This is a genomic window from Streptomyces sp. NPDC028298 (assembly GCF_055565895.1).
The window spans coordinates 186,687-233,017 of sequence record NZ_JBVHTL010000012.1 but is presented as its reverse complement, the minus strand read 5'-3'; the positions used below and the strand labels follow the sequence as shown (position 1 = coordinate 233,017).

The following is a 46,331-nucleotide window of genomic DNA, read 5'->3' as shown; positions in this document are numbered from 1 at the left end:
AACACCACAACCACCATCGAAATCACCGGCACCCAAAACAACCAAACCACCTTCACCACCACCACAACCGGACCCACCACACCACCCACCCCACCAACCACAACCAACCCGACCGACCCGACCACCGCCTGACCACCGAGCACCAACCCACCAGCCCTGAAGCGAGGTTGTTCGTCGAAGTCGAATACGTCGACGCGGTCCCCGACCGCCAGAACGTGAGGTCGAGGTCCACGAGCTACGTCCGACCAAGACGGCTGTGCGGCGCCCCTCGAACAAGCAGGCACACACGCACACACCCGCAGGTGCCCGTTCGGCCCAGCCCGGCGCCACACGAGCGCCAACGGCCGCAGCCCAGAGGCTGCCTTCAGGCTTGCAACAGGGACACCGTTCCCACGGCCGCGATCCGTTCGCCGGACTTCACGACGAAGCGCGAGGCGCCACCCTCGGCCACAACCTCTACGACCGCCCCTCGGCTTGGCACCGGCGCGTCAAGTCGCACGGCCATGCCGACCACAGCGGACGGCAGGGCTCCCCGGTAAAGCAGCGTCGCCTGTCTTCCTGCTTCCAGGACTGCGAGTGCCGGCAGCAGGGCGGGCCGGCCCGGAAGAAGCACCGGGTGCCCAGGGTCGCAGGGGACGATCACAAGCCGGCCTTGTGTTCCACGCGCGAGCAGCACGTCCGGTTCGGCCGACGTTCCGACGGCCGCCGGGGCAGGACGCAGCAGGCCCGGATCCGAAGTGGAGGCCGAGGCCGCCTCCGGTCCAAGATGTGAAGGGCGGGCCAGCGTCATGGCGCAGGTACCGAAGTGGGTGCCGGCGTGAAAGAACTCGGCCGTCAGCCGGTACGCGGCGACAGAACCGACGCGTACGACGAGATCGCTGATCGTGACGTGCATCAGCACGCTCGAGGCGGCGCCGCGCTCTACCGGTCGCACTCTCGAGTCCACTCCCAGGCTCACCGAGACGGGCTGGAGTCGGCCGGCATCTGGTCCCTTGAGATACCGCGGCTCCAGGGCAGCGGCGAGTTGGCGGGCCGACTCGGCCATGAGCAGGGGGTGATGCGTCACCGCGAGCGCGCGCTCGTTCAGAGCATGCCATCGAGGCCATTGGCACAGCGCTTCGAAGTAGCGGCTTCCGCGTTGACTCACCGATACGACCAGCATCGCCGACATCGACTCCAGCCCCAGCTCGCGCCATGTGGGCAGCATGTCCGGTCCGCTGTGGCGCTCGGCGGAGACCTCCTCGATCCCGCTGCAGAGCAGCTCCGTCACCGAACTCGTCTCCATCGTCACCATGTCTCGCATCAGCGTCTTCTCGCGTCCGGAAGGCGGACGGCCGCGGGTTGCGAACGCAGGCCGAACGCTATGGGTCACATTTCGCACCGAAGTGCCCGGATGGATGCGCGGTGCGTGAGGGCGGCGTCCGAGACCGGACCATGCCGGTCATGGAGGCCGCCCGCACAAGCAGCAGCCCGCGGCTCGCCCGCGACGAAGCGGGACGGCTGCGGAACACGCGGCCGGCTCGCCGGCTTCGGCCGAGGTGAGTCCAGGTTCACAGGCGGTCGCGGTGCGGCTCCGTGCCGAACGGAGCTTCTTCCCGGGCCCGTTCGACGGCCTGCCGCCGCGGCTGCCCATAGAGGGCCGTCGTCCTCACGTCCCCGCTGGAGCAGCTCGGTGCGAGGAGCGGGGAAGTCGGACTTCCTCCGCTCCAACGTCATGACCGACGCGGCCCCGTCGATCAGCGGTCGACCTCCACGGATTCGCTCATCTCGTAGTTGGCCAGCGCCAGCCCCAGGGCGAAGAAGGTGGGCGCCCACTCCCCCACGAAGATGCCCCAGCGGTCTGCCCGTTCCAGGTTCTCCTGCTTGTTGGAGGCCAGCCAGGAGACGAGTGAAAGGCCGATGGAGCCGAAGGCCGCGGCGTAGGCGTGTTCGCTCTGGACGCCGGCATCGTGCAGCTTCTTCACGATCATTAGCTTTCCTCTCGCCATGAACGAGCGACCTATTTTGGTCTGCTTTGTCACCTCATTCCTGTTTCATGCTGTCCGCAGATGCGAGGGTGATCCGCACGCGAGCCTCTCCGCGACGGAGCTCGGGCCCATCCCGCAAGGAGCGAGCGGGCACACAGTTCACGAGGCCGCGCGCTGGTGGGCCGGGAACGGGGGTGGGCGTGAGTGGCCTGCGGCCGGTCCGCTGCCGCATCCACGGATCGATCGCCCGCCGAAAGGGGAGGTGAGTCGTCCAACTGCCCCGCGTCCAACCGGGGCGAGGGAGGTGTGGCATGGTCATCAGCCATGCCGGGATCCTGGTTCCCGGCGCCACGGGAGTCCTCGGCACCGCTCTGGCTCTGCGGCTGCACGAGCAGGGAGCCGCCGTGGCCGTCGCAGGCCGCGACCAGAAACGTCTCGCCCGCGTCTCCCAGGCCTGCGGCAACGCCCCTGCCCGCGCTTTCGACGCCTACGACCTCGAACAGTGCGCACGCACGGTGGCCTGGGCCGCCGACCGACTCGGTGGGCTGGACGGTGTCGTCGTCTGCGTCGGCTGCGCCGCCTTCGGAGCGGCCGAGTCGGTGAGCGACGCCGTCGCCGAGCACCTGTTCACCGTCAACGCGCTGGCCCCCATGGCGTTTCTGCGAGCCGCCCTGCCCCTCCTCGAACCGGGCGGCGTGATCGCGGCGATCACGGGTGTCGTGGCCGACTCACCCCTGGCCGGCATGGCCGACTACTCCGCTTCGAAGGCGGGACTGGCCGCGTGGCTCCGGGCGGTCCGGCGCGAGCAGCGCGCGTCCGGGGTCACGGCGCTGGAGATCCGTCTGCCCCACGTGGAGACAGGATTCGGCGACCGAGCCGTTCTCGGAACACCCCCCGTGCTGCCGGCGGGAGTACCCGTCGCCGACGCGGTGGACGCGATCGTCGCCGCACTCTCGGCGGGCGCCCGTGTGGTCAAGCCGGGCCATGACGCCCCGCTCGACGTCGAGCGATAGGGCGGGCGGCCCAGGAGCAACCGTGCCCGACAGTGGATCGACCCGGCGGTATCACCGGACCATGCACCCCGTGGAGCCGGTGACCCCCCGCGCGCCACGGGAGTTGCGGCATACGTTGTTCCGGCAGGAGTGGCGCGACCTGGTGTTCTTGCACTGGCCCGCCGACCCGTTCCAGGTGGCCGGTCTTCTGCCGCCCGGCACCGTCCCCGACCTTCACAACGGCCGGGCGTACGTGGGCCTGGTCTTCTTCCGTATGCGCGATCTCTCCTTCGGTGGCGCCCCGGCGATCCCGTATTTCGGGTCCTTCGACGAGGTCAACGTCCGTCTCTACAGCCGTGACGCGATGGGGCGCCGCGGAGTGGTGTTCCGCTCGCTGGAATGCGACCGCCTGGTGCCCGTCCTGGCCGCCGACGCGTCCTTCCGGCTCCCGTACCGGTGGTCCCGTATCCACAGCCGGTGGTTCGACAACCGCCTGCTGTACCGGACCAGCCGCCGAGGGGCATCGAACGCCGAGGCTCGCGTGTGGCTCGAGGTGGACAGCGTCCCCATGGCCGCAGACCCCGTCGAGGAGTTCCTCACGAACCGCTGGGGACTCCACGGACACGCGTTCGGGCGCTCCTACTACCTCCCCAACACCCACCCCGAGTGGTCCTTCCGCCGCTGCTCCCTGCTCGGCTGGGACGACTCTCTCATCGCGGCCGCAGGTCTGTCCCGGCCGGAGGCGGCGCCGGTCAGCGTGTTGTACGCGCCTGGCGTGCCGGTGCGGTTCGGAACACCGGTATCACTGCCCAGCACCTGACGCGTCTGCGACCGGGCCGTCACGCGTGCCGTACTGGCGCCCGCTCCCGCACCACCGCTAGCAGGCGCGCGGTTCCCCATCGGGGCCCGCGCTCACGCCCGAGACACGCGCGGGTGGCGCACCCCCTGTCCGTGCCGCCCCCTGCGGGCGGACAAGCGGGTCTAGCCGCGCATGCCCGTGTCCGTGCCCGCCGCCGTGACCGGCTGCGAGCCGCCCACGGCATGGGTCCAATCCGATGCACAGTCGATGCATGTTGCCCGCTGCATCGATATTTCGGATGGTGGCAGAGCGGGAATCGCCCCGCGCGAATCGATGCGCCAGACACCACAACAGACGGTGAGACCTTGCAGCGGTCGCCTCTGTCGGAGAGATGGCGTGATCCGCCCTGTTCGAGGAGCAGTCGCCATGACCTCACAGCAGATGACAGAGCAGCCCCTTGAGAGTGCTCCGCTCGCGGCTCCCCTTCAGGGGGCTGTCCCTGATGCGGAACTCGCCTCAGCGTTCGCCCGCGGCGACGAGCAGGCCCTGTCCGGGGCGTACCACCGATGGGGTCGCCTGGTGTACACCCTGGCCTGGCGCTCTCTCGGGGACGCGGCCGAGGCGGAGGACGTCACGCAGGTGGTGTTCCTCGCCGCGTGGCGGGGGCGAGCCGGCTTCACACCCGAACGTGGCGCCCTGGCAGCGTGGATCGTCGGAATCACCCGGCGCAAGATCGCCGACGCGTTGCACGCCAGGACACGCAGGGCCGACCTGGTGGCGGCAGCGGGGGCCATCGTGAGCACGCGGGTACGCCCCAGTGAGCCCGACGCGGTGCTGGACCGCGTCCTCATCCGTCACGAGCTGTCGAAGCTCCCGGCGGCGCAGCGGCGCGTGCTCAGCCTCGCCTACTACGACGATCTCACGCAGACCCAGATCGCCCAGGTCACCGGCTTGCCGCTGGGAACGGTCAAGAGCCACACCCGTCGCGGGCTGTACGGCCTGAACCGTTGCCTCCGAGAGGTCGAGGACAGCGTTCGTGCGTGACCCCTTCGAGCTTCGAAGAGCGTGAACGTGACTGCTGGATGGCTCCGGCGGTCGGCGACTCCCCACTTGTCGCTACCGTTCACGCCTTGCGGCGTCGACCAGTCGCGGGACTGACCATCGAGGACACGAGCCAGGACATCGGCCCGCCGTGCCCCGGCGTCAACCACGACGACATGGTCATCCTCGTCCTGCGCAAGCCCGGGTACCCCTGACACGCCGGGCGCCTGACACGCGGGGCGCCTGACAGGGCGACGCGCGCCTGCGTCCGGCTTCGGCTCCAGAGGCCCGTCAACATGAACAGAAGCATCGAGACGGGCACGGGTACCACAGGCGATCAGCCGTCTCGTCGGCCCAGCACACGACGGGCCGCCTCCGCCTCTGCCGCGGGCGGCGACAACTCGTCGAGCGTGTCGAGTTCGTCGTCGGACTCCAACTCGCTTTCCCAGGCCGCAGCGAGGCGCTCCTGCTCTTCGCTCGGTTCCGCGTCGACAGCCTGCCGGTCCTCCGGGTTCAGAGCCGCCAGAAATCTAGCCACCGAGTCCATCGGCATGCCGTACTCCTCGTCGCTGGAAAGCGTGTTGATTCCCGCCCAGCATGGCCAATCGGCTTTCGGCCGGTGGCCTGACACGGCTTCAGCACACTCGGATGGCCCCAGCCCGAACGTGCGGGCGCTGAGACCTGACGTGCGACGGGCCCGAGGTTCAAGACGACGGACCGGGTACGTGGCGGCCGGCTCCCCGCGCTATGCCGCGAGCGCGGCAGGCTCACCGAGGCGGGCGGCCGCCGTCCTCCACGCCGTGGTCACCGCCGTACGAGCCCGTGCCGTGCGAGCGGCGTTGTCACCGGTCAGCACGATCGGGGCACCGACGTGGACGTGCAGATCGGGCCGGCGCAACGGCGCTGTGACGAGGCCCGCGACCTGCTTGATCTTGCTGCCCGAGGTGACACGGCGGGCGCCGGCCTGGCCGACCGGCACGACAGAGGCGCCGGTGCGCTCGACGAGGCGCGCCAGACCGGTGCGGAAGTCACCAGGGGCCGCCTCGGCGGCATCCCTGCGGCGGGGCAGGCCGCCCTCGGCGTAGATGAGAACCAGTCGGCCTTCCTCGAGGGCCCGTGCCGCCAGGTCGAGCGCTCCGGCGGCTCGCCGGTCACGCCGGTGGACAGGGATATGACCTTCGCGGGTGAGAGATCGGCCCAGCAGCGGGATGTGCCACAGCCCGGCGGTGGCCATGATGACCGGCGTGACGTCCAGGCGGTACAGAGCGGCGATCACGACGGCGGGGTCGGCCAGGGACGTGTGGTTCGCGACGACGATGCTCCCCGGCGCGAAGCTCGCACCGGGGTCACACGTCACGGACAGCCGTCCGACGGCGGATACCAGAGTGCTGGCGGTACGGCTGAGCATGAACGGGCTCCCGGCCACTCGGCGATTGATGAACTCCATCGTCGAGGCCCGTCCCGGCCATGGCATGAGCTGTCGTACTCATCTTCCCGACCGCTCTACCCAACGCGATTGCCTACCTGCAACGAGCTCTCCGGCGCCCGGACCAGCATCCGGGCCGGCACCCGCACCGGCATCCGAACCGGCATCCGACCGGTGCCCTGACCGCCGCGAGCCATCAGAGGCCGGGCCCGACCGGCCACACTCCGCGGCACGTTCCCGGGTCCGGGCGCTCCACGGCAGCAGAGGACCATTCCCTTGGCGGAGGACCATTCCCCTGGACGATTCCTCTTGCGCGATATTGCCTGGTCAGCGTGGGGTGACAGGCCCCTTCAGGAGCTGATATGAAGATCGCACAGCTCGGCGGTTACTCGTGTAGGTCCCCGGAATTCACGCACCGGCGATCACACGTGTCTGACGGGTCACCGACGCCCAGCCCACACCGTCTGTCTCACCGCCCCGCTCCCGAACGTCTCCCCGCCAGGAAGTCGTTCACTCCTCAGCCGTTCGCCCCTCAGCCGTTCCCCCTCCGTCCTTCGCCCCTCGGGAATCCGCCATGCCCTCCTCCTTCCGTCCCCGCGTGGCCGTCGGCTTCCTGCTGGCAGCCGTCGCCGTTCCCGCCCTCGCCGCCTGCGCCACCGACTCCGCCCCGCGTCGTGCTGCTGCCGCTCCGGCCGTCGTACCGTCCGAGCCGGGTCCGTTCGGCCCCCGGACCCTCGCGTCCAAGCCCCGTGAACTCGACGACAAGCCGGTAGCGGTCGGAGCCGGTGTCGTGCTGACGCTGCCGGACGACAGAACGGCACTTGTCGCCTCCGATCCGGCCACCGGCGCTCAGCGGTGGAAGTCGTCCGCACAGTTCTCGTATGGCGAGCAGGTCTGGCCCGTCGACGGTGACTTCATCGTCAACTGGGCCAACGTGACACCCAAGGGAAGCGACCGGAGCGTCGTCGGCAGTTTCGTGGCCCGCCTCGACGGACGAACCGGAAAACCTGTCTGGGCCACCAGGATCACCGATGTGGTCAGCCGGGGTGAAGACATCCGGTTCCGCCCGAGGGCGGATGCGGTCCTGGTCTCCGGGGCTTCGTCGTACGGCTGGGTGTGCGCTCTGGACCTGGAGTCGGGCAAGATGCGGTGGTCGCGGAACAGCTATGACGGAATGGCCGACAACTTCGGCTCCGGCGACATCGGCGGCAACTACGCCCTTCTCTACCAGCAGTCTGACTCGTACACGGACGCGGGGCGCCTCATCCGCGTCGATCCCCGCAAAGGCACCGTCCGGTGGACGGCCGCGTTGGGCAAGGCGTACGGCACGACCGTCTACAACGTTCGCCATCACATAGTGGTCTCCCGGAAGGGGCGCGAGGGGGACGGAACCGTGCTGTTCCTCAACAGTGCCACCGGCAGACGAGTCGCCAAGGTGCGTGGCGAGGTCCGGGCGGAGGACGACAGCATCGTCGTGGTGGCCTCCGAACGGGGTGTGACCGCCTACGACCAGAGCGGCGACAAGCGCTGGGAAGTCACCGGGCTCACGGTCGAGGACGGGCAGCGTGGCTTCAGCGACGGCCGAACCGTCTACTTGCTCACCGGCAGCAAGGCGGATGGCACGCTCAGCCTGGTGGCCCTCGACGCCAGGAGCGGCAAGCAGGTGGCCCGCCTGACGCATCAGTCGGAAGCGGAACTCCTCGGCACGGTCCACGGCTTCCTCGTGGCCGAAAGCCCCTATGGCCGAAGCGGGCTGGTCTTCTCCGCGAAGCGGAGCCGGTGAAGCGGCGGTTGGAGACCTCCTCGAGGCACGGTGGCACGATGCGGCCATGGGAAACATCTACGACTACTACGCGGCCACCGACGACACGCAGGCCCTCGCACTGTTCCAAGGCCACGGCATGGCCGACCCGTTCGGCACGCTCGGCCTCAAAGGGGCCGATCCCTACATGCTCCTCGGAACGGTCGAGGCCCACCTGACCGGACTGTCCGAGGAGCGGGTGGAAGCCGACCCGCGCTTCTGTGAACTGCTCAACGACCCTGCGGACGAAGGGCCTTGGCTCGTCTCGCTCACGGACTCCCTCCGTGACGCCCTCGCCGAGGCCACCCCGGAGCACCTGCTCGCGGCCGCCGCCGCATGGACCCGCACCGAAGACGGTCGCGGGGTGGACCCTGAGCTGATGGCCGACTTCCTGGGGCGCCTCGGCGAACTCGCGCGCGACGCCGCGCCGGAACGACGCCTGTACTGCGGCATGTCCTAGTAGGGACGGTCACCGGAAATCGAATGGGCCTGAACGGCCGTGGTCTGGCACGATCCGTGAGTGTCCGTTTCCCTGTACGAATCTCATGTGACCGTCCGCTGTGCCGACTCCGACGAGTGGGTTCGCCTGCGGCGGTGGGCGGCCTTGGGCGGGCTCAAGGTGACGCACATCGTGCTGGCGCGCGGCAGGATGCCCGAACAGCCCATGCTCACCCTGTCCGGCTCCCCGTCGTACAGGCAGGAGGCCGAGCGGGTGCGGGACGTGGTGGCGCGGCTCCGCGCGGCCGGCTTCGATCCGGTGCGGGTGAAGACCGAGTGCACGCCGTGGGCGGCGGAGGTACCGGATCGTCTCGGAAGGGACGACGAGCGGTACTTCGAGCACCATGTGAAGCTGCTGCTCGACGCGGGCACGGATCTGACCGCGCTCGCGGCCCGCGTGATGCCGCACGGCGCCCATCTGTCGTGGAACGCCTCGCGTGTACGGGCCGGCGCGCGGCACGAGCGGTTCGTGACGCAGCGTTGCCGCGAAGTCGGTTCCGATGAGGCGGGGTTGGCCTTGGAGCGGTTGCTCAGGGAGCTCAGCGGATGCGAAGTGGTGAGCGTGGAGCGCGAGTTCGTACTCCATGACAGTGACCTGTCCGTGGACGACGGTTGGATCGAGGAGCCTGTGGGGGTACGGACGTGAGCGGGAAGGCGTGGAAGGGATTGGGCCGGCGGGACACGGACTTGCCCCGAGAGCCGTTGGACGAGGCGACGCGCGAGGCCGAGGACCTGCCGAAGACGCTGGCGTGGGTGCCGGGTGACGACGTGGTGCAGCGACCCGTCTTCGACCCGTCGCTGAAGCACCATCAGAACGCGTACCGCGCGACCGACCCGCGGTTCGGGGATCCGGCGCGGGGCACGGCATGGCGGACGGCCCGGCGCCGGGCCCTGCATCTGGTCCTGGACGCGATCGCCACGTCGCAGTGGGTGGACGCCCTGGTGCTGCGCGGCAGTGTGCTGATGTCCGTGTGGTTCCCTGACTTCGCCCGCGAGCCCGGGGACCTGGACTTCGTCGTCGTCCCCGACACCTGGGGAATCGACGACGGCCGTACGGACCCGATGCTGCACGGGATCGCTTCGGCGGCGCAGGCGCTGGCCGCGGCGCGCGGAGAGGGAGTGGACATCTCGGCGCGAGGTGCGGTGGTCGAGGACATCTGGACCTATGACCGGGTACCAGGCCGCCGCATGGTGCTGCCGTGGTCGTCGCCGGGGCTGCCGGGCGGCCACGTCCAGCTCGACTTCGTCTTCAACGAGCAACTGGCCGAGGCGCCCCGTCGAACCGAACTGCCGGGCGGCACCGTCGTACAGGCGGCCACACCTGAGCTGTCGCTCGCCTGGAAGCTGATGTGGCTGATCAATGACATACACGGACAGGGCAAGGACTTGTACGACGCCGTGTTGCTGGCCGAGCGGCATCCGCTCCGCTACGAGCTGCTGCACGAGGTGTTTCGGCTGTCGGGCGAATGGCCGTATCCGCAGCGCGAGAAGATCCTGTACGAGGACGTGGTCGAGGCCGTCGGGTATGTGGAATGGAACCACTTCGTCACCGAGTACCCGCAGTTCGGGGATGCCGAGCGGGAGTACGTGGAGCGGCTGCTGCGGGCTTTGACGACGACGTTTCAGGAGCGCGGCGCCGACTGACGCTCATCACCTCAGGCTTGACGCCGACAAGCGCAGGCTTGAAAGCCCACGGCTCGGCACGAGAACGACAGGCGCGCGACGGCCTGCGGCGGCAAAGAGCCGTCGCAGGCCGTCGCCCGACCGGAGTCGGCGCCGTCGTCTAGCAGGTCTTGCGTACGTAGCCGCTGCTGCCCGCCGGTTTGACGTCCACGTCGCGCTGGACGATGCTCAGCGTGCCGCCCCACCCGTTGCAGGCCTTGGACCTGCCGGAGTTGGTGTACTCGATAACTATGACGTTGTTTCCGAAGGCGCTGGTGTAGTCGCCGCACTCGTCGTACTGGCCGCACTCCTCGGCCACGGCGAAGTCCAGCCCGTTGGCGGTGTGGTTGCCCGCCAGCTCGGGCGTGTTCTTCTGGGCGATGGCCAAGCCGTCCGTGTGGGCGCGGGCGGAGAGCAGCTTGATGTACGCCTGCGCGTTGCCGGCCGTCAGGCGGTTCCCGGAGCGGGTGTAGCTGTCGTAGTTGTCGGGCTCGATCGCCTGGAAGCCCTTGGACTTGCAGCGGTCGATCAGACTTCCGATCTTGGCCGCGATCCGCTGGCGCTTGCCGTCGGTGCCGATGTCGAGGAAGGCCTCGCCCCAGTCCTCGTCGTAGACGACCTTGCCGGAGGCGTCGCGCAGCAGCAGGTCGGAGTCCCACTCGCCCTCGGCACCCGGCTGTGCCTGGAAGGCGTTGACGTAGCAGATGTTGTACAGGCCTGCCGCCGGGGAGGCGGCGTTGTCCCGGGTGACGACCTTGACTCCGGCCGGCGGGGTGTAGGCACCGCCGATCTGATAGTCGAAGCCGACGTGGGTGGGCGGCAGGGGCACGGAGGCCGCCTGCGCCGAGGTCGCCGGGGCGACCAGGGCGCCGACCAGCGCTGCCGCGCCGATGACGGCGCCCGTGAGGGTGCGGGAGGTTCGGCTGAATTGGCTCATGTGGATGAGCTCCCATGGGGGGAGAGGGCACGTCCCCGCCTCGGACGGGTCAGAACGTCCTGGCGACTTGGGCCGGGCTCGTGGCGCGAAGCCTGCATACCGGCTGGGCGTGTCTCTGCACACGGAGCACGGCTCCGGTGTTGTCGGGGAGTAAAGCGACTGCCCGGGGAGATGTCAACGCCGGAACGCCTCACCCACGCCGTGCCGCGCCTCCTCTCCCCTGCCGTGCCGAATCTCCTCGCTCACGCATTCCGGGGCTCGTCGCTCGCCGCGGCACGACCGAGACGCCGCACGTCGCCGCCCGCGAAGCCATCGCGACCGGCCCGTCGGCCACCATGTCCCAGCGTTCGGGTGCCAAACCGGTCGACGCTCGACCGGCACCGTGAAAATCGCTCGCTCTGTCATGTCCGCGCGGGGACCCTGGAGGCATGGAGTTCCTCTGCTACCACCGCGACCGGCCCGGCTCCGGGCCACTGCGCGACGAACTGCTGGAGAAGCATTGGTCCTACATGGACCAGTACGCGAAGGAGATGATCGCCCGGGGCCCGACCCTCACCGACGACGGTGACACGGCCACCGGCAGCGTGCACATCCTCGATCTGCCCGATCACGTCACCGCCCGCGCGTTCGTCTTCGACGAGCCCAACTACCAGGCAGGCGTCTACCGGGACGTGCTGCTACGACGCTGGCGCAACGTGCTGGGACGCACCATGTGGGACTTCCCCGGCGGCCGGACCGGCGGCAACCGGTATCTGGTGATCGGTCTCGGCCAAGGGCGGGCCGCCGACCTCGCTCTACCGCACGACACGGACGACCTGATCGCCTACGGGCCTCTGCTGTCCGACGACGGCACCACCTGGCTGGGCACGGCGGTGCTGCTCCGGGCCACGGACCCGGAAACGGCGCGCGCCGTGCTCACCGCGGACCGGTACGCCGACATCGAGGTGCACAACTGGCAGTTCGGCGGGCGGCCTTCCTGACCGAGGACGTCCGGAGCGACCTTCACGGTCTGCGTGACGCGCGACCGCAGACGTCACCGCCGAAGACCCGGCTCGCTCGGGAGGTCGCCGGCCGGCCGAACTCGTCGATGAAGCGGACGTGTTCGGCCGCGTCCGGCGCCTCCGAGCCGCCGATGGGGCCTGGCCGACCGCTCAGACCGCGTCGAGTCCGGCTGTCTGCCGTGCGGTGCCCCTGCCCTGGACCAGGCTGGACAGGGACAGGGCGCCGGGTCCGAAGAAGACCAGGAGCAGGAACGCCCAGCAGAACAGCGCGGGCGACAGGCCGCCGTTCTGCAAGGGGAAGAGGCCGTTCTTCTGGTGCTCGGTGAAGTAGGCGAAGGCCATGGCACCGGAGCTGAGGAACGCGGCGCCGCGCGTCGCGGCACCGAGGAGTACGAGGACACCGCAGACCAGCTCGATGACACCCGCGTACCAGAACGGCCAGTCCCCCACGGGGCTGCTCTGCCGCCCCAGTATCCCGAAGAGCGTGGCGGCGCCCTCGCTGGCGAAGAGCAGGCCGAGGACGATGCGGAACAGGCCGAGGACGAGGGGCTGGTGGCTCGACAGCCGGTCGCTCAGGGGTGCGGTGCTCATGGGTGCGTACTCCTTGGGTCGGTCGGGTGCGTACCCGGGTGCCGTGAGGGAACGGGCGTTTTGAGAGACCCCGTCCCCATTCCTCTTACGTGCGTGCGGGATCTTCGGTTCAGCGCATCATCCTGCCGGTTGCCGCCCCGCAACAGTCAACCCTCGAAGCCCGGCCTTTCCTGCGGCGCGGGAGCATCCCTCGGGGGATGCCTCGACCCGGCGGGCAGGTCTCCGTGTCACTTCGACCGGATCAGTCGCGCCTGTACGCCGTAGTGGTCGGAGAGGTAGGCACGGCGGCCGTCGTCCAGTGTCACCTCGTCCTGGAACACGAAGTCGGCGCCGCCGGTCAGGGTCTCCCCCGCCGCCGCTCGGACCAGGACATGGTCCAGCGCCGGCGGCGTGGGCCATTGCGGGGTGGGCCGGTAGGTCGGACGCGTGTCGCCGGCGAGGACGTCCCGTAGCCCTGCCGCTGCGGCGAAGTCGGCGAGCACGGCCGAGTCCCGCGGGACGTTCAGGTCGCCCACCACGACGACGGGCACGGACGGGCCGACGCCCTCGATCAACCCGGCCACCAGAGCGAGTTCAGCTTCGGCGATCCGCGTGTACCGGTTCGCCGGGGACCAGTCGTCGTCGCGGTTGGCCGACAGGTGGGTGTTCACGATCACCAGCTCGCCGTCCGGTGTGGCTATGGACGCCACCTGGGCGCCCTTGCGCATGAAGAACTCGCCGCGCACCGGGCTCGTCATCGGGTACCGCACGAACCGCCGCTCCTTGATGGGCCACCGGGAGAGCAGGACCAGGCCGCCCTTGAGCAGGACCGTGCCCGAGCAGGCGAAGTGCCCGTACGCGGGAGCGGCACAGCGGATCAGCCGGGCGTTGCGGCGGAACATGACCTCCTGCAGACACACGATGTCGTAGTCGGACTCCTGGAGCGCCGCCCCCAGGGCACGCAGCCGAGCCGGGACGTCTCCGGTGAAGAGGGTGTTCATGGTCAGCAGTCGCAGGGGCTTCACGAACCTGTCACCTTCCGTCCGGCGGCCTGTCCGGCCGTGCGGGGAGCCGCTCACGGCGTTGATCGTATGGTGTTCACGCCCTGAGCGGCGCTGAGCTGTCTTTATCCTCTGGCGCCACTGGGGCAGTGCGGGCAGGGTGCGTGGCATGACAGACACTTCCGACGCTGCTTCCACGGATATGGGCGACCGTCAGGCGATCGAGCGCCTCCTCGGCCGTCCGTTGAGTCGGACATGGCCGACGGGTGCGCTGGCACCCGGCAGCCGCGTCCGGGTCGTCCGCGCCTCGGACTGGGACGGTCCTTGGCAGGTCGAGTTTTCCGGAACGATCGATGCCATGGGTGCGCCCGAGCACGGCGACCATGTCCAGTCGTTCAGTGGCGAGTTGCTGTACTGGGTCGCCTTCGACACGCCGCAGTACGACAGCGACGGGGACGGTCCCTATCGCAAGGCCCAGATCTGGGGGCGGTACCTGAGGGCCGAGGCCGGTTTCCCGGCGTAGACATGTCGCAGGTCACGTCGCCGCGCTCGAATCGCCCGTGGAACCGACGGCATCCTGCTCGGTCGGCCGGGCCCGGGTCGTCGATGGCACAGCAGGTTCCAGGCCCGATGCCGGGGTCTGGCTCGCCGCGTCCGATCGGATGACCGGTCGGTGTGGCGTGCACGGTGCTGTCGGGTGCGGGCCTAGCCTCTCCGCGTCCGGGCTTTCCTCCGTTCTGTCCGGGTCCATGGCACTGGTCAGGAAGGAGTGTGGGGTGGCGCCTTCGTCCGGCAACCGTGGCCTCCTGCGGGTTCTGCTCGCACTGTGCCTGTCGTCAGCTCTGCTGGCCGGCTGCGGCAGCGAGAGTGGCGGGCCGGTGACGCTCAACTGGTACAACTTCCCCGATGATTCGGGTGCGCTGGCGAGTGCGGCCAAGGCCTGTTCCAAACGGTCCGGCGGGCGCTACAGCATCAGTTACAACAAATTGCCCCGCACCGCGGACGGGCAGCGTCAGCAGTTGGTGCGCCGACTGGCCGCGAAGGACAACACGGTCGACATCATCGGACTGGACGTCACGTGGCCCGCCGAGTTCGCGGAAGCCAAGTGGATCCTGCCGTGGACCGGGGCCAACCGCGCGGCGGCCATCCGGGACACCCTGGAGGTCCCGCTGCGGACGGCCACATGGAAGGGGCGGTTGTACGCCGTCCCGTACAACACGAACACCCAACTGCTCTGGTATCGCAAGGACCTGGTCCCCACGCCGCCCGAGACCTGGGCAGAGATGCTGCTGATGGCCGGCCGCCTGGCGAAGCAGGGCAAGCCCCACTACGTGGAGATCCAGGGCGCGCAGTACGAGGGACTCACCGTGTGGTTCAACTCGCTGGTGGAGAGTGCCGGCGGCTCCATCCTCAACGCGACCGCCACGGCTCCCAGGTTGGGCCCGCCCGCCGTGCGCGCGGCCTCCATCATGAAGACCCTGGCCACCTCGGCCGCGGCCGACCCGTCCCTGTCCAATCAGATGGAGGACCAGAACCGGCTGGCCATGGAGTCCGGCAGCGCGGCGTTCGAGATCAACTACCCCTTCGTGTATCCATCGATGAAGGCCAACAACCCCAAGCTCTTCAAGCAGTTCCGCTGGGCGCCCTATCCCGCGGTCGAGAAGGGCAGGCCCGCCAAGCCCACCATCGGTGGCATCGACCTGGCCATCGGCGCCTACACCCGTCACTCCGAGTTCGCCTTCGACGCGGCGCTGTGCCTGCGGAACCGGCAGAACCAGTTGACCGCGGCACTCGAGGGCGGCCTGCCGCCCACGCTCCGCCCGCTCTACTCGGATCCCGCTCTCGTCAAGAACTACCCCTTCGCATCCACGGTCCTGGCGGCCCTGGAGAACGCCAGCATCCGGCCCAAGACCCCCGCCTACCAGAACGTGTCCATCGCGATCTCGCACACCCTGTCGCCGCCGAACGGGATCCAGCCGAGACCGGACGTGCAGAAGATCAGTGGCCAGATCAAGGACGCCCTCGACTCGAAGGGGCTGATCCCGTGACCCAGTCGGCTCCGACCGCCCCTGAGCACGCACCGGTGCCCAAGGAAGGCCACGCTCTGTCCGAAGGGGCCCGGCAGGAACGCCGGTTGGGCTGGCTGCTGTGCGCGCCGGCCGTGATCGTCATGCTCGCCGTGACCGCCTACCCCATCGTCTACGCGATCTATCTCTCGCTCCAGCGGTACGATCTGCGCTTCCCGCAACAGGCGCACTTCGTCGGCTTCAGCAACTACGGTGCCGTGCTGTCCTCCGAGTTCTGGTGGCAGGCGCTGTGGGTGACGGTGTTCATCACCGTGGTGTCCGTGGCCGTGGAGCTCGTCCTCGGATTCGCCCTGGCGCTGGTCATGCACCGCACCATCTTCGGGCGCGGCACGGTTCGTACCGCGATCCTGATCCCGTACGGCATCGTCACCGTGGTCGCCGCCTACTCCTGGCAGTACGCCTGGACCCCGGAGACCGGCTATCTGGCCGACCTGCTGCCCTCGGGTGACGCGCCGCTGACCGAACAGTGGCCGGCCATCGGTCTGATCATCCTGGCGGAGGTGTGGAAGACCACCCCCTTCATGGCCCTGCTGCTGCTCGCCGGTCTCGCCCTCGTGCCGGAGGAGACGCTGCGCGCGGCCCAGGTGGACGGCGCCGGTGCCTGGCAGCGCTTCTTCCTGGTGACCGTGCCCCTGATGAAGCCGGCCATCCTGGTCGCGCTGCTCTTCCGGACCCTGGACGCCTTCCGGATCTTCGACAACATCTACATCCTCACGTCCGGCGCCCACAACACCGGCTCGGTGTCCATCCTGGGCTACGACAACCTCTTCACCGCGCTCAACCTCGGCATCGGGTCGGCCATCTCCGTACTGATCTTCCTGTGCGTGGGGCTGATCGCCTTCGCCTTCATCAAGCTGTTCGGGGCAGCCGCCCCCGGCGCCCAGGAAGGGGGACGCTGATGTCCGCCGCCGGACGACGACGGAAGTCGGGGTGGGCCGTCGTCAACATCCTCGTGATCGCCTACGCGCTCTTCCCGGTCTGGTGGATCATCGCGCTGTCCTTCAAGGACCCCAGCACCCTCACCGACGGGAGCTTCATCCCGACGAAGTGGACGTGGGAGAACTACCGCGGGATCTTCCAGACCTCCGAGTTCACCCGGGCTCTGATCAATTCCATCGGCATCGCCCTCATCTCCACGGTGATCGCGGTCGTGCTGGGCACCATGGCGGCATACGCCGTCGCCCGGCTCCGGTTTCCCGGCAAGAGCCTGCTGATCGGGATGTCGCTGCTCATCGCGATGTTCCCGCCCATCTCGCTGGTCTCGCCCTTGTTCAACATCGAGCGGATCATCGGCATCTTCGACACCTGGACCGGCTTGATCATCCCGTACATGACCTTCTCGCTGCCGCTGGCCATCTACACGCTGTCGGCGTTCTTCCGGGAGATCCCCTGGGACCTGGAGAAGGCGGCCAAGGTGGACGGGGCCACCCCGGCGCAGGCGTTCCGGCTGGTGATCGCTCCGCTCGCGGCGCCGGGCGTGTTCACGACGGCGATCCTGGTGTTCATCTTCTGCTGGAACGACTTCCTCTTCGCGATCTCGCTGACCTCGACCTCGGCGGCGCGGACCGTGCCGGCGGCCATCGCCTTCTTCACCGGGAGCAGTCAGTTCGCCCAGCCCACCGGTTCGATCGCCGCCGCCGCGGTGGTGATCACCATCCCCATCATCGTCTTCGTGCTGCTCTTCCAGCGGCGCATCGTGGCCGGGCTCACCTCCGGAGCCGTCAAGGGCTGACCGGCGGCAGCCGTTCGTCAGGACAAGAAGGACCGACCGTGGCAGAGATCGTTCTCGAAGGCATCACCAAGCGCTACCCCGATGGTGCGGTGGCGGTGAAGGACGTCAACCTCAGTGTCGGGGACGGCGAGTTCGTCATCCTCGTCGGTCCCTCCGGCTGCGGTAAGTCCACCACCCTCAACATGATCGCCGGGCTGGAGGACATCACGGAGGGACGGCTCCTGATCGACGGCGAGGTCGTCAACGACAGGACTCCCAAGGACCGTGACATCGCCATGGTCTTCCAGAGCTACGCCCTCTACCCGCACATGAGTGTGCGCGACAACATGGGCTTCGCGCTCCGGCTGGCCAAGGTGGACAAGGCGACCATCCGCGAGAAGGTCGAAGAGGCCGCGCGCATCCTGGATCTGACGGACCATCTGGACCGCAAGCCCGCCAACCTCTCCGGCGGTCAGCGCCAACGCGTCGCCATGGGACGGGCCATCGTGCGCGACCCGAAGGCGTTCTTGATGGACGAGCCGCTCTCCAACCTGGACGCCAAGCTCCGCGTCCAGATGCGCACCCAGATCTCCCGCCTCCAGCAGCGCCTGGGCAGCACCACGGTCTACGTCACCCACGACCAGACCGAAGCCATGACACTCGGCGACCGGGTGGTGGTGATGCGCGGTGGGGTCGTGCAGCAGATCGGAACCCCGCAACGGCTCTACGAGCAGCCGAAGAACCTCTTCGTCGCCGGTTTCATCGGGTCGCCCGCGATGAACTTCCTGCACGCCACCGCGGAGGGCGGCCGCCTGCACACGTCGGTGGGCGACCTCGACCTCAGCGACCGGCTGCGCCGCACGCTCGAACAGCACAACGCCCCCAGGGACTTGATCGTGGGGCTGCGACCGGAGGCCTTCGAGGACGCCGCCCTCGTGGACCAGAGCAGGTCGGAATCGGGTACGACGTTCAGCGTGGACATCGACGTGGTCGAATCCCTCGGATCGGACGTGTACGCGTACTTCACCGAGGACGAGTGGCAGCCGACCGCCACGTCCGAGCTCGCCGAGCTGGCGGCCGACTCGGGGACGACCGACACCGGGGCGGGTGGGCATCAGATCGTCACCCGTCTCGACGCCTCCACGCGGGTCCGCGAGGGCGGCCGGGCCGAACTCTGGGTGGACACGGCCAAGATGCACGTCTTCGACCCGTCCTCCGGGGCCAACCTGACCCTGACCGAGGACTCCGACACCTGACCGAGGAGCGCGGCACCCGACCGAGGAGCGCGGCACCTGACCGGATCAGGCGTCGCCGCCGAGAAGGCCCACCGCTTGCGGGACCGTCGTCCGCAGTTCCCTCACCAGTGCGCGGACGACGGCCGTTGCGGCCAGTTCGGAGGTGGTGACGTACCCGATCTGGCGTGTCGGGCGTTCGAGGCCGAGGTCGGTGATCCCCACCGTGTCCGCGGCTCCGGTCAGGGAGAGCGCCGGCATGATCGCCATGCCGTGACCGGTGCTCACCAGGGAGAGCACCGCTCCGTCGTCCTCGGCCTCGACGGTCGCCTTCGGGATCCAGTCCTGTCCCGCCCACCAGTCGCGGGTGTAGGAGCCGCAGTTCTCGGCCCAGTCGACCAGCGGCAGCGAGCGCGGAGCGGTGTGGCCCGTCGGGTGCACCAGGGCGTACGGCTCTTCGAGGAGCCGGCGCGCGACCAGGCCCGGTGGAAGCGGCACGGAGCCGCCCAGGGTGGCGATGGCCACGTCGGCTTTCCCGTCGGCCACTTCGCCCGCCGTGCCCCTCCCCACCTCGCGGACGATCCGCACCCGGGGTTCGATGCCGGGACAGCGGGCACGCAGCCGCTGGAGGACGGGCGGTAGCAGGTGGAGGGCCGCGCTGCGGAAGGCCGCGATGCGCAGCGGTCCCTCCACGGTCTCGGACCGGGCCGCACCTCGTGCCTCGGTGGCCAGGACGTCCAGCAGGCGCAGAATACGGCGGGCGTGCGCGACGGCCTTCTCCCCGGCAGGTGTGGGCCGGGCTCCGGTGCGGCCGCGGTCGAAGAGCACGGCTCCGATCGTGCGCTCGCTGCCGCGTACCGAGTGGGAGACCGCCGACTGGCTCACACCGAGTGCCTCGGCGGCGGCCGAGAAAGCTCCGGCGTCCGCGACCGCCACCAGCGTCCGCAGTTCCTGCGGGGTGAGATCGGAGTCGGTCGTGCGGGCCACGGGGCGCTCACCTCACGGTATGAGAACTGCTCATGGAAGGGTGTGTCGCATGAGGCCAACCGTCTGACCAGGTGCCGCATTCCCGTCCTACGGTCCGGGGCATGACCGAGACCGCGCTCACCGTGCAGCAGACCGCCCGCCCCTCCGGCTTTCCGGCCTCCGGGCACTTCGCCTTCGTCGAATCCCCGCTTCCCGAGCCGGCCGTCGGCAGCGCGCTCGTGGAGAACCTCTACTGGTCCGTCGATCCGTATCACCGCGAGATGATGGACGACATGCCCGGCGGTTTCGCGCTCGACACCCCGCTGGAGGGCCGCGCCATCGGACGGATCATCGCCTCGCGCACGCCTGGGCTCGACGAGGGCGAGATCGTGTTCCACCGGAAGGGCTGGCGCACTCACGCGGTCGTCACGCCCGAGGAGATCCGCAGGCTGCCCCGCTTCGACAAGGTGCCCCTGACGGCGTACTTGAGCACGCTCGGCGGCACCGGCCTGACCGCCTACGTCGGCCTCACCCGGATCGCCCGGCTCCAGGAGGGCGAGGATCTCTTCGTGTCGGCCGCGGCGGGCGGGGTCGGCACGGCGACCGCGCGCTTCGCCCGACTGCTTGGTGCGGGACGGCTCGTGGGCAGCGCCGGTTCGACGGCGAAGGCCGGTCACCTCACACGGGAGGTGGGCTACGACGCCGTCTTCGACTACCACGACGGACCCACCGCCGATCTGCTCGCGAAGGCGGCGCCGGGCGGGATCGACGTGTTCGTCGACAACGTCGGTGGTGAGCAACTGACCGCCGCCGTGGGAGCGTTGCGTGTGTTCGGACGCATCGTGCGCGTCGGCACGATCAGCCAGTACAACACCGCCGGCACGTCGTCGCCTCGCTTCGACCACGCGGACATCGTGGAGAAGAGCCTTCGCATGGAGGGCTTCCTGGTCAGCAACTACATCGACCTGCAAGAAGAGTTGTACGAGTTCGCGGTACCGCATCTCCAGAGCGGCCGGCTCGCCCTCGACGAGACGGTGGTCGACGGTTTCGAGCACATCGTGGACGCGTTCCTGGGAATGCTGCGGGGCGAGAACACCGGCAAGATCATCGTGCGGGATCGCACGCAGGCACCACCGGCGGTCTGAAGCCCGGCTCGTCGGCGCGGACCGTCGCCTTCAGTCTGGTGACGCATTGACCTTCCCATCGGTGTGATGGTTGTGCAATCGAGTCATGGACAGGGACTTGATGGACAGCGACTCGTTTCGGTTCGGCCTGGCGTTGGAGGGCACGGGCTGGCACCCCGCGTCGTGGCTGGTGTCGCCGGTGACGGATGCCGAAGAGATCTTCGGAAGCGGCTATTGGATGAGTTGGGGCCGCGCGGCAGCCGCCGGCGGCGTCGACTTCGTCACGCTCGAGGACGGCCTGAGCCTGCAGACCGACCGTTTCGCCACCGCCGACCACGCCCGTGACCGGGTGCGCGGCAGGCTTGATCCCGTGGTCACCGCGGCGGTCCTGCTGGCGACGACGGACATCGGCGAGGTGGTGGTCTCACGCAACGTCACGCACACCGATCCGTTCCATGTGGCCGCGCAGATGGCGTCCTTGGCGGCGATCGGGCCGGGCCGGGTGGTGTGGCGGCCACAGGTCTCCGCCGACGCGCGCGACGCCGTGGTGGTCGGTGGCCGGGCCACGCCAGGGTTGCAGCCCGAGGACGTGTACGTCCCGACCCGCATCGCGCGACGGCTGCGGGATCTCTTCCGTGACGCCGAGGACTACGTACGGACGGTGCGCGAGCTGTGGCACACGTTTCCCGGCGAGAGCCTGGGCTCCGGGGACACGTTCCTGCGCCGGGACATGGTCGCTCCGCGCGAAGTCACCGGGACGGAAAGGTATCCGGCGGCCGGCCCGCTGACCGTGCCGGTGCTGAGCGTCCCGAGGGTCGCGGTGCTCGCCCATCACGCCTTGGAGCCCTACCGATTGGCGGCCGCCGTCGCGGACCGGGTCTTCGTCACCCCGTCCGAGGAGCATCCGATTCCCTCGCTCCTGCAGGCGTTTCGTGAGGTCGAGCGACTGACACCGGACGCGGTCGAGACCGAGGTGTACGCGGACGTCGCGGTGGTGCTGGGCGACACCGAGGAGCACGCCGAGGCCAGGCTGGCCCGGCTGAACGAGGCCGCCGGCCTTGTCTGGGCACAGGACACGTACGTGTTCGTCGGCACCACGGAGCGCCTCGCCCGGGAACTGGCCGACTGGCGCGAGCGGTTCGGGCTGCGCGGGGTTCGGCTGCGCCCCGCGGTGCTCGCGGAGGACGGCGACAGAATCGTCCGTGAGCTTGTGAGGTGAGGAACTGGCCTCAGGTGCCGCGCCGTTGATCAGACGACCGGCCTACCGGGTGCGACCGGGGCCCGGTGCTGCTCCACCTCGGCCAGGTACTCGGTCATCGCGTCGCGATTCCGGGTGAGCGTCTCGATCCGGTCGGTGAGCTTGTCCCGCTCCGAGGTCAGCAATGCCAGCATCTCCGGGGTGGCGTCCGGGAAGTGAATGGACCTGGGCTTGTCCAGACACGGCAGGATCTGCTTGATGAGCCGGGTGGGCAGCCCAGCGGCCAGCAGGCCACGTATCTGCTTCACCCGGTCCGCGTTCCGCTCGTCGTAGTCGCGGTATCCGTTCGCCGACCGATCCGGCACGATCAGGCCCTGCTCCTCGTAGTAGCGCAGCAGGCGCCTGGACACTCCCGAAACGCGGGACAGTTCACCGATTCGCATCCGCTCGAGGTTAGCCGCCCGGCCCGGGCTTGACCATCACATGTATGTGAGGGTTTCACGATCAGTGCATGACGACGACAACAGCCTCTCCGACACGACGTGTTGTCCTGCCGTGGTCCGCGCTGCTGGCACTGGGCACCGCGGTCTTCATCACCAGCCTGACGGAAACCCTCCCGGCGGGCGTACTCCCCCAGATGTCCTCCTCTCTCGGCGTCAGCTCCGGCGCGGCGGGCCAGGCGGTCACCGTGTACGCCACCGGTACGGCGCTCACCGCCATTCCGCTGGCCGCCGCCACGGCGCGAATCCGGCGCAAGCCGTTGCTGCTGGGCGCCATGGCCGTCTTCCTGGTCGCGAACACCCTCACCGCCGCCGCGCCCACGTACGCGGTCCTGCTCGCCGCACGGTTCCTCGCCGGGGTCGCCGCCGGACTCGCGTGGGCGATCCTCGCCGGATACGCGCGGCGCATCGCGCCCGCCGGTCAGGAAGGCCGTGCCATCGCGATCGCGATGACCGGGATCCCCCTCGCGCTGTCGCTGGGCGTTCCCGCCGGGACGCTGATCGGGGAGCAGATCGGGTGGCGCGTGTCCTTCGCCACCGTCTCGGTGGTCACTCTCGGCGTCCTCGGGTGGATCACGTTCGGGGTTCCCGCCGTCAGCCGGCCGACGGCAACCTCCGAGAAGCGGAAGCCGACCACATTGGAGACGCTACGGGTCCCCGGCGTCACGCCCGTCATGGTCGTCGTCGTGACCTTCGTCCTCGGCCACACCGTCATCTACGCGTACATCGCGCCGTACCTGGGGCATGCCGGCCTCGGCTCCGCGGCGGACGCGATCCTGCTGGCCTTCGGCATCGCGTGCCTGGTCAGCATCTGGTACACCGGCCGTCGCATCGACGGCCGTCCGCGCGAGCTCGCGCTGACCGCGGCGACCCTGTTCACGCTCGCCACGGCCGCCTTCGCCGTCACCACGGCACAGGGCGTCGTCTGGGTGGCGGCCGTCGTGTGGGGTCTGGGGTGGGGTGCCGCGCCCACGCTCCTCCAGACCGCGGCCGGTCATGCCGGGACACGCCGGAGTCCAGCGGTCGCCGACACCGCGCAGGCCATCCTCGTGACCTTGTGGAACGCGGCCATGGCGCTCGGCGGCATCATCGGCGGCCTCCTCCTGCAGCGTGTCGACGTCACCGCGGACGCGACCGCCGCGGCGGTGCTCGGAGCCCTCAGCCTGGCCGTGATCTCCCTCGCGCGACGGCACGCCTTCGCGCCGAGCCACCAGGACACACCGTGACCTGCGCCAACGGATCGCTGTCCGTGGCTCTGAAGGACACCCCTACCTCGGCACGGTGGGAGCGCCCAGGTCACCGGCGTACTTGTCGATGTGCGCGTCCAGCGCCGCGAACGTCGCTTCGGGACGCTCGATGTGCGGCAGATGGCCGGCCTCGGCGATCGGCTCGAAGCGCCCTCGGGCGAACGCCCGCGCGTAGGCCTGCCCGTACGCGGGTGTGACGATGCGGTCGCTCTCACCCCAGACCAGGAGCGCCGGGATCCGCACCCGTGCGAGCCGGTTCAGGAGCTTCGGGTCGTGCATGTACGGGTCGCCGGCCAGGAGGTGGAGCGTGGCCATGTTGGCCTGCTGGACCGCGATCCGCTCCTCGGTGAGAGTGGCCGGGTCCACCGCGAAGCGGGCCGGATCATGGAACGAGTACGCGGCGATCTCGTCCGGCCGGAGCCCGAAGATCTCGCGGACGGGCTCTCCCGGGACGGCCACACCCGCGGCGTTGACCAGGACCAGCGAGCTGATCACCGCGCCGTCGTCGCGGAAGGCCATCTCCGCCGCGGTCCAGCCGCCGAGCGACGAGCCGACGACGAGGACGTCGCGGTGACACTCGTCCCTGAGCCAGTGCAGATAGGCGATCGCCAGGTCGTCGACGCCGGTGAACCAGCCAGGGCGCTCGGTGCCGTTCCAGCCCGGGTGGGTGGGCACGACGGATCGCATGCCGTGCCGTTCGGCCAGATGTGCGGCTATGCCCTGGACGGTGGCGGGTCCGCCGCCACCGTGCAGGACGAGCGCGAGGCGGCCGTCGGCGGGGCCGGTCTCGGTGAGGGTGAGCGGGAGGTCGGGGCGTGAGTGGACGGTACGGGTTCGCATCTCGGTGGAGGTCATGCACTCCACGGTATCTACGTATACGTATATACGCAAGCTTAGATTCTGGACTAGGATGCGGCCATGACCGCGAACCATGAGGAACCCAGGGCCCGAAGCGCAGCCGGCACGGCCGCCACCAGGACGCCCGACGCCACCGGCACCGGCTCCGCGTCCGATCTCGCCGCTCCGGCCTCCCTGGACCCGGGCTCGTCCGCCGCCCCCGTGGATATCGAAGAGCTGGGGCGCGCCGTGAAGGAGGCGCAGTACCGGCACCACCGCGCGCTCGACACCCGTCTCTCGGCGGTCGGCACGACCCTGGCGCAGTGGGACGCGCTGCGGGCCATCGCCCGTACGCCCGGAGCATCCGCACATGAACTGGCGGTCGCCACCTTCCAGGGCGACCAGTCCTTCGGCACCCTGGCTTCCCGCCTGGCGTCCCAGCACCTCATCGAGCGCCGTCCCGGTCGCGGTCGGCGGATCGAGCACCACCTGACGGAGACCGGCGAGCGCGTCCTGGCGGCGGGGCGCACGGTCACGCGCGAGGTCCTCGCCGCGTCCTTCGACCCGTTGGACGAGACCGAACGCGCCACGCTGCTCGGGCTGTTGCGCCGCATCGGCGCTCCGAATGAGAGCCTCTAGGATCGGCGACCATGGCGCTCCCGCGCCTCGCGAGAGCTGATGTGCTGACCCGCGCTTCCGCCCTCGTGGCGGGCCCGTAACCCGCCCCCAGGTGGCGGCCGGTCGCCCTGTAGCGTCCGCTCCGTGATCGAACTCGACGCGCTCGTCCGGCTCTGCCCGCCGCCCGCCGATCCGCCACCCGAGGTGAACTGGGCGCGAGCCGAGCATGCCCTGGGTGCGGCTCTGCCGGCGGACTACAAGGTGCTCGTCGAGACGTACGGCGCCGGGATCTTCGACGAGACCATCTGGCTGCTCGTCCCCGCCTCCGCCCACGACGAGTGCGACCTGCACGCGCAGACGGCGGAGCGCGACGAAATCCTGGCGGACCTTTGGGAGTTCGAGGAGAAGCCCGCCGGGCTGCGGGAGGCGGGGGCGCGGGTCCTGCCGTGGGCGTTCGAGGAGGGCAGCGGGGCGTTCCTGTACTGGCTGGCGCGGCCCGGTCAGCACCCCGACGAATGGACCCTGCTCTACAACGAGGGGCGCGGCCCGCTGTGGGAGCGGCACGACATGGGCTGCCTCGCCTTCTTGTCGGCGGTGCTCGGCGGGACCGCGGCAACGGAGTACTTCGGCAGCCTCCGTGAAATGGCGAAGCCTGGAGTCCACCGCTTCGCGACGGCGGGCGCGATCTTGGGAACGGCCGGAGAGTGAGGTGTCGGGTGCTCTCGACGGATCCGTAGGCGCTTCGCGGAACGCCGGCGCTTCCGGGTCCGGGCCCGCTCCTAGTTCGGCTTCTAGGCCGGGACCGGAGCCGGGCGACGTGTCGGACGTGTCCGCCGTGTCAGACACGGAAGTAGAGGGTTCGTTTCAGGAGACCGAGTGCCGACTGCGCCCAGGCCAGGATGTCCAAGGTGGCATCCAGGTTGGCCGGTGGCTGGTTGACGAGGGTGTCGCGACGGATGAGCCGTTCGAAGTCGACCATGACGGGGGCCGTCCGTGCGCTGCCGTCGGAGTGGCGGAACCGTACACCGGCCGTGAGCATGACGTTGATCAGTTCCTGGGCGACGATCCCGTAGGCGATGGTGGTGGGGTGCACGCCGTCCAGCGAGAACAGGCCACCGCCGGTACGTCGCGTGCCGTCGCTGGTGATGAAGCGGGAAGTCGGCTCCGGAGCAAGGGCCTGCAGTTGCGGGGGCAGTTGGTAGGGCCGCCACCAGGGCGGTCGGGCCGTCATGTCCTTCATGTACCGGCGTGACGCGAGCCGGTCGAGCAGGCCGGCCGTGTCCATGAGGAACCAGTCCGCCCCCGCCGTCCGTGCTGCTCTCACGTGGTCGGTGATGGCGTCGTTGTAGAGGTCGATGGCCCGGTCGACGTCTTCCGCCTGTTGTCCCGTGATGTGCGGGTGGATGACGTGGTCGAAGGTGTCGTCGTCGATCCAGGGGCGGGTGTAGTACGGGAAGTATCTGGACCCTGGAGCGGTCTTGCCACCGATCCCCCGGGCGATCGGGGGAATGGTGACGTGCGGGACGGTGCACCAGATGACATGGCGAGCCGCGATCTGCCGTACTTGCGCGGCGACTTGCCTCAGCTCGTCCTTGAAGTGGACGGGATTCCAGACCGTGTACGCCTTCTTGCGCTCCAGGTCGTCGTACCCTTCGTCGCTCCACTCCACCCTGAGCTGGGTCACTGTCTGCAAGGCGTTGTTGGCCCCGAGGAAGACGATCAGGGTCTCGATTCCGTGGCCCGACCCGTCGGAGCGGTCCTCGCCGAGGCGGCGCGCCGCCGACAGCAGCGTCATGGTTCCGCCCCGGTCGACGCTGCTGGAGGGCAGGACGCGCAGTGCCGCGCGGTCACCGTTGTTCTCCACGGTCTGCCGCAGCAGGTTGTCGGTGGGCGTCGCGATGGCGTCCTGGCAGATCTTGGCGCTCTTCTCGAGGACGTCGCGCAGGTCCCAGCCGTACACGGAGAGGTTGTGGTTGATGGCGTTGAGCTGCGGGACGACGGATCCCGGCCCGCGCTCCCAGTAGTCCTCGACCTCGTCCAGGAACTTGCGGGCGTGGAACAGGGCCAGCGGGACCTCCCACCAGTCCAGATCCGTGCCGAAGCGCTCCTGGAGCTCCCTCAGCAGGAGTTCGATGTTCAGGGGCAGCCCTCCGTACCCCGGGTACACCGGGAAGCGGAAGTCGGAGCCGGATCCCAGTTCGTGAGCGATGATCGCCGGGTACGACAGGTCGGTGTTGAAGACCGCCCCGCTCTGGAACCCGTGCGTGAGCGAGTCCCCGATCGTGACGAGCCGGTGGCGTGGCTCCTGTCCCGGCTCCGGGTGAGCGATCGCGATGCCGAGCGTGGGATCCGTGACCGGTTCGCGTGGTGGTTGGCCCCGGCCTGCCAGGACCTCGTCAGGGGTGTGGGCGTGCATGTGGTCGGCCATGGCGTCTCCTTGGCCTGACGGGGCAGCGTGCGCGTGAGAGTCACTGCTCCGCGATGTGTTGTTCGAGCCAGCCGAGCAGGGCCGCGAACGCCGGGGACATGGCGGCGTCGGACCGGGTCAGGACGGTCGAGCGGCCCTTGTCCTCCACCGTGATCGTGTGGCTCATCGCGTCCCTGGCTCGGCTCGGTAGTTCGTGGCCGGTTTCGAAGGCGGCTGCGGCCACCAGTCGCGCCAGCTCTCCGGCAGCGGCTTCGGGCAGGGCATCGGATTCCAGTTCCTTGGGTGGAAGGCCCAGGCGGATCGCGGCCGCCTGACCTCCATGTGCTTCCCAGGTCACCTTCATCGAGCACGCCCTTCCGGCCGGCGGGCACCCGTCGCCGTCAGGAGGCGCCCGCGTCGACCGTCGTCGGTCACTTGCCCTTCAGCGCGGTCACATCCCTGGCCAGACCCGTCACCTGGGCGGCCAGTGCGCCGATCTGCCGGCTCACGGTGGCCATTCCCTTGTCCCCGCCCGTGCCACCGTTGCGGTCGGCGGCGAGATTTCGTGCCCGGGCGATGCCTGGCAGGATCCCGCTGATCTGGATGCCGACATCCTGCCAGGCGGCCAGCACGGCCAGTTGTTCGGCGCTGTCTTCGCCGAACAACTCCGCGGCCTTCCGGTACGTGGTGTTCGCGAACTCCTGGAACTGCGTCTCGACGTCGGACGCCTTGAGCGATTCGTACCAGATGAGGCCGGGAGCCTCCCAGGCGAATCCGCCGACACGCGACGCCGTCAGGAAGAACGCCTTGTTCGGGATGCCGGAGTTGATGTGCACTCCGCCGAGGTCGCCCTTCTCGGTGTCCGGCAGTCTGACGAAGTCCTCCATGTGGTCGGGCTGGGGGTCCCTGCCGAACAGGGCGTTGTCGTACGCGTGCCCCGGGGCCTTCATCGACCGCAGTGCGTCGGCGTCGACGCCCGGGGTGAAGATGTCCGGCCCGATCAGCCAGTCCGCCTCGTCGGCCGACTGCTTCAGCGACCACTGCTTGACCAGCGATCCGAAGACGTCCGACATGGATTCGTTCAGGGCTCCGGACTGGTTGTGATACTTGAGTCCCGCGGTGAGTTCGGTGACTCCGTGGGTCAGCTCATGGCCGATCACGTCGACGGACCCGGTGAAGTCGGAGAACATCCTTCCGTCCCCGTCACCGAAGACCATCTGCTGACCGTCCCAGAATGCGTTGTTGAACCTTTCACCGAAGTGGGCGAAGGCGTCCAGACGCATCCCCTGGCCGTCGATGGAATTGCGGTTGAACACCGCCTTGTAGAAATCACGTGTCGTTCCGAGTCCGTCGAAGGCCCGGTTGACGGACACGTCCGGGGACTCCGGGCCGTCCTCCGACCGGGCGAGCACCGCCGAGGGGAGGAAGGTGCCGTTCTGGCAGTCGAAGGCGGTCCGCCGGCCGTTGCCGGGGGTGGCGGCGGCGCCTGCGAAGGATGCCCGGATCCCTCGCTCGCCCCGCAACCGAGCGGTGGTCAGCATGGTGTTCAGCGCCACCTGGCGCACTTCGCTGTCGTCGCTGCTCAGGAGCTTCTCGAGCAGGTGCGGGGGGATGATGCAGTGGAGGTGGGAGGTCCTGGTCATGGGGACACCTCGCGTACATGAGGAGAGGCGGGGAAACCTCACTCATCGGATGTGGTCGCGTGGTTGTTCTCCGCGTCCGGAACGATCACTGTTTCGGAACGTCCGGAACGATCACTCTTCGGACCGTTCGGAACGATCACTGATCGGAACAATCACGCCGATCCCGACTGGAGCTCGCCCTCGTCGATCGTCTGCGCCGGAGGCGGAGCATCGACGGTGTCGATCGCCAGGCGGACGGTTGTGCTGTGACCGGGCAATCGCGTCTGACGCGCCGGGCCCCACCTGCTCCGCACCTCGGTACGGCGAGGTGAACTCCGGGATGCCGGCTCAGCCGTGTAGCGAGCGGTCTCACTGTCTCCGCTTCGTGCGCAGGACCGAAGAGGTGAGAACCGTGTCTACTTCGAGTATCCGCTCGGCGCCATCGACGCGCACCCCGGGCGAGGCGCTTTTCCCTGCCTGTCACGGACCGGGCCGACAGCTTTCCTCAGGCAACAACTTCCGTGTGCGCCCGCTGATTTCGCGCGGAGAGCCGGTGGTCACGATCACGCCGTGGCTCTGCGTGGACCTGCTCAGGTCCAGAGGGCTGAAGTGGTGGGGCAGGCGCGTTCAACCCGCTGACGCCCAGGAGGGGCCGGAGGTGTCGAGTCCGCCGACAGCCGCTTCGTGTGCCCCGGCGGGGGCGACGGGGCGATCGTCGGGGACGGGAAGGGTGTCCGCTTCCTCCACGGAATGCCGCAAGTCGACCGTGAAACCGGCCTGTTCGAGTGCCGTGGCTCCGGCCGTGCTCGCCATCGCCGGCACGAGTCGGGCAGAGGCTATGTGCAGGGGCACGACCTCGGTCCGGTTCGCGGCGGCCTCCAGATCGGTCAGCCCTTGGCCCTCGGACAGCTCGATCCGCGCCCAGAACACGGGGCGGTTCTCCACGGCGGCTCGGGTGAACACGGGGTGAGGCGCGGTACGCAGCCCGGCTTCCCTCGCGAACGCTCGCTCCTGAGGATCCTCGCCGACGAAGACGCACTCGCCGGCCGCCGAGGGCGGTGACCCCGGTGACTCCTCCCCCGCCGTGCCGGCGACTGCCTCGTCGAAGATCTCCCGGCTGCCCTTGGAGCCCCAGTGCACGAGCGCGTCGTCCGTGAAGCGACCGGGGAACGTCATCTGCAGGGCGGAGAAGGCGCGCTCGGCGGCACCTTCACCGGGACCGGGGTTGGAGATGACGCCCTTGCGTGTGTCGCGGAACTCATCGAGTACGGCGAGGACGCGCGGCCGGGGCACCAACGTCAGCGAACCGTCCGCCTCCACGCGGACATCCGCCAAGGTCGCCCCTATGTCGAAGAAGAGGACGGTCATCTCAATGCCTCCGCGAGGTCGATCCGGATCCGGAGTCGGCACGCGCCCAGAGGAACTGTCATAGCGGGACGGCCTGTTCGGGAACGAACCCGGCTGCTGAGGGACGAGCGTCGCCCAGTGCGGGACCTTGCGGCCCGCGCCGTCCCCCGACGACCGCGCAGGCGCTCCAAGCAGGGACTCCCGGCTTCTCCATGGTCCCTCTTCGGTTGCGCTTCCGCATCCCGGGATGTGTGCGAATGCCTTTCAACTTCTGACAGTTGAAGGGGATACGGGGTGCGGGGATCGCCGTACGCCGGGGAGATCTCTCCGCGACGGCGGCCCGAGGGCCTACACCTGTTCCTGGTACACCCTGATCTCGACAGGTTCGAGTCTGCGGATCACGGTCCACGCCGGCCGCTGGGTCAACCCGTGGTCCCACTGTTCGAGGTCGTCGCCTCCGGCCCTGTGAAAGAACCACGAGTTGAAGCTTCCCAGGGCCTCCAGAGCGGGTGCGAGTCCGTAGCGAAGCTCGCAGTGGACCTGAACGTAGTGGTCGTGATCACCACTGTCGTCGGTGACCTCGAATTGGCGGACGAGGTCGAGCGTGAACGTCGGAGGGCCGTCGAACGCGTACGTCCCGTACTGAAACAAGAGGCCGTCGGCATCAGGTCCCTCCGAGAGGTGGAACGACCGCCGCCCGAAGCGAAGGAAGGCGAGCCAGACGTCTTCAGTGACGGGACCGACAAGCGCCGCGGTCCCCAGCTCGCCCTCAAGCGCCTCCAGGACCTCGTCCATCGACGGTCTCGGTGTCACGTCCACCCTCCTCAAATGCATCCAGTCTGAGCCCGCTCAACGCACTAAGTCGTAGTCTCTGTTCATGCCTTCGGCAGGCACAGGAGCGATCATCTCCCAGCCAACGCCCCTACACGTGAGGGCCATCTGGATGAACAAGCCACCTCATCTCAACGAGTGACGCTGGTAGCGCTCATCGGGCGGCTCGAATTCCAGCCCGTTTTCATCGAGGGCGTTGTAGACGGTGAGTTGGCCGCGGGGGAAGTGGAAGCCAACTGCGACTGTTCCTTGCGCCATGTCACTCCCGATCCACTCGAGGAGCTCAACGTCCTGAAGGGCTTGGCCCTCGAATTCCTGCAGTTCGGAGTACATCCCCTGGCGCCACTCGAGATCGAAATCGGCCCACACGACGGGCCGACGTGGGTCGATCGTGTTCCAGGTGATCGAGAGGTCGTCGAACTTCTGATGGTTGATCTCGACCTGCTCTCCGCTGAAGTCAAACAGGACCGGACCATCGGAGAACCACGCGTTGGCCTGCATGTCCCAGACCAACCAGACATGGGACAACGAGCGGCCGATGAGTGCCCGCAGTTGTCGCCCGTGGCTTGCCGCGACCGCCGATCGGCCGTTCAGCCAGTGCGGTCGGTAGCTTTCGATCCCGAAGTTGAACACGTCGGGATTTTCCCAGAAGGAGCCAGCTCATAGGCGTGATGACGCCTTGGCAACGCTGCGCGAGGGGAGGAGGATGCCGCCTTCGGTGACCGTCGGGGGGAGCGGCATGCGGGGTCGAGGGGTGGCTGCTGAGGTCGAGGACGAGCCTGACATACCGTTCCGGGAGCGCTTATCCACGGCTGCCGCCTATGGCGTCGCCTCTCTGCTGCACATCCTGACCGCGAGTTTGCTGTTAGGCGGTCTGTCGCTGATCGTTCTTCGGCTCACGACGGTGGTCCAGCCGCTGATCGGACTGGTGCTGGTGCTGTGCGCCGTCCTCCTGCGGCCCCGTGCCGACAGACTCGACCCGGATCTGCCCACGCTGTCGCGGCAAGAAGCGCCCACCCTGTACGACCTATTGGACGAGATAGGTGATGCGCTGGGCGTACGACGCCTCGACGTCGTACAACTCAGCACGGATTTCGCCGTACGAGCCACCTCCTACGGCACACGACGCCGACGGCTGCTGGTGCTCGGCTATCCCCTTTGGCTGGCCTTTCCGCCTCAGCAGAAAGTCGCCGCTCTCGCACATGAACTGGGGCACTTCGCATCTCGCGATGTCCGACGCGGGGCACTGGTCGGGAGCGCGCTCGCCGCACTGGCCGGCGGAGCGGAACAGATGGAGCATCGGGCCATCACGGCGGACGCTGCCTTCGACACGTCCCCGCTCTCCCGGTACGCCGACGAGATGGCCGTCGCGGCCGTCCGGTTCAAGGCCCATGGCCGCACTGCGGACTGGGCCCTGTGGATCCCAGGCCTGCTGATGAAGGGTGCCGCTCGGCTGCTGGCGAGACTGACAAGGCCAAGCGCCCGACGCGCAGAGTTCGAAGCGGACGCTGCGGCTGCTCGTGTCGCTTCCACCCAGGCGGCCGTCTCAGCTCTGCATGACCGACGACTGGCCGACGGCGTCACCTTAGAGATGCACCGACTGGCCGTCACAGCGCAGACGTTCGGCTGGACCGGCAGTGCCCAGAACGTGGACCAGGACTTCTGGACGAAGGTCGGCACACACGCCGCATCACTGCGCGCCAGCGCGCGGAGCACGACCGATGGCGTCATCCCGGGCAACGGGGCCCCTGCGGATTCCGCCCCGCCGAGCGGGCAGGACGAGGGTTCCGGTTCTCCGGCCAGTGGCGAGCGCGTGACGCGGTTGTCCATGGGGACGACCCACGCGGCCACCGTCACGCTCGACACGGCCCGGGCCGACGCCATAGAGGCCGAACTCCACGAACAGAAGCGCCTGCTGGCTCGAAGGGTCGTTCAAGACTGCGTCCAGGAGTGAACCTGTCGCCTGCAGCCAGCTCGAGTTCAGCCCATCATGAGAAATGAGGATGCATCTCATGGCGACGCCCACGTCCGCGACAGGTTCTGGTTTCCCCTCGGTGCTCGGAATCTTCGCCCACCCCGATGACGAGAGTCTGCTTGCCGGTGGCGTGCTCGCCCAACATGCAGCCGCCGGCGCCCGCACGTCCGTAGTCACCGCCACCTGGGGCCGGGACACCGGGCGGGCCGACGAACTCGCCGGAGCCCTGACCGCTCTGGGGGCAGGCACACCGCGCATGCTCGGGTACGGCGACGCCCGCAACCCGTCGTCGGCGCCCGGTCGAACCCGATGGTGCGACGTGAACCTGGACGACGCCGTCGCCCAAATCGTTTTGCACATCAGGGAGTTCCGCCCTGATGTCGTGGTGACCCATGATGCGCTCGGTCAGCTCACCGGCCACCCGGACCACCGTCGCACCCACCAAGTGGCTCTGCTCGCCGTGGAGGCCGCGGGATTCGGCCGGCTTCACCCCGAGGCGGGTGAGCCGTGGCGAACGGGTGCGCTCTACGCGGCCACGCACCCGGACTCCGGTGTCGCCGGCCTCGGGTCGCTGTTGCGAAGTGTCGGAAAGACGCTGCTCAGCGTGCCGGACGAGGACGTGGCCGCCGTCGTGGACGTGACGCCATGGGTGCCACAGAAGTGGTCCGCCATCTGCTCGCACCAGAGCCAGCTTCAGGGCGAGCGACCGCTCCCCGCACTGCTGTCCCGCATCCAGGAGCCGAGCCGCGTCCGGATGCTGTCCACCGAATACTTCACCCGTATCGGCACGACCCCAGCCGCACGGCCGGCCGTTCAGCCGATGCTCACGGTCTGATCCTCGACGCCCCGCCCACGCCTCCGCGCCTTCCAGCCTGTTGCGAATGGCTGCTGGCGCCGACTGCTACCTTCCGAGCCATGACCGACAGCGTGTATGTGGGCAACGCGGGCAAGGACGCCGCACTGGACCAGGGGTGGCTGCTGGGGCATTTCAAGGATGTCTCCGATCCTCGGCACAGCGAGGACGTGGAGATCAAATGGGGTGTCCACCCGCGGGGCGATGAGCGGGGGCAGTGGGTGACGGGTGAGGAGCGGACCGCGCTGCTGGTCCTCATCCGTGGGCGTTTCCGGGTGGAACTGCCCGGGCGCAGCGTGCTGTTGGCCGAGCAGGGCGACTACGTCGTGTGGGGGCGGGGCGTCGATCACTCCTGGTTCGCGGAGGAGGAGTCCGTGGTTCTCACAGTCCGCTGGCCCTCGCTCCCCGGCTACAAGGCGATCGACTAGGGCGATCGGCCGTTCGTCCGAGTCGTTTCTCGTCCGCGCCGCCACCGGCGCCCGAGCGTCCTGGCGCCGCGGCCGGGGGCGGGACACCCTCGGCCGCGGCGAAGGCGGCGGTTCCGGTGACGGCAGGATCGGGCCCGGCAGCCGCTGCCGACGGCCGTGCTAGCGGTTCACGGATCGCATGCCGGCCTCGTCGTAGCGCTCTCCCGAAGCCTCGGGCAGCTCCGCGTCGATTCGGGCCAGGTCGTCCTTGGTCAGCTCGATGTCGACCGCGGCGGCGTTCTGCTCCAGGTAGGTGCGGCGCTTGGTGCCGGGGATCGGCACCAGGTGCTCGCCCTGGGCCAGTACCCAGGCGATGGCGAGCTGAGCCGGGGGCACGTCCTTCTCGGCGGCGATCTCCTTGACCTTCGCGGCGAGCCGCATGTTCGCCTCGATGTTGGCGTCCTGGAAGCGCGGGTTCTGGCGGCGCCAGTCGTTCGCGTCCAGCTCGTCCGGCGAGCTGAACCGGCCGGCGAGGAAGCCGCGGCCGAGCGGCGAGTACGGCACGAAGCCGATTCCCAGCTCACGGCAGGCGGGCAGTACCTCGGCCTCCACGTCCCGGGACCACAGCGAGTACTCGCTCTGCACCGCGGTGATCGGGTGCACGGCGTCGGCGCGCCGGATGGTCTCCGCGCTCGCCTCGCTCAGGCCGATGGCCCGCACCTTGCCCTCGGCGACGAGCTCGCCCAGCGCGCCGACCGTCTCCTCGATGGGAACGTTCGGGTCGACCCGGTGCTGGTAGTACAGGTCGATGTAGTCGGTGCCCAGACGCTGCAAGGAGCCGTGGACCGAGCTGCGGACGTGCTCGGCCGAGCCGTCCTGCGGGCCGACCGTGCTGATGTCGCCGGGTACGGCGTCGTCCATCCGGTAGTTGAACTTCGTCGCGATCACGTACTCCTCGCGGCGCCCCCGGATCGCTTCGCCGACGAGCGACTCGTTGGTGAGCGGCCCGTACATCTGCGCGGTGTCGAGGAAGTTCACCCCGATGTCGAGGGCACGCCGGATGGTCGCGATCCCCTCGTCCTGGTCCGTGGATCCGTAGAAGGCGGACATGCCCATGCATCCCAAACCGATGGCTGATACCTGAAGGTCCCGCAGGCTGCGCTTCTGCATGCCGTCTCCCAGTTTTCTCTGCACACGCGTCATGTCGTTCGTCGGGCCGCGAAGCCCTTCATCCATCTAGCGACGATTTCCGCGGCCGGGCATCCGCTGAGGGGCCGGGGCCACAGGTTCCGTGCGCCATGGTGTCTGCGACGCTACGACCTGGAGCGCACTCCAGCGCAAGTCGGCTCCCGGGTGGCCCGGGCCCGCCTTGAACACGGGTCAGTGACCGACCGGCGCCAGATCCTTCCGGGGCGTGCTGTCGGACCCCGTGCGCAGGATCCCGGCGGCCGCGGCGGTGGTCACACACAGCAGGGTCAGCAGCACGAAGGCGTGGTTCAGGGCGACGAGGTGGGTCAGCCAGCCGATGACGGCGGGGCCGGCGAGCATGCCGACGTAGCCGAGGCCGGCGACGCGGGAGACGTTGGCGCCGGCGGCCGCGGGGTCGGCGTGCCCGGCCGCGCTGAACAGTTGCGGGACGGTGCCCGACAGTCCCAGGCCGAACAGTGCCCAGCCCGCGAACGCGGTCCACATCCACGGACCGAGTGCCACGAGCGTGATGCCGACGGCCGCCATGGCCGCGCCGTGGCGCAGGATCGCCATGGAGCCGAAGCGGGCCACGAGACGGTCGGCGAGCAGCCGGCCGATGGTCATGGCCGCGGCGAACGTGCCGTAGGCGAACGCGGCCGTGGCGGCAGGCGCGCCGAGGACGTCCTTGAGGTGCAGGGCGCTCCAGTCGTTGGCGGCACCCTCGCACAGCATGACCATCAGCGCCAGGACGGCGAGGAGCCAGACGCGCCCCTTCCCGCCACGGGGCGGTACGGCCGGTGATGTCTCGGCCGGGGATGCATCGGCCTCTTCCGCCAAGGCGGAGCCGGAGCGGGAACCGGAGCGGGAATCAGCCCCGGACCCGGATACGGACTCAGACCCGGCCCGGGACCCGGACCCTGCCTCCGCGCCAAGGCCGGGGTCACGGTCGGAAGCCACGGCAACAGCGGCGGGAGCCGTAGGCAGCAGGGCGCGCGCCGACGCGAGGGCGATCACGATGGCCACCGCTCCCAGCGCGGCCATGCTCGGGACCGGGTCCAGGCCGGCGCTCGCGGCCCCGGCCGCGACGAGGGCGGCGATGACACCGCCGACGGAGAACGTGGCGTGGAAGCCCGACATGACGGGGCGGCCGTACGCCTTCTCCACGTGGACGGCGTGGGCGTTCATGCTCACGTCCAGGGCGCCGTTGCAGAAACCGAAGACCAGCAGCGCTCCCGCCAGTGTCCACGGGGACTGGGCGAGACCGGGCAGCACCAGGGCCGCGCCGCACAGAACTCCGCCGGCCGGGACCACGACGCGTGCGCCGAGGCGGTCGGTCAGGGGGCCGGCCACCTGCATCCCGGCGAAGGCCCCGAGCCCGAGCAGGACCAGCAGGCCGCCCAGTGTCGCGTGGCTGACGCCCACGCGCTCCTCCGCGGCGGGGATGTGCACCACCCAGGCGCCCATGAGGGTGCCGCAGAGGACGAAGTAGACGTAGGTCGCCACGCGGGCGGCTCGAAGCGAAGGTTGCATGCCGCTCACCGTAACGAACGATTTCAATGTTCGAAAGCCCGGTTCTCGAACACGTTGCATGTTCATTGTGGCGTGGTGTTCAATCCCGGTATGAGCAACGCAGAGCGGCACGGGCTGATCGCGAAGGCCGTCAGGGACTCCGGCGGCGCCACGGTCCAGGAGCTCGCGGAGCTGACCGGCGCCTCGGAGATGACCATCCGGCGCGACCTCGACGCCCTGGCCGGCCAGGGTGTCCTCGAACGCGTCCGCGGCGGCGCGCGCACCCTGCTGCTCAGGGGCGAGGAGCCCCCGTTCGCGCTGCGCACCACCGAGTCGGTCGACGCCAAGCGCCGGATCGCCGCCGAGGTCGCCGCGCTCATCGCCGACGGCGAGAGCGTCCTGCTGGACAGCGGCACGACCTGCCTGGAGGTCGCGCGCCTCCTGCGCGAGCGCCCCGTCACCGTGATGCCGCTGTCCCTGCAAGCCATCCATCTGCTCGGCGAGTCGCCCGGCCCGGCGACGCTGGTGGTGCCCGGCGGACAGCCCCGCGCCGCCGAGGGGGCCCTCATCGGCCCGCTCACCCTGGCCTCCCTGGCGGCCCTGCGGTTCGACACCGCCATCATGGGCTGCTGCGGGCTGAGTGCGGCCGACGGCCTGACCGCGTACGACCTCGACGAGGCCGCGGTGAAGAAGGCGGGCGTCGCCTCGTCGCGTCGCGTGGTCCTCGCCACGGACGGCAGCAAGTTCGGCCGCACCGCCTATGCCTACGTCGGCCCCTCGACCCTGATCCACACCCTCGTGACCGACACGACCGCACCCGCCGAGGAGTTGGCCGCGCTCGAAAGCGGCGGCACCCTCGTCAAAACCGTGTGACCACCCCGGTGCGTCCCCTCGACCTCCGGGCGGACGGTCGGCGAGTCCCGCGGACACAAGCCCTCCCGCGTCGTGCGCCGAGACGGTCGGCCGACCCTTGCGCGAGTGGGCGACGCGGCCCTGCGTAGGGTGGTGACATGCACATATGGGGGCGCAGGCTCAGATTCACCGCGGTGTCGGCACTGGTCGTGCTGGCCTTGACCGGGTTCTCGTCGGGTCGTCACGGGAGCCGCAGCCATCACAGCGGGGGCGGCTGCAGCAGTTCCAGCCAGGACCACGACAGTTCGTCCACGTCGGGCGGCGGCTCGTCCAGCGGCGGTTCGTCCGGCAGCGGCGACGACTCCGGTACGAGTACGGGTGACAGCGGCGGAGCCACGTACCGCTCCCGCCCCACCCACCGTTCGACCACCGCCGCGCCCTCCCCCAGCCGTGCCGCCGAGCCTCTGAAGGACGGCACCGCCGTGCTCATCCACTGCGCGAGCGCGGACGACCCCTACGCGACCGTCGAGATCAGGAATCCGAACGGACGCGACGGCGTCTTCGCCCTGAAGATCAGCTTCAAGGACCGGAACGGCTCCGCCATCATGGACAGCGGCGATCAGGTGTCGGTGCCCGCGAAGGGCAAGACGACCTACCGGGTCCCCGCGGCCGGCGCCGGGGCCGGCGTGGAGCTGATCGATCACTGTGAGGTCGATCGACGGGCCACGGCCGTCCGATAACACCCCGCGGAACTCACCGCGTCCGGGGACCGCTCGGATACTCCTGCGCCCCCGCGACGACGGTGAGACCGCGGCTGTTCGTTCATGTCCGGAACGAATAAAGCAACTCGTGCCGCAAGTCTTGTCAGGTTCTGAACAAGCTCCTACGTTCCGAATGGGTGCGTGGGACCGCTCCCACGCGCCGTCTCACCCATCGAGCAACGGAGCTCCGATGACGACAACCTTCGTAAGGCCCAGGTGGTTCGCGGGCCTCGTACGGCCCAAGTGGTTCGTAGGCGCCGTGTTCGCCGCCTGCGTGATGCTCATCGCGACGCAGCAGCCCGCGCACGCCGGCACCTGGGGCACGGCGCAGACCGTCAACTCCTGGAACGTCATCAGCGGCAGGTGGACCGCCAACAACGAGTTGGAGACGTACACGCCGGACTGTGTCTGGTACGACGGCGGCACCCTGATGATCAAGACGTACAACGCCGGTGGCGGGGTCTACCGCTCCGGCCGTGTGGAGTCGAAGGCCCTCTACGGGTACGGCACGTACAGCTTCACCGCGAACATGCCCAGCGGACGGGGACTGCTTCCCGCGGTCTGGGCGGCCTATCTCAACCCCTGGCTCCCCGAGATCGACGCGGCCGAGATCGTCGGGTCCAACCCCAACACCGTCTACCAGACCTTCCACGACACCAGCAACGCGCAGACCCAGTGGGCCGTGAACAACTCGGGTGGCTGGACCAACAGCTTCCACGTCTACGCGTTCAGCTGGTGGCCCGACCACATCGACTTCTGGGTGGACGGCGCCTTCCAGGGGACCAAGTGGTACACCACCGCTCCGGGCGTCGGCATGCACTTCATCGTCAACACCGCGGTGGGCGGCGACTGGCCGGGCAACCCGGACTCCTCGACCTGGGCCACCGCGGACGGTGCCCGCTACCTCAAGGTCTCCGCGATCACGTACACCCCGTACTACCCCTGAGCCGCCCCCTCCCGGCTGTTACCGTCGCGCCATGTCCAAGAGCGAGATAGACGCACTGACCACCGAGTTCTTCGGCGCCTTCGACAACCGGGGCGGCAAGGCCGCCGACGTGGCCCGGATCAGGCGGCTCGTTCTCCCGGGCGGGGTGATCGTCAAGACCGGCCCCGAATTCACCGCCTACACGGTGGAGGAGTTCATCGAGCCCCGTCGGGAGCTGCTGGCCGACGGCCGCCTGGTCGAGTTCTCCGAGTGGGAGACCTCCGAACGGACGGAGATCGCGGGAGACATCGCTTCCCGGTTCAGCACCTACCGCAAGTCCGGGATCCTGGACGGCCGGCGGTTCGAGGGAGAAGGCACCAAGACCATCCAGTTCGTGCGCACCTCGCAGGGCTGGCGGATCACCGCGGTCGCCTGGTACGACCAGCCCTGACCACATCTGGCCGTTCACGAGTCCCACGACGGCCCGTCGCCCTGCGCACACCGGCCAAGCGGGCCGGGACAACTGACGTGCTGCCACCTGATGATCCATCAGAACGTTTACACGGAGTCCCCTTTGTCGAAGGGGCACCGAGGGTGGCACGCTCGTCACCAAGCGCGCTTCCGCTGACTCCCGGGCGGGACCAGCGGAAGCGTGCCCCTCGTGGCACACTGCGGCCATGTCTGACGGCCACGCCTCCGCCCCGCCACGGTTCCGGCCGGATCCGCCCCGTGTGGCCTGGCGCAAGGACATGCGCGAGCGTGTGATCACCGAGGCCAGGGCGCTCGCGGCCGAGAACGGCTGGGACCGTGTCCGGGTCGCCGACCTCGCCCTGCGGGCCGACGTGTCGCGCCCCTCGATCTACAAGGAGTTCGGGGACCGGGCGGGAATCGGCCGCGCCCTGGTGGAGCGCGAGACGGACGCGTTCCTCGTCGGCCTCGCCGCCGTCCTGGACGGCCACCGCGGTCGCCCCACCCCGGCGCTCGAAGCCGCCGTGGCCCACGCCCTGGAACAGGCGGCGGTCAACCCGTTCGTCGGCGCCGTACTGACCGCCACGCGCGGCGGCACCGACGCCCTGCTGCCCTTCCTGACCAGCAGGCCCGAGCCCGTCTTCTCCGGCACGCGACGACTGCTCAGCGCATGGCTGGGCGACGCGGTCCCGCAAGCCGCCGAGGACCGTCGTGAGGCCGCCGCCGATCTGGCCGTGCGCCTCACCGTCAGTCACATGCTCCTGCCCGCCCAGGACCCGGGGGCGACCCCGCTCCACATAGCGCGGACCGTGTGCACGATCCTTGGGGTTCCGGAAAAGGATTGAACGGCGCATCCGGCCGTCCGTCGAGGCTGACACCGGACGGAAGGATCCCCACTCCCCCGAGCCCTCCGAGGTGGCACACGGCGGCGATGCCGTGACCTCGGCGCGTGGGGTCGTCGCGTGCGTGGGCGGGGCCGGCCGGGACCGGCGGACGCCGGGTGAGAAGACGATCACTCCTCGGGAAGGACGCGCCGGACGGACGGAACGACGCTCGGATTCCGAAGACTGACGGGCCGACCCCGCCACGGACCATGTTGCTGCATAACTCTTGCTGTTGCAACTCTCTCGCAATAACGGCGGAGGGGTGTCCGGCCCCTGAAAACCCGGTTGCGTCGCGGCGCGCCGATCGGCTTGGGTTCGTGCCCGTGACCGCCCTCAGTGCTCTCGTACGCCCCGACCGCTATCCGCGCTCCTCCCGCTACGACCCCGGCTGGCTGCTCGACCTCGACATGGGGCCCCATCCCTTGTGGCTGCTGGAGAACCTGGCCGAGAACCTCGACCTGCGCCCCGGGATGCGGGTTCTCGACCTCGGCTCCGGGAAGGGCGCCACGTCGGTGTTCCTGGCCCGCGAGTACGGGGTCCAGGTCGTCGCGGCCGACTGGTGGATCGCTCCCGAGGACGCGGCGGCCGTCTTCACGGAAGCGGGTGTCGGCGACCGGGTGACGGCCGTACGGGCCGAGGCGCACGCCCTGCCGTTCGAGGAGGCGAGCTTCGACGCCGTCGTGAGCGTGGACGCGTTCGAGTACTTCGGCACCGCGGACAGCTATCTGCCCTACCTGGTGCGATTCCTGCGGCCCGGCGGTCAACTGGCCATGGCGACGCCCGCCTTGACACGGGAGGTCCGTGAACTCGGCGCGATCCCGCCCCACATCAAGGAAGTGGTCGGCTGGGAGGCGATCGCCTGGCACACCGCGGACTGGTGGCGCTTCCAGTGGGAGATCACCGAACTGGTGGAGGTGACGTCCGCGCTGCTCCAGCAAGACGCCTGGCGGGACTGGCTGTTGTGGGCGCGGGCGGGGGCCGAGCACCATCAGGACGGCCGGAGCGCGAACCAGCCCGTCATCGACATGCTGATCGCGGACGGCGGGGAGTTGCTTTCGTTCGCCCTCGTGACCGCCCGAAAGCACTGAGCAGGCTCCATACCCTTGCGGAGGGGCCCGGACCGTCCGGGCCCCAGGTCCGTGGCCTGGGGCTTCGGTCGGTTCGGCCCCGGGTGCGGTCAGGCGGTCGCCTCCGCGCGGGCCGGGTCCTGGGTCTCCTGTCGTACGACGCGCCGGCGTCGGGACGGCAGGCCCACCGTCGGGTTGGCGACGCCCCAGGCCGCGCCCTTGCAGATCAGTTCCTTGTAGCGGGCGGCCGTGCGGCCGGTCAGGGCGCGGTCGACCGCCTGATCGTCCGCGGTGACGAACTGGATGAGGCCTTCCTTGCGGCCGAGGGAGATGCACTGCTGGAAGTAGCGGATCGAGACATGGGGGATCTTGGTGCCGGCGAGCCGGGCGGCGATGGCGTCGGCGGCCTGCCAGGCCATGGGGACGCCCGAGGCGCAGGACATGCGGAGGGGCTTGTCCTGGGGGCCGATGGCGATCGCGGCGTCGCCGACGGCGTAGACGTCCGGGTGGGAGACCGAGCGCATGGTGCTGTCGACCACGATCCGGCCGCGCTCGGTGACCTCCAGGGTGGTGGCCCGGGCGATCGGGTGGACGGCGAAGCCGGTGGTCCAGACGGTGATCGCGGCGGGGACGGTCCGGCCGTCGGCGGTCGTCACGTCGTCCGCGCTCACGGACGTGACCGCCGCATGTTCGTGGACTTCGATGCCGAGCCGTTCGGTCACCTTGCGCAGGTGGGTTCGGCCCTTCGTGGAGAGCCAGTCGCCGAGAGCGCCACTGGCGACCAGGGAGACGCTGAGGTCCGGGCGGGCCTCGGCGATCTCGGTCGCGGCCTCGATGCCGGTGAGGCCGCCGCCGACGACGACCACGGGCTCGCCCGCGTCGAGGGCGGCGAGGCGTTCGCGGAGACGGTGGGCGCCCGGTCGGCTCGCCACCTGGTCGGCGTGTTCGGCGACACCGGGGACGCCGCCGTCGTTCCAGCCGCTGCCGAGCGCGTAGACGAGGGTGTCGTACGAGAGCTCGGCCGGGCCGTCGGCGCCGGTGAGGGAGACCGTCCTGCGGTCCACGTCCACGGCGGTCACGCTCGCGAGCCTCAGCTCCACACCCGTACCGGCGAACATCGCGCCGAACGGGCGGGGCTTGAGGTCCTGGCCCGTGGCGAGCTGGTGCATCCGGACGCGCTCGACGAAGTCGGGCTCGGGGTTGACGAGGGTGATGGTGACGTCCTCGCGGCGCAGCCTCTTGGCGAGGCGGCCGGCGGCGATCGCTCCGGTGTATCCGGCTCCGAGGACGACGATGCGGTGCAGCATGTCCGTGCTCCTGTCTGGGCGGGTGCGCCGTTGTCCGGCGTGGTCTCGCCCCTTGAACCGGGTAGCCCGGCGTTTCCTGACAGGATCCGAATGTGACCTGCGCCACATCACCTCAGAGGGTGTGGAGCGGCCCCTCCCCGTGGTCCATGGCCGCCCACTGCCTGGTCGCGCGGACGAGTTTGTCGGGGTTGACCTGGCTCCGGACGGCCACGATGCCGTCCGCGGTGACCTCCAGGCAGCTGATCCCGACGACCTTGCCCTCCACGACGGCGACGACCGCGGGCCCGCCGTTGGCGGTCGCGGCGTACATGTCCGGTGCACCGCCGATGTACTTCCGCTTGGCGTCGCTGGGCTTGAACAGGCCGCGCAGGAAGGTGGCGACGGCTTGCGCGCCCTCGAACGCCTTCGCGCGGGCCGGGATCTTGCCGCCGCCGTCGCCGACCGACACGGCGTCCTGGGTGAGCAGGCGGACGAGGGGTTCGGTGCGGCCGCTGGTCGCCGCGGCCAGGAATTCCTCCACGATCCGCCGGGCGGCTGCCTCGTCGACCTCGGTGCGCGACCTGCCCTCGGCGACGTGCTTCTTGGCCCGGTGGTAGATCTGCTGGCCGGCCGCCTCGGTGATGTCCAGGATCTCGGCGATCTCCCGGTGCGGGTAGTCGAAGGCTTCCCGCAGCACGTACACCGCCCGCTCCTTGGGCGACAGGCGCTCCAGCAGGACGAGGACGGCGTACGAGACGGACTCGCGCTGCTCGGCGGTGTCGGCCGGGCCGAGCATCGCGTCGCCGGCGAGCAGCGGCTCGGGGAGCCACCGCCCCACGTACGTCTCGCGGCGCGCGCGGGCCGAAGTGAGCTGGTTGAGGCAGTAGTTGGTGAGGACCTTGGTCAGCCAGGCCTCGGGCACCTCGATGCGGTCGATGTCGGCCGCCTGCCAGCGCAGGAACGTCTCCTGCACGGCGTCCTCCGCCTCGCCCGCCGAACCGAGCAACCGGTAGGCGATGGCCTCCAGCCGGGGCCTGGCTGCCTCGAACCGGTCCACGTCACTCATGCTCAGGGCCATGCACGCGATCTTAGGCGCCCTCACGCCGGATCGGCAGGCGGCCCTCGGTGCGGGTGAGGGAACGAAGGCCGGCGTCCAGCATGCGCGTCAGTTCACCGACCCGTCCACCGCGCTCCGGTGCCGCAGGGAAGCGTTCGAGCACCTCCACGACGACCGGCGTCGCACGACGCAGCGCCTGCCTGACGCTTTCGGCACCCGTGCCCGGCTCGTCGCCGGCGTCGAGTTCGGCCGCCCTGGCGGCGTGCGCGGCCGCTCCGAGAATGTGCTTGACCTGGGTCGCCTCGGCCAGCGGATGCAGATAGGCGGCGCCCGCTGCGGCCATCGCCGCCCGCGCGGCTTCGCACGCGGCCGGGGAGCCCGCGCAGCCCGCGGCCTTGAGGGCCGCCCACGCCGTGTCGCGCAGCCGTTTCCCCCGCTCGCCTCCCCGGGCGAAGTCCCACGCTGCACCGATGGCGTCTCGAGGCCGCGCGTCGTCCGGACGATCGGTCTCGAACACCTCCAGCACCACGTCCGCGCACGCGGCCGCGAACCCGGTGACCTCACGCAGTTCCTGCTTGCTCAGTGCGATCTCGCTCGCGTCCCCTGCCACGCCTCCATCCTCGCCCATCGCTCCGGACCGGCACGGAGCAGGGTTTCCCGGGGCCCGCGAGGCGCCGAGCCATCCGTGTGAACCTGGACCGTGCGCCGGGAGCTGCGGCGTGCCGCGGAGCGCCCCGCAGCGGCTTCCCCCTTAGCTGGAAGCCGTCTCGCGGCTCGGCACCTGCCGACGGGCCGCCCGATCGACGCGACCGGAGGAGCAGACCTTGGGCACCCCACCATCCGCCGTGATCTCCCGCGCCGCGACCGTGCGCCGTATCGACGCACTGTTCCGCGCCATGGAGACCGACTTCCTCCTGCGAGAGCAGTTCATCACCGGTCCGTCCCAGATCCTCACGGACTACCTCGCGGGCCCCACCGTCCCGGAGGAGGAGGCGGCCCTCACCGACCGGCTCATCTACTCGGTGTTCGCCAGCCCGAAGCTGCTCCAGTGGTTCGAGGAGTACGTGCACCGCCACCGGGACGAGGTGCCCACCGGCGGGCAGTTCCTCGCCGACTTCTGCGAGGCGACCGTCAGCAGCGGTTCCCGGGACGTCGTGGCCACCCTGCTGCACGGCTGCTCGGCGGAGGCCGGGATCTACGGGCTCACCGAGGACCTGCTGCACTACTTCGTCAACCTCCATGTCGCGCAGACCATCGCCGAGGAACGGGACGGCCGACAGGACGAGGAACCGGCGGCGGACCAGGAGAACGTCGGCATCCAGGCCCGGAGCACCACCCCGTTCGTCACGAACATCACCTGGACCACGTACGTCCACGTCCAGCAGGAGGACAGCGCCCAGGCGTTCAGCGCGCGGTTCGTGCCCTCGTACGCCGCGGTGACCCTCAACGGTCTGGCGCGCTACGCGGTGGAGCTCCAGGCGCGCGACGTCTTCCGGCTCGGGTGAACCGCGTGGACGCTCCGTGGGACGCGGGTTTGGGGGGGGGGGCGGGGGCGGGAGGAACAAAAAACAGCCAGACAGAAAAAAGAGAAAAGGCTTCCTTTTTGAAACCCCCTCTTCCGACCCCCAACCCCCCCCCCCCCACCCAAACAGTGATGGCAATCCAATCAAAGAACCA

51 protein-coding genes are annotated in these 46,331 nt (G+C 69.5%); 29 read left to right on the top strand and 22 right to left on the bottom strand.

Annotated features, from left to right (window positions below):
- Positions 1-364 precede the first annotated feature (364 nt).
- Positions 365-1,303: a hypothetical protein gene (locus tag ACZ4TO_RS38560; protein WP_468026680.1), complete on the bottom strand. Its 939-nt coding sequence runs from the start codon at positions 1,301-1,303 to the stop codon at positions 365-367.
- Between the two features lie 433 nt (positions 1,304-1,736).
- Positions 1,737-1,970, bottom strand: a complete 234-nt coding sequence (locus ACZ4TO_RS38555) for a hypothetical protein (protein ID WP_382778286.1) — start codon at positions 1,968-1,970, stop codon at positions 1,737-1,739.
- Positions 1,971-2,278: 308 nt separating this feature from the next.
- Here ACZ4TO_RS38555 and ACZ4TO_RS38550 point away from each other — a divergent pair, with 308 nt between their 5' ends.
- The 4 genes from ACZ4TO_RS38550 (at position 2,279) to ACZ4TO_RS38535 (ending at position 5,014) form a co-directional block, all read left to right on the top strand.
- Positions 2,279-2,980, top strand: a complete 702-nt coding sequence (locus ACZ4TO_RS38550) for an SDR family NAD(P)-dependent oxidoreductase (protein ID WP_468026679.1) — start codon at positions 2,279-2,281, stop codon at positions 2,978-2,980.
- Positions 2,981-3,002: 22 nt separating this feature from the next.
- Positions 3,003-3,779, top strand: a complete 777-nt coding sequence (locus ACZ4TO_RS38545) for a YqjF family protein (protein WP_382778288.1) — start codon at positions 3,003-3,005, stop codon at positions 3,777-3,779.
- A 405-nt stretch (positions 3,780-4,184) separates the two neighbouring features.
- A complete protein-coding gene (locus ACZ4TO_RS38540; RefSeq protein ID WP_468026678.1) occupies positions 4,185-4,802 on the top strand; it encodes a sigma-70 family RNA polymerase sigma factor in 618 nt (205 codons plus the stop codon).
- An 86-nt stretch (positions 4,803-4,888) separates the two neighbouring features.
- Positions 4,889-5,014 (top strand): hypothetical protein, encoded by a 126-nt coding sequence (locus tag ACZ4TO_RS38535; RefSeq protein ID WP_468026677.1) that lies wholly within the window; start codon positions 4,889-4,891, stop codon positions 5,012-5,014.
- A 122-nt stretch (positions 5,015-5,136) separates the two neighbouring features.
- On the opposite strand, the gene ACZ4TO_RS38530 is transcribed toward ACZ4TO_RS38535, so the two are convergent.
- Positions 5,137-5,352: a hypothetical protein gene (locus ACZ4TO_RS38530; protein WP_382778291.1), complete on the bottom strand. Its 216-nt coding sequence runs from the start codon at positions 5,350-5,352 to the stop codon at positions 5,137-5,139.
- Between the two features lie 192 nt (positions 5,353-5,544).
- Complete coding sequence (locus tag ACZ4TO_RS38525; RefSeq protein WP_468026676.1) at positions 5,545-6,207, bottom strand: lysophospholipid acyltransferase family protein; 663 nt, start codon at positions 6,205-6,207, stop codon at positions 5,545-5,547.
- Positions 6,208-6,799: 592 nt separating this feature from the next.
- On the opposite strand from ACZ4TO_RS38525, the gene ACZ4TO_RS38520 reads away from it, so the two are divergent.
- Genes ACZ4TO_RS38520 through ACZ4TO_RS38505 form a run of 4 tightly spaced genes read left to right on the top strand, consistent with a single transcriptional unit; the run spans position 6,800 to position 10,168 of the window.
- The gene (locus tag ACZ4TO_RS38520) at positions 6,800-8,008 is read left to right on the top strand and encodes an outer membrane protein assembly factor BamB family protein (RefSeq protein WP_385041979.1); all 1,209 of its coding nucleotides are present in this window, start codon (positions 6,800-6,802) and stop codon (positions 8,006-8,008) included.
- Positions 8,009-8,054: 46 nt separating this feature from the next.
- On the top strand, positions 8,055-8,486 hold the full coding sequence (locus ACZ4TO_RS38515) for a hypothetical protein (RefSeq protein ID WP_468026675.1): 432 nt from the start codon (positions 8,055-8,057) through the stop codon (positions 8,484-8,486).
- Between the two features lie 60 nt (positions 8,487-8,546).
- Entirely contained in the window at positions 8,547-9,170 is a 624-nt protein-coding gene (locus ACZ4TO_RS38510; RefSeq protein WP_385041977.1) for a hypothetical protein, read from the top strand.
- Entirely contained in the window at positions 9,167-10,168 is a 1,002-nt protein-coding gene (locus ACZ4TO_RS38505) for a nucleotidyl transferase AbiEii/AbiGii toxin family protein (RefSeq protein ID WP_468026674.1), read from the top strand. Before ACZ4TO_RS38510 ends, ACZ4TO_RS38505 begins: the two co-directional genes overlap by 4 nt.
- 139 nt (positions 10,169-10,307) lie before the next feature.
- On the opposite strand, the gene ACZ4TO_RS38500 is transcribed toward ACZ4TO_RS38505, so the two are convergent.
- Complete coding sequence (locus tag ACZ4TO_RS38500; protein WP_468026673.1) at positions 10,308-11,123, bottom strand: endo alpha-1,4 polygalactosaminidase; 816 nt, start codon at positions 11,121-11,123, stop codon at positions 10,308-10,310.
- A 428-nt stretch (positions 11,124-11,551) separates the two neighbouring features.
- Here ACZ4TO_RS38500 and ACZ4TO_RS38495 point away from each other — a divergent pair, with 428 nt between their 5' ends.
- Positions 11,552-12,103 carry a YciI family protein gene (locus ACZ4TO_RS38495; protein WP_468026672.1) on the top strand — a complete coding sequence of 184 codons (552 nt, stop codon included), beginning with the start codon at positions 11,552-11,554 and terminating at the stop codon, positions 12,101-12,103.
- A gap of 171 nt (positions 12,104-12,274) precedes the next feature.
- Here ACZ4TO_RS38495 and ACZ4TO_RS38490 read toward each other — a convergent pair whose 3' ends face one another.
- Positions 12,275-12,715 (bottom strand): DoxX family protein, encoded by a 441-nt coding sequence (locus ACZ4TO_RS38490; RefSeq protein WP_385041969.1) that lies wholly within the window; start codon positions 12,713-12,715, stop codon positions 12,275-12,277.
- A 227-nt stretch (positions 12,716-12,942) separates the two neighbouring features.
- Entirely contained in the window at positions 12,943-13,719 is a 777-nt protein-coding gene (locus ACZ4TO_RS38485; protein WP_468026671.1) for an endonuclease/exonuclease/phosphatase family protein, read from the bottom strand.
- 145 nt (positions 13,720-13,864) lie between these two features.
- Here ACZ4TO_RS38485 and ACZ4TO_RS38480 point away from each other — a divergent pair, with 145 nt between their 5' ends.
- The 5 genes from ACZ4TO_RS38480 (at position 13,865) to ACZ4TO_RS38460 (ending at position 18,749) form a co-directional block, all read left to right on the top strand.
- On the top strand, positions 13,865-14,218 hold the full coding sequence (locus tag ACZ4TO_RS38480) for a ferrous iron transport protein A (protein WP_468026670.1): 354 nt from the start codon (positions 13,865-13,867) through the stop codon (positions 14,216-14,218).
- A gap of 253 nt (positions 14,219-14,471) precedes the next feature.
- A complete protein-coding gene (locus tag ACZ4TO_RS38475) occupies positions 14,472-15,743 on the top strand; it encodes an ABC transporter substrate-binding protein (RefSeq protein WP_468026669.1) in 1,272 nt (423 codons plus the stop codon).
- Positions 15,740-16,681, top strand: a complete 942-nt coding sequence (locus ACZ4TO_RS38470) for a carbohydrate ABC transporter permease (protein WP_468026668.1) — start codon at positions 15,740-15,742, stop codon at positions 16,679-16,681. Before ACZ4TO_RS38475 ends, ACZ4TO_RS38470 begins: the two co-directional genes overlap by 4 nt.
- Complete coding sequence (locus ACZ4TO_RS38465; protein ID WP_382778304.1) at positions 16,681-17,514, top strand: carbohydrate ABC transporter permease; 834 nt, start codon at positions 16,681-16,683, stop codon at positions 17,512-17,514. The genes ACZ4TO_RS38470 and ACZ4TO_RS38465 overlap by 1 nt, the downstream gene beginning before the upstream one ends.
- 38 nt (positions 17,515-17,552) lie before the next feature.
- Entirely contained in the window at positions 17,553-18,749 is a 1,197-nt protein-coding gene (locus ACZ4TO_RS38460) for an ABC transporter ATP-binding protein (protein WP_382778305.1), read from the top strand.
- A gap of 45 nt (positions 18,750-18,794) precedes the next feature.
- Here ACZ4TO_RS38460 and ACZ4TO_RS38455 read toward each other — a convergent pair whose 3' ends face one another.
- Complete coding sequence (locus ACZ4TO_RS38455) at positions 18,795-19,712, bottom strand: LysR family transcriptional regulator (protein WP_468026667.1); 918 nt, start codon at positions 19,710-19,712, stop codon at positions 18,795-18,797.
- 101 nt (positions 19,713-19,813) lie between these two features.
- Here ACZ4TO_RS38455 and ACZ4TO_RS38450 point away from each other — a divergent pair, with 101 nt between their 5' ends.
- Together ACZ4TO_RS38450 and ACZ4TO_RS38445 are read left to right on the top strand one after the other, a co-directional pair.
- Positions 19,814-20,836, top strand: a complete 1,023-nt coding sequence (locus ACZ4TO_RS38450; RefSeq protein WP_468026666.1) for an NADP-dependent oxidoreductase — start codon at positions 19,814-19,816, stop codon at positions 20,834-20,836.
- Positions 20,837-20,921: 85 nt separating this feature from the next.
- Complete coding sequence (locus tag ACZ4TO_RS38445; RefSeq protein ID WP_468026665.1) at positions 20,922-22,034, top strand: LLM class flavin-dependent oxidoreductase; 1,113 nt, start codon at positions 20,922-20,924, stop codon at positions 22,032-22,034.
- 29 nt (positions 22,035-22,063) lie between these two features.
- Here ACZ4TO_RS38445 and ACZ4TO_RS38440 read toward each other — a convergent pair whose 3' ends face one another.
- Complete coding sequence (locus tag ACZ4TO_RS38440) at positions 22,064-22,456, bottom strand: MerR family transcriptional regulator (RefSeq protein ID WP_468026664.1); 393 nt, start codon at positions 22,454-22,456, stop codon at positions 22,064-22,066.
- 68 nt (positions 22,457-22,524) lie between these two features.
- Here ACZ4TO_RS38440 and ACZ4TO_RS38435 point away from each other — a divergent pair, with 68 nt between their 5' ends.
- A complete protein-coding gene (locus ACZ4TO_RS38435; protein WP_468026663.1) occupies positions 22,525-23,739 on the top strand; it encodes an MFS transporter in 1,215 nt (404 codons plus the stop codon).
- 42 nt (positions 23,740-23,781) lie between these two features.
- Here the strand turns inward: ACZ4TO_RS38435 and ACZ4TO_RS38430 are convergent, their stop codons facing one another.
- Complete coding sequence (locus ACZ4TO_RS38430) at positions 23,782-24,615, bottom strand: alpha/beta fold hydrolase (protein ID WP_468026662.1); 834 nt, start codon at positions 24,613-24,615, stop codon at positions 23,782-23,784.
- Positions 24,616-24,819: 204 nt separating this feature from the next.
- Between ACZ4TO_RS38430 and ACZ4TO_RS38425 the strand changes: the two genes are divergently transcribed.
- Positions 24,820-25,236: a MarR family winged helix-turn-helix transcriptional regulator gene (locus tag ACZ4TO_RS38425; RefSeq protein WP_468026685.1), complete on the top strand. Its 417-nt coding sequence runs from the start codon at positions 24,820-24,822 to the stop codon at positions 25,234-25,236.
- Positions 25,237-25,359: 123 nt separating this feature from the next.
- Complete coding sequence (locus ACZ4TO_RS38420) at positions 25,360-25,923, top strand: SMI1/KNR4 family protein (RefSeq protein WP_468026661.1); 564 nt, start codon at positions 25,360-25,362, stop codon at positions 25,921-25,923.
- Between the two features lie 130 nt (positions 25,924-26,053).
- On the opposite strand, the gene ACZ4TO_RS38415 is transcribed toward ACZ4TO_RS38420, so the two are convergent.
- From ACZ4TO_RS38415 to ACZ4TO_RS38390, 6 genes are all read right to left on the bottom strand, one after another.
- A complete protein-coding gene (locus tag ACZ4TO_RS38415) occupies positions 26,054-27,643 on the bottom strand; it encodes a hypothetical protein (protein ID WP_468026660.1) in 1,590 nt (529 codons plus the stop codon).
- A 40-nt stretch (positions 27,644-27,683) separates the two neighbouring features.
- Complete coding sequence (locus tag ACZ4TO_RS38410; protein ID WP_468026659.1) at positions 27,684-27,986, bottom strand: protealysin inhibitor emfourin; 303 nt, start codon at positions 27,984-27,986, stop codon at positions 27,684-27,686.
- Positions 27,987-28,053: 67 nt separating this feature from the next.
- Positions 28,054-29,265 carry a M4 family metallopeptidase gene (locus tag ACZ4TO_RS38405; RefSeq protein ID WP_468026658.1) on the bottom strand — a complete coding sequence of 404 codons (1,212 nt, stop codon included), beginning with the start codon at positions 29,263-29,265 and terminating at the stop codon, positions 28,054-28,056.
- Positions 29,266-29,871: 606 nt separating this feature from the next.
- Complete coding sequence (locus tag ACZ4TO_RS38400) at positions 29,872-30,612, bottom strand: HAD family hydrolase (RefSeq protein ID WP_468026657.1); 741 nt, start codon at positions 30,610-30,612, stop codon at positions 29,872-29,874.
- A 327-nt stretch (positions 30,613-30,939) separates the two neighbouring features.
- Complete coding sequence (locus tag ACZ4TO_RS38395; protein WP_468026656.1) at positions 30,940-31,386, bottom strand: hypothetical protein; 447 nt, start codon at positions 31,384-31,386, stop codon at positions 30,940-30,942.
- Between the two features lie 162 nt (positions 31,387-31,548).
- A complete protein-coding gene (locus ACZ4TO_RS38390) occupies positions 31,549-32,055 on the bottom strand; it encodes a hypothetical protein (RefSeq protein ID WP_385041936.1) in 507 nt (168 codons plus the stop codon).
- Between the two features lie 121 nt (positions 32,056-32,176).
- Between ACZ4TO_RS38390 and ACZ4TO_RS38385 the strand changes: the two genes are divergently transcribed.
- From ACZ4TO_RS38385 to ACZ4TO_RS38375, 3 genes are all read left to right on the top strand, one after another.
- Positions 32,177-33,376, top strand: a complete 1,200-nt coding sequence (locus ACZ4TO_RS38385; RefSeq protein WP_468026655.1) for a M48 family metallopeptidase — start codon at positions 32,177-32,179, stop codon at positions 33,374-33,376.
- A 58-nt stretch (positions 33,377-33,434) separates the two neighbouring features.
- On the top strand, positions 33,435-34,232 hold the full coding sequence (locus ACZ4TO_RS38380; protein WP_468026654.1) for a PIG-L deacetylase family protein: 798 nt from the start codon (positions 33,435-33,437) through the stop codon (positions 34,230-34,232).
- A gap of 80 nt (positions 34,233-34,312) precedes the next feature.
- Entirely contained in the window at positions 34,313-34,678 is a 366-nt protein-coding gene (locus ACZ4TO_RS38375; protein WP_468026653.1) for a cupin domain-containing protein, read from the top strand.
- Between the two features lie 159 nt (positions 34,679-34,837).
- Here the strand turns inward: ACZ4TO_RS38375 and ACZ4TO_RS38370 are convergent, their stop codons facing one another.
- Positions 34,838-35,827, bottom strand: a complete 990-nt coding sequence (locus ACZ4TO_RS38370) for an aldo/keto reductase (RefSeq protein WP_468026652.1) — start codon at positions 35,825-35,827, stop codon at positions 34,838-34,840.
- A gap of 210 nt (positions 35,828-36,037) precedes the next feature.
- The gene (locus ACZ4TO_RS38365; protein WP_468026651.1) at positions 36,038-37,375 is read right to left on the bottom strand and encodes an MFS transporter; all 1,338 of its coding nucleotides are present in this window, start codon (positions 37,373-37,375) and stop codon (positions 36,038-36,040) included.
- Positions 37,376-37,465: 90 nt separating this feature from the next.
- Between ACZ4TO_RS38365 and ACZ4TO_RS38360 the strand changes: the two genes are divergently transcribed.
- The gene (locus ACZ4TO_RS38360; protein WP_468026650.1) at positions 37,466-38,227 is read left to right on the top strand and encodes a DeoR/GlpR family DNA-binding transcription regulator; all 762 of its coding nucleotides are present in this window, start codon (positions 37,466-37,468) and stop codon (positions 38,225-38,227) included.
- Between the two features lie 238 nt (positions 38,228-38,465).
- Here ACZ4TO_RS38360 and ACZ4TO_RS38355 read toward each other — a convergent pair whose 3' ends face one another.
- Positions 38,466-38,684 carry a hypothetical protein gene (locus tag ACZ4TO_RS38355; RefSeq protein WP_382778325.1) on the bottom strand — a complete coding sequence of 73 codons (219 nt, stop codon included), beginning with the start codon at positions 38,682-38,684 and terminating at the stop codon, positions 38,466-38,468.
- Between the two features lie 4 nt (positions 38,685-38,688).
- On the opposite strand from ACZ4TO_RS38355, the gene ACZ4TO_RS38350 reads away from it, so the two are divergent.
- The 5 genes from ACZ4TO_RS38350 to ACZ4TO_RS38330 all read left to right on the top strand — a co-directional run bounded on the left by ACZ4TO_RS38350 (position 38,689) and on the right by ACZ4TO_RS38330 (position 42,332).
- On the top strand, positions 38,689-38,946 hold the full coding sequence (locus tag ACZ4TO_RS38350) for a hypothetical protein (RefSeq protein WP_382778326.1): 258 nt from the start codon (positions 38,689-38,691) through the stop codon (positions 38,944-38,946).
- Positions 38,947-39,157: 211 nt separating this feature from the next.
- Complete coding sequence (locus ACZ4TO_RS38345) at positions 39,158-39,913, top strand: glycoside hydrolase family 16 protein (protein ID WP_468026649.1); 756 nt, start codon at positions 39,158-39,160, stop codon at positions 39,911-39,913.
- Between the two features lie 31 nt (positions 39,914-39,944).
- Positions 39,945-40,343, top strand: coding sequence for a nuclear transport factor 2 family protein (locus ACZ4TO_RS38340; RefSeq protein ID WP_468026648.1), 399 nt, complete (start codon positions 39,945-39,947; stop codon positions 40,341-40,343).
- Between the two features lie 226 nt (positions 40,344-40,569).
- On the top strand, positions 40,570-41,205 hold the full coding sequence (locus ACZ4TO_RS38335) for a TetR/AcrR family transcriptional regulator (protein WP_468026647.1): 636 nt from the start codon (positions 40,570-40,572) through the stop codon (positions 41,203-41,205).
- A gap of 362 nt (positions 41,206-41,567) precedes the next feature.
- Entirely contained in the window at positions 41,568-42,332 is a 765-nt protein-coding gene (locus ACZ4TO_RS38330; RefSeq protein ID WP_468026646.1) for an SAM-dependent methyltransferase, read from the top strand.
- Between the two features lie 89 nt (positions 42,333-42,421).
- Here ACZ4TO_RS38330 and ACZ4TO_RS38325 read toward each other — a convergent pair whose 3' ends face one another.
- The 3 genes from ACZ4TO_RS38325 to ACZ4TO_RS38315 all read right to left on the bottom strand — a co-directional run bounded on the left by ACZ4TO_RS38325 (position 42,422) and on the right by ACZ4TO_RS38315 (position 45,264).
- Entirely contained in the window at positions 42,422-43,618 is a 1,197-nt protein-coding gene (locus tag ACZ4TO_RS38325; protein WP_451075503.1) for an NAD(P)/FAD-dependent oxidoreductase, read from the bottom strand.
- Positions 43,619-43,730: 112 nt separating this feature from the next.
- On the bottom strand, positions 43,731-44,675 hold the full coding sequence (locus ACZ4TO_RS38320) for an RNA polymerase sigma-70 factor (RefSeq protein WP_468026645.1): 945 nt from the start codon (positions 44,673-44,675) through the stop codon (positions 43,731-43,733).
- A 10-nt stretch (positions 44,676-44,685) separates the two neighbouring features.
- A complete protein-coding gene (locus ACZ4TO_RS38315) occupies positions 44,686-45,264 on the bottom strand; it encodes a putative immunity protein (protein WP_468026644.1) in 579 nt (192 codons plus the stop codon).
- A 214-nt stretch (positions 45,265-45,478) separates the two neighbouring features.
- Here ACZ4TO_RS38315 and ACZ4TO_RS38310 point away from each other — a divergent pair, with 214 nt between their 5' ends.
- Positions 45,479-46,159 carry a hypothetical protein gene (locus ACZ4TO_RS38310; protein ID WP_385041910.1) on the top strand — a complete coding sequence of 227 codons (681 nt, stop codon included), beginning with the start codon at positions 45,479-45,481 and terminating at the stop codon, positions 46,157-46,159.
- Positions 46,160-46,331: the final 172 nt, after the last annotated feature.

What these genes read in the sequence shown, in the direction of transcription:
- ACZ4TO_RS38560 (WP_468026680.1), bottom strand. Translation starts at nt 1,303, where the DNA reads ATGCGAGACATGGTGACGATGGAGACGAGTTCGGTGACGGAGCTGCTC.
- ACZ4TO_RS38555 (WP_382778286.1), bottom strand. Translation starts at nt 1,970, where the DNA reads ATGATCGTGAAGAAGCTGCACGATGCCGGCGTCCAGAGCGAACACGCC.
- ACZ4TO_RS38550 (WP_468026679.1), top strand. Translation starts at nt 2,279, where the DNA reads ATGGTCATCAGCCATGCCGGGATCCTGGTTCCCGGCGCCACGGGAGTC.
- ACZ4TO_RS38540 (WP_468026678.1), top strand. Translation starts at nt 4,185, where the DNA reads ATGACCTCACAGCAGATGACAGAGCAGCCCCTTGAGAGTGCTCCGCTC.
- ACZ4TO_RS38530 (WP_382778291.1), bottom strand. Translation starts at nt 5,352, where the DNA reads ATGCCGATGGACTCGGTGGCTAGATTTCTGGCGGCTCTGAACCCGGAG.
- ACZ4TO_RS38525 (WP_468026676.1), bottom strand. Translation starts at nt 6,207, where the DNA reads ATGCTCAGCCGTACCGCCAGCACTCTGGTATCCGCCGTCGGACGGCTG.
- ACZ4TO_RS38520 (WP_385041979.1), top strand. Translation starts at nt 6,800, where the DNA reads ATGCCCTCCTCCTTCCGTCCCCGCGTGGCCGTCGGCTTCCTGCTGGCA.
- ACZ4TO_RS38515 (WP_468026675.1), top strand. Translation starts at nt 8,055, where the DNA reads ATGGGAAACATCTACGACTACTACGCGGCCACCGACGACACGCAGGCC.
- ACZ4TO_RS38500 (WP_468026673.1), bottom strand. Translation starts at nt 11,123, where the DNA reads ATGAGCCAATTCAGCCGAACCTCCCGCACCCTCACGGGCGCCGTCATC.
- ACZ4TO_RS38495 (WP_468026672.1), top strand. Translation starts at nt 11,552, where the DNA reads ATGGAGTTCCTCTGCTACCACCGCGACCGGCCCGGCTCCGGGCCACTG.
- ACZ4TO_RS38490 (WP_385041969.1), bottom strand. Translation starts at nt 12,715, where the DNA reads ATGAGCACCGCACCCCTGAGCGACCGGCTGTCGAGCCACCAGCCCCTC.
- ACZ4TO_RS38480 (WP_468026670.1), top strand. Translation starts at nt 13,865, where the DNA reads ATGACAGACACTTCCGACGCTGCTTCCACGGATATGGGCGACCGTCAG.
- ACZ4TO_RS38465 (WP_382778304.1), top strand. Translation starts at nt 16,681, where the DNA reads ATGTCCGCCGCCGGACGACGACGGAAGTCGGGGTGGGCCGTCGTCAAC.
- ACZ4TO_RS38450 (WP_468026666.1), top strand. Translation starts at nt 19,814, where the DNA reads ATGACCGAGACCGCGCTCACCGTGCAGCAGACCGCCCGCCCCTCCGGC.
- ACZ4TO_RS38445 (WP_468026665.1), top strand. Translation starts at nt 20,922, where the DNA reads ATGGACAGGGACTTGATGGACAGCGACTCGTTTCGGTTCGGCCTGGCG.
- ACZ4TO_RS38440 (WP_468026664.1), bottom strand. Translation starts at nt 22,456, where the DNA reads ATGCGAATCGGTGAACTGTCCCGCGTTTCGGGAGTGTCCAGGCGCCTG.
- ACZ4TO_RS38435 (WP_468026663.1), top strand. Translation starts at nt 22,525, where the DNA reads ATGACGACGACAACAGCCTCTCCGACACGACGTGTTGTCCTGCCGTGG.
- ACZ4TO_RS38430 (WP_468026662.1), bottom strand. Translation starts at nt 24,615, where the DNA reads ATGACCTCCACCGAGATGCGAACCCGTACCGTCCACTCACGCCCCGAC.
- ACZ4TO_RS38415 (WP_468026660.1), bottom strand. Translation starts at nt 27,643, where the DNA reads ATGGCCGACCACATGCACGCCCACACCCCTGACGAGGTCCTGGCAGGC.
- ACZ4TO_RS38410 (WP_468026659.1), bottom strand. Translation starts at nt 27,986, where the DNA reads ATGAAGGTGACCTGGGAAGCACATGGAGGTCAGGCGGCCGCGATCCGC.
- ACZ4TO_RS38405 (WP_468026658.1), bottom strand. Translation starts at nt 29,265, where the DNA reads ATGACCAGGACCTCCCACCTCCACTGCATCATCCCCCCGCACCTGCTC.
- ACZ4TO_RS38400 (WP_468026657.1), bottom strand. Translation starts at nt 30,612, where the DNA reads ATGACCGTCCTCTTCTTCGACATAGGGGCGACCTTGGCGGATGTCCGC.
- ACZ4TO_RS38395 (WP_468026656.1), bottom strand. Translation starts at nt 31,386, where the DNA reads ATGGACGAGGTCCTGGAGGCGCTTGAGGGCGAGCTGGGGACCGCGGCG.
- ACZ4TO_RS38380 (WP_468026654.1), top strand. Translation starts at nt 33,435, where the DNA reads ATGGCGACGCCCACGTCCGCGACAGGTTCTGGTTTCCCCTCGGTGCTC.
- ACZ4TO_RS38375 (WP_468026653.1), top strand. Translation starts at nt 34,313, where the DNA reads ATGACCGACAGCGTGTATGTGGGCAACGCGGGCAAGGACGCCGCACTG.
- ACZ4TO_RS38370 (WP_468026652.1), bottom strand. Translation starts at nt 35,827, where the DNA reads ATGCAGAAGCGCAGCCTGCGGGACCTTCAGGTATCAGCCATCGGTTTG.
- ACZ4TO_RS38365 (WP_468026651.1), bottom strand. Translation starts at nt 37,375, where the DNA reads ATGCAACCTTCGCTTCGAGCCGCCCGCGTGGCGACCTACGTCTACTTC.
- ACZ4TO_RS38360 (WP_468026650.1), top strand. Translation starts at nt 37,466, where the DNA reads ATGAGCAACGCAGAGCGGCACGGGCTGATCGCGAAGGCCGTCAGGGAC.
- ACZ4TO_RS38345 (WP_468026649.1), top strand. Translation starts at nt 39,158, where the DNA reads ATGACGACAACCTTCGTAAGGCCCAGGTGGTTCGCGGGCCTCGTACGG.
- ACZ4TO_RS38340 (WP_468026648.1), top strand. Translation starts at nt 39,945, where the DNA reads ATGTCCAAGAGCGAGATAGACGCACTGACCACCGAGTTCTTCGGCGCC.
- ACZ4TO_RS38335 (WP_468026647.1), top strand. Translation starts at nt 40,570, where the DNA reads ATGTCTGACGGCCACGCCTCCGCCCCGCCACGGTTCCGGCCGGATCCG.
- ACZ4TO_RS38325 (WP_451075503.1), bottom strand. Translation starts at nt 43,618, where the DNA reads ATGCTGCACCGCATCGTCGTCCTCGGAGCCGGATACACCGGAGCGATC.
- ACZ4TO_RS38320 (WP_468026645.1), bottom strand. Translation starts at nt 44,675, where the DNA reads ATGGCCCTGAGCATGAGTGACGTGGACCGGTTCGAGGCAGCCAGGCCC.